The organism is Streptomyces sp. NPDC059582 (assembly GCF_042735715.1).
Classification (GTDB): Bacteria; Actinomycetota; Actinomycetes; order Streptomycetales; family Streptomycetaceae; genus Streptomyces.
Map to the genome: position 1 here is coordinate 1 of NZ_JBHWCC010000059.1, position 56,183 is coordinate 56,183.

46 protein-coding genes are annotated in these 56,183 nt (G+C 70.6%); 17 read left to right on the forward strand and 29 right to left on the reverse strand.

Annotated features, from left to right (window positions below; all coding sequences use genetic code 11):
* Positions 1-471 precede the first annotated feature (471 nt).
* Positions 472-2,034, forward strand: a complete 1,563-nt coding sequence (locus tag ACFV0T_RS35070; RefSeq protein ID WP_385788430.1) for an amino acid permease — start codon at positions 472-474, stop codon at positions 2,032-2,034.
* Between the two features lie 356 nt (positions 2,035-2,390).
* Entirely contained in the window at positions 2,391-3,362 is a 972-nt protein-coding gene (locus ACFV0T_RS35075; RefSeq protein WP_385788433.1) for an RluA family pseudouridine synthase, read from the forward strand.
* Here ACFV0T_RS35075 and ACFV0T_RS35080 read toward each other — a convergent pair.
* From ACFV0T_RS35080 to ACFV0T_RS35105, 6 genes are all read right to left on the reverse strand, one after another.
* Complete coding sequence (locus tag ACFV0T_RS35080; protein WP_385788436.1) at positions 3,356-4,873, reverse strand: cytochrome P450; 1,518 nt, start codon at positions 4,871-4,873, stop codon at positions 3,356-3,358. The genes ACFV0T_RS35075 and ACFV0T_RS35080 overlap by 7 nt on opposite strands.
* A 63-nt stretch (positions 4,874-4,936) precedes the next feature.
* Positions 4,937-5,557 (reverse strand): ATP/GTP-binding protein, encoded by a 621-nt coding sequence (locus ACFV0T_RS35085; protein WP_385788438.1) that lies wholly within the window; start codon positions 5,555-5,557, stop codon positions 4,937-4,939.
* Positions 5,538-5,933 carry a DUF742 domain-containing protein gene (locus ACFV0T_RS35090; protein ID WP_385788441.1) on the reverse strand — a complete coding sequence of 132 codons (396 nt, stop codon included), beginning with the start codon at positions 5,931-5,933 and terminating at the stop codon, positions 5,538-5,540. The genes ACFV0T_RS35085 and ACFV0T_RS35090 overlap by 20 nt, the downstream gene beginning before the upstream one ends.
* Positions 5,930-6,337: a roadblock/LC7 domain-containing protein gene (locus tag ACFV0T_RS35095; RefSeq protein ID WP_385788443.1), complete on the reverse strand. Its 408-nt coding sequence runs from the start codon at positions 6,335-6,337 to the stop codon at positions 5,930-5,932. Before ACFV0T_RS35095 ends, ACFV0T_RS35090 begins: the two co-directional genes overlap by 4 nt.
* Complete coding sequence (locus tag ACFV0T_RS35100) at positions 6,334-7,950, reverse strand: ATP-binding protein (protein WP_385788446.1); 1,617 nt, start codon at positions 7,948-7,950, stop codon at positions 6,334-6,336. Before ACFV0T_RS35100 ends, ACFV0T_RS35095 begins: the two co-directional genes overlap by 4 nt.
* 258 nt (positions 7,951-8,208) lie before the next feature.
* Positions 8,209-8,835, reverse strand: a complete 627-nt coding sequence (locus ACFV0T_RS35105; RefSeq protein WP_385788448.1) for a TetR/AcrR family transcriptional regulator — start codon at positions 8,833-8,835, stop codon at positions 8,209-8,211.
* 299 nt (positions 8,836-9,134) lie between these two features.
* On the opposite strand from ACFV0T_RS35105, the gene ACFV0T_RS35110 reads away from it, so the two are divergent.
* The 4 genes from ACFV0T_RS35110 (at position 9,135) to atzF (ending at position 15,814) form a co-directional block, all read left to right on the forward strand.
* Entirely contained in the window at positions 9,135-9,959 is an 825-nt protein-coding gene (locus ACFV0T_RS35110; protein WP_385788451.1) for an urea amidolyase associated protein UAAP1, read from the forward strand.
* On the forward strand, positions 9,956-10,567 hold the full coding sequence (locus tag ACFV0T_RS35115; protein WP_385788454.1) for an urea amidolyase associated protein UAAP2: 612 nt from the start codon (positions 9,956-9,958) through the stop codon (positions 10,565-10,567). The genes ACFV0T_RS35110 and ACFV0T_RS35115 overlap by 4 nt, the downstream gene beginning before the upstream one ends.
* Positions 10,564-14,079 (forward strand): 5-oxoprolinase/urea amidolyase family protein, encoded by a 3,516-nt coding sequence (locus tag ACFV0T_RS35120; RefSeq protein ID WP_385788457.1) that lies wholly within the window; start codon positions 10,564-10,566, stop codon positions 14,077-14,079. The genes ACFV0T_RS35115 and ACFV0T_RS35120 overlap by 4 nt, the downstream gene beginning before the upstream one ends.
* Positions 14,080-14,152: 73 nt before the next feature.
* Positions 14,153-15,814: an allophanate hydrolase gene (gene atzF / locus ACFV0T_RS35125; RefSeq protein ID WP_385788460.1), complete on the forward strand. Its 1,662-nt coding sequence runs from the start codon at positions 14,153-14,155 to the stop codon at positions 15,812-15,814.
* Positions 15,815-16,020: 206 nt separating this feature from the next.
* On the opposite strand, the gene ACFV0T_RS35130 is transcribed toward atzF, so the two are convergent.
* The 11 genes from ACFV0T_RS35130 to ACFV0T_RS35180 all read right to left on the reverse strand — a co-directional run bounded on the left by ACFV0T_RS35130 (position 16,021) and on the right by ACFV0T_RS35180 (position 27,507).
* Positions 16,021-18,873 (reverse strand): DEAD/DEAH box helicase, encoded by a 2,853-nt coding sequence (locus ACFV0T_RS35130; protein ID WP_385788463.1) that lies wholly within the window; start codon positions 18,871-18,873, stop codon positions 16,021-16,023.
* A 174-nt stretch (positions 18,874-19,047) separates the two neighbouring features.
* Complete coding sequence (gene tatC, locus ACFV0T_RS35135; RefSeq protein ID WP_385788465.1) at positions 19,048-20,004, reverse strand: twin-arginine translocase subunit TatC; 957 nt, start codon at positions 20,002-20,004, stop codon at positions 19,048-19,050.
* Positions 20,005-20,051: 47 nt separating this feature from the next.
* Positions 20,052-20,339: a Sec-independent protein translocase subunit TatA gene (gene tatA / locus ACFV0T_RS35140; protein ID WP_385788467.1), complete on the reverse strand. Its 288-nt coding sequence runs from the start codon at positions 20,337-20,339 to the stop codon at positions 20,052-20,054.
* Positions 20,340-20,599: 260 nt separating this feature from the next.
* Positions 20,600-20,794, reverse strand: a complete 195-nt coding sequence (locus ACFV0T_RS35145) for a hypothetical protein (protein WP_385788470.1) — start codon at positions 20,792-20,794, stop codon at positions 20,600-20,602.
* A gap of 44 nt (positions 20,795-20,838) precedes the next feature.
* Entirely contained in the window at positions 20,839-21,129 is a 291-nt protein-coding gene (locus tag ACFV0T_RS35150) for a hypothetical protein (protein ID WP_385788473.1), read from the reverse strand.
* Positions 21,126-22,199, reverse strand: a complete 1,074-nt coding sequence (locus ACFV0T_RS35155) for a helix-turn-helix transcriptional regulator (protein WP_385788475.1) — start codon at positions 22,197-22,199, stop codon at positions 21,126-21,128. Before ACFV0T_RS35155 ends, ACFV0T_RS35150 begins: the two co-directional genes overlap by 4 nt.
* Before the next feature lie 18 nt (positions 22,200-22,217).
* Positions 22,218-23,171 carry a helix-turn-helix transcriptional regulator gene (locus tag ACFV0T_RS35160; protein ID WP_385788478.1) on the reverse strand — a complete coding sequence of 318 codons (954 nt, stop codon included), beginning with the start codon at positions 23,169-23,171 and terminating at the stop codon, positions 22,218-22,220.
* 131 nt (positions 23,172-23,302) lie between these two features.
* Positions 23,303-23,674 (reverse strand): FKBP-type peptidyl-prolyl cis-trans isomerase, encoded by a 372-nt coding sequence (locus tag ACFV0T_RS35165; RefSeq protein ID WP_366697397.1) that lies wholly within the window; start codon positions 23,672-23,674, stop codon positions 23,303-23,305.
* 60 nt (positions 23,675-23,734) lie between these two features.
* Positions 23,735-24,748, reverse strand: a complete 1,014-nt coding sequence (locus ACFV0T_RS35170; protein WP_385788481.1) for an FKBP-type peptidyl-prolyl cis-trans isomerase — start codon at positions 24,746-24,748, stop codon at positions 23,735-23,737.
* 128 nt (positions 24,749-24,876) lie between these two features.
* Positions 24,877-26,238, reverse strand: coding sequence for a Pup--protein ligase (gene pafA / locus ACFV0T_RS35175; RefSeq protein ID WP_007499792.1), 1,362 nt, complete (start codon positions 26,236-26,238; stop codon positions 24,877-24,879).
* 9 nt (positions 26,239-26,247) lie between these two features.
* Positions 26,248-27,507 carry an MFS transporter gene (locus ACFV0T_RS35180; RefSeq protein WP_385788484.1) on the reverse strand — a complete coding sequence of 420 codons (1,260 nt, stop codon included), beginning with the start codon at positions 27,505-27,507 and terminating at the stop codon, positions 26,248-26,250.
* Positions 27,508-27,625: 118 nt separating this feature from the next.
* On the opposite strand from ACFV0T_RS35180, the gene ACFV0T_RS35185 reads away from it, so the two are divergent.
* A complete protein-coding gene (locus tag ACFV0T_RS35185; protein ID WP_385788487.1) occupies positions 27,626-28,645 on the forward strand; it encodes a LacI family DNA-binding transcriptional regulator in 1,020 nt (339 codons plus the stop codon).
* Positions 28,646-28,713: 68 nt separating this feature from the next.
* On the opposite strand, the gene prcA is transcribed toward ACFV0T_RS35185, so the two are convergent.
* The 6 genes from prcA to arc all read right to left on the reverse strand — a co-directional run bounded on the left by prcA (position 28,714) and on the right by arc (position 34,909).
* Entirely contained in the window at positions 28,714-29,472 is a 759-nt protein-coding gene (gene prcA, locus ACFV0T_RS35190; protein WP_385788489.1) for a proteasome subunit alpha, read from the reverse strand.
* 64 nt (positions 29,473-29,536) lie between these two features.
* Positions 29,537-30,382 (reverse strand): proteasome subunit beta, encoded by an 846-nt coding sequence (gene prcB / locus ACFV0T_RS35195; protein ID WP_385788492.1) that lies wholly within the window; start codon positions 30,380-30,382, stop codon positions 29,537-29,539.
* Complete coding sequence (locus ACFV0T_RS35200; RefSeq protein ID WP_385788495.1) at positions 30,334-30,945, reverse strand: endonuclease VII domain-containing protein; 612 nt, start codon at positions 30,943-30,945, stop codon at positions 30,334-30,336. The genes prcB and ACFV0T_RS35200 overlap by 49 nt, the downstream gene beginning before the upstream one ends.
* A gap of 44 nt (positions 30,946-30,989) precedes the next feature.
* On the reverse strand, positions 30,990-31,208 hold the full coding sequence (locus tag ACFV0T_RS35205; protein ID WP_014671690.1) for a ubiquitin-like protein Pup: 219 nt from the start codon (positions 31,206-31,208) through the stop codon (positions 30,990-30,992).
* 189 nt (positions 31,209-31,397) lie between these two features.
* Positions 31,398-32,909: a depupylase/deamidase Dop gene (gene dop / locus ACFV0T_RS35210; protein WP_385788497.1), complete on the reverse strand. Its 1,512-nt coding sequence runs from the start codon at positions 32,907-32,909 to the stop codon at positions 31,398-31,400.
* A gap of 233 nt (positions 32,910-33,142) precedes the next feature.
* Positions 33,143-34,909 (reverse strand): proteasome ATPase, encoded by a 1,767-nt coding sequence (gene arc, locus ACFV0T_RS35215; RefSeq protein WP_385788499.1) that lies wholly within the window; start codon positions 34,907-34,909, stop codon positions 33,143-33,145.
* A gap of 249 nt (positions 34,910-35,158) precedes the next feature.
* On the opposite strand from arc, the gene ACFV0T_RS35220 reads away from it, so the two are divergent.
* On the forward strand, positions 35,159-35,458 hold the full coding sequence (locus tag ACFV0T_RS35220) for a ferredoxin (RefSeq protein ID WP_385788502.1): 300 nt from the start codon (positions 35,159-35,161) through the stop codon (positions 35,456-35,458).
* A 58-nt stretch (positions 35,459-35,516) separates the two neighbouring features.
* On the opposite strand, the gene ACFV0T_RS35225 is transcribed toward ACFV0T_RS35220, so the two are convergent.
* The 3 genes from ACFV0T_RS35225 to ACFV0T_RS35235 form a co-directional block, all read right to left on the reverse strand.
* Positions 35,517-36,089 (reverse strand): hypothetical protein, encoded by a 573-nt coding sequence (locus ACFV0T_RS35225; protein WP_385788504.1) that lies wholly within the window; start codon positions 36,087-36,089, stop codon positions 35,517-35,519.
* A 235-nt stretch (positions 36,090-36,324) separates the two neighbouring features.
* Entirely contained in the window at positions 36,325-37,227 is a 903-nt protein-coding gene (locus ACFV0T_RS35230; protein WP_037628452.1) for a tRNA (adenine-N1)-methyltransferase, read from the reverse strand.
* A 40-nt stretch (positions 37,228-37,267) separates the two neighbouring features.
* A complete protein-coding gene (locus ACFV0T_RS35235; RefSeq protein ID WP_385788507.1) occupies positions 37,268-39,037 on the reverse strand; it encodes a site-2 protease family protein in 1,770 nt (589 codons plus the stop codon).
* Between the two features lie 171 nt (positions 39,038-39,208).
* On the opposite strand from ACFV0T_RS35235, the gene ACFV0T_RS35240 reads away from it, so the two are divergent.
* A complete protein-coding gene (locus ACFV0T_RS35240) occupies positions 39,209-40,156 on the forward strand; it encodes a RecB family exonuclease (protein WP_385788510.1) in 948 nt (315 codons plus the stop codon).
* A 14-nt stretch (positions 40,157-40,170) separates the two neighbouring features.
* Positions 40,171-40,842: a response regulator transcription factor gene (locus ACFV0T_RS35245; RefSeq protein ID WP_016434400.1), complete on the forward strand. Its 672-nt coding sequence runs from the start codon at positions 40,171-40,173 to the stop codon at positions 40,840-40,842.
* A gap of 124 nt (positions 40,843-40,966) precedes the next feature.
* On the opposite strand, the gene ACFV0T_RS35250 is transcribed toward ACFV0T_RS35245, so the two are convergent.
* The 3 genes from ACFV0T_RS35250 to metH all read right to left on the reverse strand — a co-directional run bounded on the left by ACFV0T_RS35250 (position 40,967) and on the right by metH (position 47,452).
* Positions 40,967-42,571, reverse strand: a complete 1,605-nt coding sequence (locus ACFV0T_RS35250) for an ABC transporter substrate-binding protein (RefSeq protein WP_385788513.1) — start codon at positions 42,569-42,571, stop codon at positions 40,967-40,969.
* 432 nt (positions 42,572-43,003) lie between these two features.
* The gene (locus ACFV0T_RS35255) at positions 43,004-43,705 is read right to left on the reverse strand and encodes an HAD family hydrolase (protein ID WP_385788516.1); all 702 of its coding nucleotides are present in this window, start codon (positions 43,703-43,705) and stop codon (positions 43,004-43,006) included.
* Between the two features lie 231 nt (positions 43,706-43,936).
* Positions 43,937-47,452: a methionine synthase gene (gene metH / locus ACFV0T_RS35260; RefSeq protein WP_385788518.1), complete on the reverse strand. Its 3,516-nt coding sequence runs from the start codon at positions 47,450-47,452 to the stop codon at positions 43,937-43,939.
* A 295-nt stretch (positions 47,453-47,747) separates the two neighbouring features.
* Here metH and ACFV0T_RS35265 point away from each other — a divergent pair, with 295 nt between their 5' ends.
* The 7 genes from ACFV0T_RS35265 to ACFV0T_RS35295 all read left to right on the forward strand — a co-directional run bounded on the left by ACFV0T_RS35265 (position 47,748) and on the right by ACFV0T_RS35295 (position 56,102).
* Positions 47,748-48,512: an IclR family transcriptional regulator gene (locus ACFV0T_RS35265; RefSeq protein ID WP_385788521.1), complete on the forward strand. Its 765-nt coding sequence runs from the start codon at positions 47,748-47,750 to the stop codon at positions 48,510-48,512.
* Positions 48,513-48,908: 396 nt separating this feature from the next.
* The gene (locus ACFV0T_RS35270) at positions 48,909-49,721 is read left to right on the forward strand and encodes an MIP/aquaporin family protein (RefSeq protein WP_385788524.1); all 813 of its coding nucleotides are present in this window, start codon (positions 48,909-48,911) and stop codon (positions 49,719-49,721) included.
* A 121-nt stretch (positions 49,722-49,842) separates the two neighbouring features.
* The gene (gene glpK, locus ACFV0T_RS35275; RefSeq protein WP_385788526.1) at positions 49,843-51,381 is read left to right on the forward strand and encodes a glycerol kinase GlpK; all 1,539 of its coding nucleotides are present in this window, start codon (positions 49,843-49,845) and stop codon (positions 51,379-51,381) included.
* A 19-nt stretch (positions 51,382-51,400) separates the two neighbouring features.
* A complete protein-coding gene (locus ACFV0T_RS35280; RefSeq protein WP_385788529.1) occupies positions 51,401-53,017 on the forward strand; it encodes an FAD-dependent oxidoreductase in 1,617 nt (538 codons plus the stop codon).
* Positions 53,018-53,339: 322 nt separating this feature from the next.
* Positions 53,340-54,110: a nucleoside phosphorylase gene (locus ACFV0T_RS35285; RefSeq protein WP_385788532.1), complete on the forward strand. Its 771-nt coding sequence runs from the start codon at positions 53,340-53,342 to the stop codon at positions 54,108-54,110.
* 154 nt (positions 54,111-54,264) lie between these two features.
* Complete coding sequence (locus ACFV0T_RS35290; RefSeq protein ID WP_385788535.1) at positions 54,265-54,936, forward strand: FadR/GntR family transcriptional regulator; 672 nt, start codon at positions 54,265-54,267, stop codon at positions 54,934-54,936.
* Positions 54,937-55,109: 173 nt separating this feature from the next.
* A complete protein-coding gene (locus tag ACFV0T_RS35295; protein ID WP_385788538.1) occupies positions 55,110-56,102 on the forward strand; it encodes a PAC2 family protein in 993 nt (330 codons plus the stop codon).
* Positions 56,103-56,183: the final 81 nt, after the last annotated feature.

Consider the following 56,183-nt stretch of genomic DNA (forward strand, 5'->3'; position numbering starts at 1 on the left):
CGCCCCCGCGGGGTGTGCTTGTTTGTCCCTCGGGGGGGCCCCGTCGGGGGGGCCGCCGCTTCGTCATGCCCGGGCACCGTCATGTCCCGTCCTTGCGCCCTCAAGTCCCGTCCCTGCGCCCTCAAGTCCCGCCCCTGCGCCCTCATGTCGCGTCCCGGCACCCTCATGTGCCGTCCCGGCACCCTCATGTCGCGTCCCGGCACCCTCATGTCCCGTCCCTGCGCCCCGACTACGTCATGTCCGGCACCACCGCTACGCCGTGCCCGGCACCCCTGCTTGGTCACATCCGGCACCCACAACTACGCGCGTCCGGCACTCCTCGAGCGCGCGCGACATATCGCGACCGGTGCCGGGCGGCACGGGCGTGAGGACTTGGGCCCGCCGCGGACACGACGGCGTGACGCGGGTGAAACAGCCCGTCCCTAATTTCTGTCGCCCGACAGGAATTACGCGCCCAAGGCAGGTGCCGCCATGACGACCACAGCCCCCTCCGACGTACGTCCCGACCCGCCGAAGCCCACCGACGACCGCTCCCTCGCGGAGTTCGGCTACCGTCAGGAGTTGCACCGCAGCCTCGGCCGCTACGCGTCGTTCGCGGCCGGGTTCTCCTTCATCTCCGTCCTGACCACCGTCTTCCAGTTCTTCGCCTTCGGGTACGCGTTCGGCGGTCCCGTCTTCTTCTGGGCCTGGCCGGCCGTGCTGGTCGGGCAGTTGCTGGTGGCCGCCTGCTTCGCGGAACTGGCCGCCCGCTACCCGATCTCGGGCGCGATCTACCAGTGGTCGTCCCGTCTGTCGAACGCCTCCTTCGGCTGGTTCGCCGGCTGGATCATGGTGATCGGACAGATCGTGGTGGTCGCGGCGGCGGCGCTGGCCCTCCAGATGGTGCTGCCGGCGATCTGGTCCGGCTTCCAGCTGATCGGCGACGACCCGGCACCGACGTCCCCCGACGGCGCGGCCAACGCGGCGCTGCTCGGCGTGCTCCTGCTGGCCCTGACGACCCTCGTGAACGTCCTGGACAACCGGGTGCTGTCCGTGGTCAACCGGGTCGGCGTGACCGCCGAGATCATCGGCGCGGTGCTCATCGTCGTCCTCCTGCTCACCCACTCCGACCGCTCCCCCGGCATCACCTTCCACACCGGGGGCGCCGCTCAGGACGGCCTGTTCGGCGCGCTGCTCGTCGGCTCGTTCACGGCGGCGTACGTGATGATCGGCTTCGACAGCGCGGGCGAGATGAGCGAGGAGACGCACAACCCCCGGCGCACCGCGCCCCGTACGATCCTCACCGCGCTCGCCGCGGCCGGGCTGCTCGGCGGTCTGATCGTGCTCGGCGGCCTGCTCGCCGCACCCAGCCTCACCGACGTGCATCTGGCGGTGGACGGCCTGAGCTACGTCCTGACCAGCAGCCTGGGCGACGGGGTCGGCAAACTCCTGCTCGCCGACGTGGTGGTGGCGATCGCGGTGGCGACCCTGGCGATCCAGACCGCCGCCTGCCGGATGCTGTTCTCGATGGCCCGCGACGGCCGACTGCCCTTCTCCCACCGTCTGGCGAAGGTCAACCCGCGCACCGGCATGCCCGGCGCCCCCGCCCTGGTCGTCGGCTCCCTCGCGGCGTCCCTGCTGCTGCTCGACTTCGCCTCGCCGGAGGCGTTCCTGGCCATCGGCACCACCTGCATCGTGATGCTCTACCTGGCCTACGCGATGGTCACCGGCCCGCTGCTGGTACGCCGGCTGCGCGGCGAGTTCCCTGCCGGGGGCACCGACGAGACGGGCACCCCGCTGTTCTCCCTGGGCCGGTGGGGCGTCCCCGTCAACGCGCTCGCCCTCGTCTACGGCCTGTTCATGACGGTCAACCTCGCCTGGCCCCGCGCCGCGGTGTACGACCCGGCGGGCGGACACTGGTACTTCCAGTGGTTCACGGTGCTCTTCCTGACCGTGACGGTCGCGGCGGGCGTGGCCTACCGGACGTACCGCGAACGGGCGGCGGCCGGGACCGTCGTGACGGAGGCGGCGCCGTCGACCGCGCCGGCGGCTTGACGGGCCGATCACGCTCTCAGCGGGCCCGACGGCGTCCGCGGCGGTACCCGCGCCCCGAAGAGGGGCGCGGGGGACTGCGCGACCGGCCAAGGACGGCCCGCGGATTCATCGCCTCGGATCCAGTGCCGCAGCTTCGGACGGAGCACCGGCGTCCGCGCGCTCGCGTCGGCGTCGGGTCCGGGGTCAGGGGCCAGGGGTCTGAGGTCAGGGGCCAGGGGTCAGGGATCAGGGCGGAGCGTCGGTCCGGGCGGAACGCTCGGGGCCCTCTCCCCCGTGCGGGGAGCGTGACGCCCGGCGGCCCTCGTGCCGCCTCGGCGTTTTCCGTGGTCACGTGCCGCCTCGTAGGCTGGGCCGCGATGAGACGTCGCACCCCGCCACCGCCCTCCCCGCTGCCGCAACGCGACGGCGTGGACGCGGTGCGGGTACGGCTGCCCGCCGAGGGGGCGTGGCCCACCCTGCGCGCCTACCTGGTGGAGCGGCTGTCGGGGGCGGCGCCCGGGGCGGTCGCCGGGATGTTCGACGCCGGACTGGTGGTCGGGGCGGACGGACGGGCCGTGGCGGCGGAGGCGGCGTACGCGCCGGGGACGTACGTCTGGTTCCACCGGGAGCTGCCCGTCGAGGTGCCGGTGCCCTTCCCGCTGGAGGTCGTGTACCGCGACGATCACATCGTGGTCGCCGACAAGCCGCACTTCCTTGCCACGACCCCCCGGGGCAGCCACGTCACCCAGACCGCGCTGGCCCGGCTGCGGCGGGAGCTCGGCATCCCGGCCCTCGGCGCCGCGCACCGGCTGGACCGGCTCACGGCCGGGCTGGTGCTGTTCACGGTGCGGCCCGAGGAGCGCGGCGCGTACCAGACGCTGTTCGCCGAGCGGCGGGTGCGCAAGGTGTACGAGGCCGTCGCCCCGTACGATCCGAGGCTCTCGCTGCCCCGGACCGTGCGCAGCCGGATCGTGAAGGAGCGCGGGGTGCAGGCCGCGCGGGAGGTCGAGGGCGAGCCGAACGCGGTCACCCGCGTGGAGCTGATCGAGTATCGCGCCGGACCGGCCACCGAACCGACGGCCGGACTGGGCCGCTACCGGCTGCTGCCCACGACCGGGCAGACCCATCAGCTACGGGTGCACCTGAACGCGCTGGGCCTGCCGATCCTGGGCGACCCGCTCTATCCCCTGGTGACCGGCCCCGTGCCGGACGGCGACTTCCGACGCCCGCTGCAACTGCTGGCGCGGGAGCTGGAGTTCACCGACCCGGTCACGGGGACCGCACACCGTTTCCGCAGCGGACGCACCCTCGCCGCGTGGTCCGCGTACGACGAGTGGGCCGGTCAGTAGCCGCGCCACCAGCGCAGGAAGCGCTGCCAGGCACCCAGCCGGTGCGCCGGCTCCGGCGGCGTCGGGGCGGCCTGGGCCGGGGCGGGCCCTGCGGGCACGACCGGCACGACCGTCGGGGCGGGCGGGGCGGGCGGGGCGGGCGGGGCGGGCTGCGCCTCGGAGAGGTCGACCTGCCAGGTGGAGCGCTGCGGCGGGATCGGGTTTCCGTGGGTCGGTTTGACCATCACGTCCTGCTCCGGCTTCGGCTCGAACATCACCGGCAGATCGACCAGATGCCGTGAGGCGATGGAGGCCGTCCACCTCAGCTCGTCCTCGTCGCAGTCGAGTTGCACGTCCGGAAGTCGCCTGAGCAGCGCGTCGACACCGACGTCGGCGATGGCACGGCCGATGTCCTGTCCGGGGCACTCGTGCGGGCCGCCGCCGAAGGCGAGGTGCGAGCGGTTGCCCTGCATGTTGGCGGACAGGTCGGGGCGTACCCGCGGGTCGACGTTGCCCGGAGCGGGGGCGAAGAGCAGTCCGTCGCCCCTGCGGATGCGCTGGCCGCCCAACTCCGTGTCCTGCTTGGCGAAGTAGCCCAGGACGGTGCTGAACGGCGGCTCGTCCCACAGGGACTGCTCCACCGCCTCGGGCACCGTCATCTGTCCGCCGTTGAGCCGGGCCACGAAGCCCGGGTCGGTGAGCACCCGGCGCAGGACGTTGCCGAGCAGGTTGGTCGTGGCCTCGTAGGCGGCGAAGAGCACCAGCCGCAGGTGTTCCCTGACCTCGTCGTCGGTCAGCTTCGCCGGGTGGTTGACGAGGTGACTGGTGAGGTCCTCCTCGGGGTGGGCGCGGCGGCGGGTGGTGAGCCGGCTCAGCGCGTCCATGACGTAGCCGTGGCTGGCGATCGCCGTCTCGGTGCCCTTGAGGGCGTCACGGGCGGCCTGCACCATACGGTCGTTGTACTCGTCGGGCATGCCGAGGATCTCGCACAGTACGGCCATCGGAAGGTGCTCGGCGAACTGGCTGATCAGCTCCGCGTGTCCCTTCCGGCAGAACTCGTTGACCAGCCGCTGGGTGTAGCGGTAGATGTGGCGGCGGACGCCGCGGGGATCGATCGTGGAGACGGCGCCGAGCACCGCTCCGCGCAGCCGCAGATGCTCGTCGCCCTCGGCGTGGGAGCAGATGGGCTGCCAGGCGATGTGCGGCATCAGCGGATGGTCGGGCTTGACCGAGCCCTCCAGCAGCGGGGTCCAGACGCGGCTGTCCCGGGTGAACTGCGAGGGCGTGCGCACCATGTGCATGTTCTCCGCGTGGCCGAGAACCACCCACATCGGTACGTCCTCATGGAGCAGGACAGGCGCCACGGGGCCGTACTCGTCGCGTAGTCGCTCGTACAGGTCCTCCAGGTCCGCCGCTTCGGGGCCGTAGATCCGGTGCAGTCCTCCGGGGCCGCGGCCGTGCGCGGGACAGCCGGGGGGCGGGCCGGTCACGAGGTCGTCCGTACCGGTCGTGGAGTGGTGTTCAGACGTCACGGTGGGCGCTCCGAGAAAACTGGGGTCGATCGTGAAGTGGGGTGGGGTGGGGGGGTGGGCGGGTCAGACGAGGCTGCCGGAGAGGGCCATGGAGTGCAGGAAGCGCATCAGGGTCAGCAGCACATCGCGGCTGGAGGCCCGCCGGCGGACGTCGCACTCGATGATCGGGATCGCCGGCGCCAGGTCGAGTGCCGCCCGCAGGTCCTCGATCGGATAACGGGGGCCGTCGGGGAAGGAGTTGACGGCGACCACGAACGGCACGCCGCGCTCCTCCAACTGCCCCATGGCGTCGAAGCTGACTTCGAGTCGGCGGGTGTCGACGAGGACGACGGCGCCGAGCGCACCCTCGAACAGCCCGTTCCACAGGAACCAGAAGCGTTCCTGGCCCGGGGTGCCGAAGAGGTACAGCACCACCTGGTCGGTGATCTTGATACGGCCGAAGTCCATCGCCACGGTGGTGGCCGTCTTGGTCTCGGAGCCGTAGTTGTCGTCGACTCCGATGCCGGCCTGCGTCATGGTCTCCTCGGTGGTCAGCGGCCTGATCTCGCTGACCGCGCCGACCATGGTGGTCTTGCCGACGCCGAAGCCGCCCACGATGACGATCTTGGCCGCGGCCTGGGCCGTGTGCGGGAGATGGTCCTCGGCCCGTGGGCCCGGGACCGTCTCAGAGCCGTTGAAGTCCATGCATCACCGCTTCGAGAAGGGAACGGTCGGGGATCTGCTGACGGACGATGGGGGCGCGCACCTGCACCAGTTCGACCGCCAGCATCTCGGTGATCAGCACGGTCACCACGCTGAACGGCAGGCTGAGGTAGGCCGACAGTTCGGCCACCGACAGCGGGTTGGCGCACAGCCTGAGCACTGCCGACTGTTCCGGCGTGGCGGACGAGGGCGGCTCGGCGCGCGCCACGATTAAGGACACCAGGTCGAGGGGTGCGCGTTCGCCGTCCGTGCCGGTGATGATGTACAGCCGTTCGGGGTTCTTGCGCTCACCCTCTTTCGGGGGCTGCGCGGACGGCGGTTCCGTGGGGTGTCGCCGCTGGCGTTGCGGAGGAGTCATACGGTCTGCCCGTTGCGCCGGGGCGGACTCGTGAGATGGGCGCCGATGCGGACGACGAGGTCGCGCATGTGGGCGCTCATGTTCCCGGGTTCGCAGATCACGTCGGCGAGGACGGCGAGGTAGGCGTTGGCGCCGGCGGCCATCAGGTAGAAGTAGCCGCCGTTCAGCTCGATGATGACCACCTTCATCTCGCCGTCGCTGGTCGGGATCTCCTGGGCGACGGCGCTCGCGAGGCTCTGCAGGCCGGCGCAGGCCGCGGCGACGCGGTCGGCGGCGTCCGGATCGCCGCCGTAGCGGGCGATGCGCAGTCCGTCGGCCGAGAGCACCACGATCATCTCGATGCCCGGAACGCTCTTGTAGAGCTCCTTGAGCATCCAGTCGAAGTTCGCTCGCTGCTGGATCACTTGAGGTCCCCCTCGTCGTCGGCCCCGGGGTGGGCCGGCTCATTGATCAGATGCATGTACGCGGTCGGGTTACGGGTGAAGTCGGTCGGGTCCGGGCCCGGGTTGTCCTTCTTGAGTCCCTCCCAGAAGGCCTCGACCCAGAGACCGGGTGCGCGCTCGTCCTTCTTCGGCTCGGGCTGGGGCTGGGCCTGGGTCCAGACGTCGGGCGTGCCCTCGCGTGCGAGGCGTTCGGATTCCGCGGCCTCGGCGAACCGCTGGCTGAGGGGGGTCTGCATCCGGCTGCGGCGCTGCGGCAGGCCTTTGTCGGTCCACTCCGTGACCTCGGGCACGTCGTCCTCCATGGAGACAGAGGCCGGGATACGCGGGCTGGTGGGGCGGCGCTTCTTCGGCGGGCGCTTGGGGCCCTCCACCGCGCCGAGTTCGATCGAGGGCACGGCGGTGGCGCCGATGCCGTGCGCGAAGCCGGGCGCCGGGTCGGAGGTCATCATCTCGCTGGGCACGATGAGGACGGCGCGGACACCGCCGTAGGCGGAGGCCCGCAGGGAGACCTGGAGGTTGAAGGACGTGCACAGGCGGCCGACGACCGCGAGGCCCAGGCGCGGGGTGTCGCTGAGTTCCTGGACGTCGACGCCCCTCTTGGCGGCTTCCAGCAGGCCCTCGGCCTTGGCGCGGGCCTCCTCGCTGAGGCTGACCCCGGCGTCCTCGATCTCGATGGCGATGCCGGTCTGCACCTCGACCGCGTTGACGTGCACGTTGGTCTGCGGCGGCGAGTAGCGCGTGGCGTTGTCCATGAGCTCGGCGAGCGCGTGGATGAGCGGCTCGACGGAGATGCCCCGGATGTTGACCTTGGCGATGGAGTCGAGCTTGATGCGGCGGTACTCCAGGATGCGGGACATGGCGCCGCGCAGCACGCTGTACAGCGGGACGGGCTGGGGCCACTGACGGCCGGGGCGGCCGCCGTTGATGACGGCCATGGTGTCGGCGAGCCTGCCGATCAGCGAGGTGCCGTGGTCGATCCGCAGCAGGTCGTCGAAGACCTCGGGATTGCGGCCGTGGTCCTCCTCCATCTCCCGCAGTTCACTGGCCTGCTGGTGGACGATCGCCTGGACGCGCCGGGCGACGCTGACGAAGGAGCGCTGTCCGGAGTCGCGGATCATCTCCTCGTGGTCGACGATGTCGAGCACCGTCTTGACCACGATGCGATGCGCCTCGGTGAGGTCGCCGTAGACGGGATCCGAGTTGATGAGGTGACGCATCACCTCGCCCGGGGAGTTCCCGCCGCGCATCACCTTCAGCGCGGTCGGCAGGACCTCCTTGGCGACCTTGAGGTTGACCTCGTCATGGGCGGCGACCCGGCCTTCCAGATACGCACGGTGACGGGCATGGTCGGCGCGCGCGTCCTGGAGGCTTCGGCCGCGGCGGACCGCCTCGGCCCCGGCCGCGATCACCAGGAGAGTGGCGACGGCGCCGCACAGGACGACCGCGAGGCGGGCCGAGTCGGCCACCAGGGCGACGGCGGCCCCGGTCACCGCGGCCATCAGTATGGCGGGCAGCAACAGCACGCGCGCGTAGGGGAGTTCGCGGCGATCTGGCGGGGACTGAACACTCACCATGTAGGCCCTCGAAACGAATCGGGATCTGTTAAACATTTGGGAACAAGCGCACGAATACATATCAACTCGGTGCGCTGCGGGCGAGCTTAGTCCGACCGGATCAACGCTGTGTCATATTCAGCAAGCACCTGAAATCGCCCTGGCAAGGGGAGTACCCTCAGCCCCATTTACACGCTGAGCCCCTACTCGAACACGGTGCGTCACGGCACACGGGCGCACGAAAACCACTCACCGCAATGAGTGAAGGCCGATTCCGGGTCAGACTCCGACGATGCGCAGCGCCGCGTCCGCCGTGGCCTCCGCGAACGCCGACACCGGCCGCTCCGGGTCGGAGCGGTGGACCAGGATGACGCCCTCGATCAGCCCGAACACCAGATCCGTACGGACTTCGAGCTCGCTCTTGGCGAGCGCGCCGCCCGCGGCGGTCGCGGCGAGCAACTGCCGGTAGGCGTCCTTCAGTTCGGCGCGCACGGCATGGAAGCCGGCGAACCGCTCGGTACGCACCTCGGGCAGCAGGTAGAGGCCGCCGAGGTTGTGCGGTCCGCCGCACAGCAGCTCGACATCGGTCCGGCACAGCCGCCACAGCCGGCCCTCGGCCGGTGTCGCGTCGTCGGCGAGCAGGTCACGGGCGTACGCCAGCGAGGGCGTGACCGTGGACTCCAGCAGCGCGGCCAGGAGTTCCTCCTTGCCGGAGACGTAGTGGTACATCGACGCCTGCCGCATGCCCGCCCGTTCGGCGACAGCCCGTGTCGTCGTGGCCGCGTAGCCCCGCGTGGTGAACAACTCCGCGGCGGCGGCGAGCAGTTCGGCACGCGGCTCCAGACCGCTGTCCGGCCGCTGCGCGGCCCGCGGTCTGCCGACCCTGCGCCCGCCGTTCGTCCCCATGCGTTCGATCCTCGCACACGGCCCCGCCCGCCGATCTCCGTGAGGGCTCGGTAACCGCCCGGCAACCCGAGGGCAACGCCGGCGACCCGGCCCGCCCCTAATTTCTGTCGGGCGACAGAAATTGAGCGGCGAAAGCCGGGCGCCGGAGACCGAGCGTCAGGAACAAACTGCCGGACGCCAGAGGTCAGGCGTCCGGAGTCAAGCCGCACGCCGCACGAGTGCACACCACACCAGTGCACACCGCACGAGTGCACACCGCAGTGAAGCCGTACGAGCGAACCCGAGCCGGAGGTCCCGCGATGGCGACAGCGACCACATACGGAGCCCGCGCCCATGCCCGCGCCCAGGAGGGCACACACACCGACGCGATGCCCGTCGTACCGGCGGGGAACTGGCCGACACCGCCGTGCGAGGCGGGCCACCTCGTGTGGGCCGAGACGGTGGCCGGCGGCAACTACACCCACCGGGTCCTCGCCCGCGGCACCGAACTGCGCCTGACCGATACGCACGGCGACGCGTGCGCCCACCTGCTGCTCTTCGTGGCCGACCGGCCCTGGGAGCGGCTCAACGTCGCCGACACGGTCAAGGTCCAGTGGAACGCGTACCTGACCGAGGGACAGCTCCTCCTGTCCGACCAGGGCCGGGTCCTCGCCTCGGTCGTCCGCGACACCTCCGCCCGGCACGACGCCCTGTGCGGCACCTCCACGCTCGTACGCAACACCGCACGGTACGGCGACGGCACCCCGCAGTCCGGCGCCCCGGCAGGGCGTGAACTGTTCAAGCTGGCCGCGGCCAAGAACGGCCTCGGGCCGCGCGACCTGCCGCCGTCCCTGTCGTTCTTCCAGGGCGTGGCGGTCCGCGACGACGGCACGCTCGACTTCACCGGCTCGGCGGGTCCCGGCGGCAGTGTCACCCTGCGCGCCGAGCAGGACGTGACCGTGCTGATCGCCAACGTGCCCCACCCGGCCGACCCGCGCCCGGACTACGTCAGCACCCCGCTGGAGGTACTGGCCTGGCGCGCGGCGGCGACGGGGCCCGGCGACCCGCTGTGGGACGCCACGCCCGAGGGCCGCCGCGCCTTCCTGAACACCGTCGAATTCCTTGCCGCGAGGGGGCTCGCATGAGCACGAAGACCGTGGTCCCGGCCCGCGCGGCCTGGTCGTCCGTCGTCCGCGCGGGCGAGACGCTGACCATCACCGACCTGCACGGCAACCAGGCCGTCGACTTCCTCGTCTACGACGCCCACGACACGTCCGTCCGCTACAGCGCGCCCGACACGATCCACGCCCAGGGGAACATCTTCCTCACCACGGGCAGTGTGCTGCTGTCCGACGAGCACACTCCGCTGATGACCGTGGTCGCCGACGACGTCGGCCGGCACGACACCGTCGGCGGCGCCTGCTCCAAGGAGTCCAACACCCTGCGCTACGGCCACCACACCTGGTCGCAGCACGCCTGCGTAGACAACTTCCTTGCCGAGGGCGCCCGTTACGGCCTCGGCAAGCGCGATCTCGTGTCCAACGTCAACTGGTACATGAACGTGCCCGTCGAGCGGGACGGCACACTCGGCATCGTCGACGGCCGCTCCGCCCCGGGCCTGGCACTGGCCCTGCGCGCCGAACGCGACGTCCTGGTCCTCGTCTCCAACTGCCCCCAGATCAACAACCCGTGCAACGGCTTCGAGCCGACGGCGGTGGAGATGACGATCACCGAGACGGGCGGCGGCGCATGACCTTCGACACGCTCCTGGTCGCCAACCGCGGCGAGATCGCGGTACGGATCATCCGCACGGCACGCGAACTCGGCCTGCGCACGGTGGCGGTGTACTCCGACCCGGACCGCTCGGCGCCCCATGTCCGGCTCGCCGACACGGCCGTACGGCTCGGCCCGGCGCCCGCGAAGGAGTCGTACCTCGACGCCGACCTGGTGCTGAGGGCGGCCAAGGACACCGGCGCGGGCGCGATCCACCCCGGCTACGGCTTCCTCTCGGAGGACGCGGCCTTCGCGCGCCGCTGCGAGGACGCCGGAATCGTGTTCGTGGGCCCCACGCCCGAGCAGCTGGAGCTGTTCGGCGCCAAGCACACGGCCCGGGCGGCGGCCGAGGCGGCCGGGGTGCGGCTGGCGCCGGGCACCGGACTGCTGGCGTCGGCGGCGGAGGCGGTGCGGGCCGCCGCGCGCATCGGCTATCCGGTGATGCTCAAGGCCACCGGCGGTGGCGGCGGTATCGGTATGTCGGCATGTCGCTCCGCCGACGAACTGACCGAGGCCTGGGAACGGGTCCAACGGGTGGCCGCCGCCTCGTTCTCCTCCGCCGGGGTCTTCCTGGAGCGGCTGGTCGAACACGCCCGCCATGTCGAGGTGCAGGTCTTCGGCGACGGCGAGGGCCGGGTGGTCACCTTCGGCGACCGCGACTGCTCACTCCAGCGCCGCAACCAGAAGGTCCTGGAGGAGGCCCCGGCCCCGGGACTCCCGCCGCACGTCCGCGAGCGGCTCGCCTCCTCGGCCCGCGACCTGTGCGCCTCGGTCGGCTACCGCTCCGCCGGCACGGTCGAGTTCGTGTACGACGCCCTTCGCGAGGAGGCGTACTTCCTCGAGGTCAACACCCGCCTCCAGGTGGAGCACCCGGTCACCGAGGAGGTCTACGGCGTCGATCTGGTCGCCTGGATGCTCCGGCTGGCCCGCGGCGAACAGGACGTCGTGCGCGAACCGGGCACGCCGCGCGGTCACGCCGTCGAGGCCCGCCTCTACGCCGAGGACCCCTCGCGCGGACACCGGCCCAGCGCGGGCCTGTTGACGCGGGTGGAGTTCCCGCCCGGGACACGCGTCGACGGCTGGGTCGAGACCGGCACCGAGGTGACGACGTCGTACGACCCGATGCTCGCGAAGGTCATCGCCCACGGCACCGACCGGGAGCACGCGCTGCGGCGGCTGGACGAGGCGCTGGCCCGCACCCGCGTCGACGGTATCGAGACGAACCTCGGACTGGTCCGGGCGGCGCTGGCGGACCAGGACTTCCTGAGCGCGACCCACGCGACGTCGACCCTGGCGCGCCTCACCGATCCGACGCCCCGCGTCGAGGTGGTCTCCGGCGGGACGCTCACCACCGTGCAGGACTGGCCCGGCCGCACCGGCTACTGGCAGGTCGGCGTGCCGCCCTGCGGCCCGATGGACGACCTGTCCTTCCGGCTCGGCAACCGGGCGCTCGGCAACCACGAGGGCGCACCCGGCCTGGAGTGCACACTCCAGGGCCCGACGCTGCGGTTCACGCACGCCACCACGGTGTGTGTGACAGGCGCTCCGGCATCGATCACGCTCGACGGCGTCCCCGTCGCGCAGTGGGAGCCGGTGACGGTGCCCGCCGACGGGGTGCTGGAGGTCGGGCCACCCACCGGGCACGGTCTGCGCACCTACGTCCTGTTCGCGGGCGGCGGTCTGGACGTACCCGCCTTCCTCGGCAGCGCGAGCACCTTCACCCTGGGCCGTTTCGGCGGCCACGGCGGGCGGGCGCTGCGCACGGGCGACGTCCTGCACGGCGGAACGGTCGCCGAGGGCGCACCCGTGCCGACGGCCGACCGGCCGGTCCTGGGCGCGCTGTGGCACGTGGGAGCCGTGGAAGGCCCGCACGCGGCGCCGGAGTTCTTCACCGAGGACGACATCCGCGACTTCTACGCCGCCGACTGGAAGGTCCACTTCAACTCGGCGCGCACCGGTGTGCGTCTGGTCGGACCGAAGCCGCGCTGGGCCCGCACCGACGGCGGCGAGGCGGGTCTGCACCCGTCCAACATCCACGACACCCCGTACTCCGTCGGCGCCGTCGACTACACGGGCGACATGCCGGTGCTGCTCGGCCCGGACGGACCCTCGCTGGGCGGGTTCGTGTGCCCGGCGACGGTGCCGAGCGCCGAGCGGTGGAAGCTGGGCCAGTTGCGGCCGGGTGACACGGTGCGTTTCGTGCCGGTGGACGTCGACGGTTCACCCCGGCCGCCGATCGTGGACGGCGGAGTGCTGGCCCGGGACGGCGACGTGACCTTCCGGCGCAGCGGCGACGACAACCTGCTGGTCGAGTTCGGCCCGATGCAACTCGACCTGGCCCTGCGCATGCGGGTCCACGCGCTGATGGAGGCGGTGGCGGCCGCCGGGCTCGACGGGGTCACCGACCTCACCCCGGGCATCCGCTCCCTCCAGATCCACGCCGACCCCCGTCGCCTCCCGCAGCCCGTGCTTCTGGCCACCGTGCGCGAGATGGCAGCCGCGCTGCCGCCCACCGGCGAACTGGTCGTCCCCTCCCGGACCGTGCATCTCCCCCTGTCCTGGGACGACCCGGCGACCCGGGAGGCGATCGCCCGCTACATGGCGGGGGTGCGCGACGACGCCCCCTGGTGCCCGTGGAACATCGAGTTCATCCGCCGGGTCAACGGCCTGGAGTCGGTGGCGGACGTGTACCGCACGGTGTTCGACGCGGAGTACCTGGTCCTGGGGCTGGGCGATGTCTACCTGGGCGCGCCCGTGGCAACGCCCCTGGATCCCCGTCACCGCCTGGTGACCACGAAGTACAACCCGGCGCGCACCTGGACGGCCGAGAACTCGGTCGGCATCGGCGGCGCCTACCTGTGCGTCTACGGCATGGAGGGCCCCGGCGGCTACCAGTTCGTGGGCCGTACGACCCAGGTGTGGTCGCCCTGGCAGCAGCGCGGCGCCTTCGAGCCGGGCTCGCCCTGGCTGCTGCGCTTCTTCGACCGGATCAAGTGGTACCCGGTGGACGCGGACGAACTGCTCGACCTGCGCGCCGACATCACGTCCGGCCGCTTCGTGCCGCGCGTCGAGGAGGGGACCTTCTCCCTCGCCGGGTACCAGGCCTTTCTGACCGAACACGCCGAGTCGATCGGGGAGTTCAGGGCCCACCAGCGCGCGGCGTTCGCGGTGGAGCGGGACGCGTGGGAGGCGGCGGGCGAGTTCACCCGGGCCGAGGCCGCGACCGTTGCCGCCGCCCCGCCGGCCGCGGTGACGGTGCCGGCGGGCGGCCGGCTGATCGAGGCCGAGTTCGCCGCGTCGGTGTGGCAGGTGAACGTCGAGCCGGGCGACGAGGTGACCGCCGGTCAGCCGCTGCTCGCCCTGGAGGCGATGAAGATGGAGTCCAGGGTGCACGCGCCGGCCGCCGGTGTGGTGGCCGCGATCCTGGCCGGACCCGGAGACCAGGTGGAGGCCGGTTCGGCCCTGATCGTCCTGGCCCCGGCCGCGCGCTGAGGTCCGAGGCCCGAGGCCGGGTCCACGACAAACACGACAGAGACGACAGACACGAGGAGCACGAGGAGCACGTATGACGTCCACCCTGTCCCGAGTCCGGGCCGCCTACGCCCGGATCGAGGCCGTCGACCGCCCCGAGATCTGGATCGACCTGCGGCCGCGCCCGGAGGCCGAGGCGGAGGCCGAGGCCGTCGACGCGCGTGTGGCCGCGGGCGAACGGCTCCCGCTCGCCGGGCGTCTGCTGGCCGTGAAGGGCAACATCGACGTGGCGGGCCTGCCCACCACCGCCGGCTGCCCCGCCTACGGCTACGCGCCGCGCGCCGACGCCCCGGTCGTCGCCCGGCTGCGCGCGGCCGGGGCGCTCGTGCTGGGCACGACGAACCTGGACCAGTTCGCGACGGGCCTGGTGGGCACCCGCTCCCCGTACGGCGCGGTCCGGGGCGCCCGCGACCCGCGGCGGATCAGCGGCGGCTCCAGCTCCGGTTCCGCCGTCGCGGTGGCCCTCGGGATCGCCGACCTGGCGCTGGGCACCGACACCGCGGGCTCGGGCCGGGTCCCGGCCGCCTTCAACGGCATCGTCGGCCTCAAGCCCACCCGCGGTCTGGTCCCGACGACGGGTGTGGTCCCGGCCTGCGCCTCGATCGACTGCGTGACGGTGTTCGCCCGTACGCTCCCGGAGGCCGAGGAGGCGCTCGCGTACATGGCGGCACCGCCCGGCCACCCGGTGCCCGCCCGCGCCCCCGGCCCGTGGCGGGTCGCGGTCCCGGCCCCGGAGCAGCTGGGCGAACTCGACGCGGGCTGGGACGAGGCCTACGCGGCGGCCGTCGGGCGGGTCTCGGCGGCGGGCGCCGACGTACGGACCGTCGACCTGGGCCCGTTCACCGAGGCCGCCGCCATGCTCTACGAGGGCGCGTTCGTCGCCGAGCGCTACACGGCGGTGGGGAGCTTTGTCGATAAGTTGATCTCGGAAGGTGGTGCGGGGCTCGACCCCACGGTGGCCGGCATCATCACCCGCGCCCGGGACATCCCGGCCCACCGGCTCTACGCCGACCAGGCCCGCCTCGCCGCCCTGCGCACCCGCGCGCTGGTGGAACTCGGCGACGCGGACGCGCTGCTGTTGCCCACGGCGCCGGGCCATCCCACCATCGCCGAGGTCGCCGCCGACCCCTTGGTCGCCAACGCCCGCCTGGGCCGCTTCACCAACTCCACGAACCTGTTCGGCCTGGCGGCGGTCGCCGTCCCGGCCGACGAGGTGGACGGACTGCCCTTCGGCGTGATGGTGGTGGGCCCGGCGTTCACGGACGAACGGCTGGCGCGGATCGCCGGGCTGCTCCAGCCGGACACGCGGCTGGCGGTGGTGGGGGCACATCTGTCCGGCCAGCCCCTCAACCCGCAACTGCTGGCCCTGGGCGCCCGTCTCGACCGGACGACCACGACCGCGCCCGTCTACCGGCTGCACGCCCTGCGGACCGACCCGCCCAAGCCGGGCCTGGTCCACGTCGGCGCGGGCGGCGCCGGGATCGAGGCGGAGATCTGGCGCCTCCCGGCGGAGGGCCTGGGCCGCCTGCTGACCACACTCCCCCGCCCGATGGCCCTGGGCAGCGTGGAACTCACCGACGGCACCCGGGTCCCCGGCTTCCTCTGCGAACCGAGCGCCCTGGCCCAGTGCGAGGACATCACCTCATACGGCGGCTGGCGCGCCTACCTGCGAGACAGGCCGACCACCACCCCCTAGAACCACGAGCAGCCACACGACCAGCCACACTCCGACACCGCCCACACCAGCTCCCTCAGGGACGCGCGGACCCGTCCCCACACCGCCCACACCAGCTCCCTCAGGGACGCGCGGACCCGTCCCCAACACCGCCCACACCAGCTCCCTCAGGGGCGCGGGGAACTGCGCGACCAGCCCCCCACCACCCGCACCCGCGATTCGATCCGTCACCCCACCGACGAGTAGGCGACAACCCCCCGCAGCAACAGATCAACCGCCTTACGCGCGGCCTTCGTCACCGTCGAGCCCTCCGCAGGAGACGCCGCCGAGATCTGCCCCAGCACATCGATCACCTGCTTGCACCACCGCACGAAGTCCCCCGCCGGCATCTCCGCCTCGCGCAGCACCTCGTCGAGGCCCTTCCCGGACGCCCACATGTACGCCGCCCAGGCGAAGCCGAGATCCGGCTCGCGCTGGCCGACACCCTCGCTCTGGGTGATCCGGAAGTCCTCCTCCAGGGCGTCCAGCCGGCCCCAGATCCGGACCATCTCGCCGAGCGCGGCCTTCGCCTTGCCCGACGGCAGCTTCGGCGCCATCGCGTCGTCACCGACCCGCGCCTCGTACACCAGCGCCGAGACGCACGCGGCGAGTTCGGCCGGGGCGAGCCCCTCCCAGACCCCGGCGCGCAGGCACTCGCTGGCCAGCAGGTCGAGTTCGCCGTACAGCCGGGCGAGCCGCTTGCCGTGCTCGGTGACCTCGTCGCCGCGCAGGTAGTCGAGCTCGGTGAGGAGCGCGACGATCCGGTCGAAGGTGCGGGCGATCGTGTTCGTCCGGCCCTCGATCCGGCGCTCCAGCTGCGAGGTGTCGCGCAGCAGCCGGTGGTAGCGCTCGGCCCAGCGGGCGTGGTCCTCACGGTCGTTGCAGCCGTGGCAGGGGTGTGCGCGGATCGCGGTGCGCAGCTGGGCGATCTCGCGGTCGTCGGCGGCCTGGGAACGCTGCTTGCGGGCCCGCTCCGGCGGAATGTGCCCGGCCTTGGTGCGCAGCGCGGACGCCAGGTCCCGACGGGACTGCGGGGAGCGCGGGTTGAAGGACTTCGGGATCCGCATCCGCTCCAACGCCTCGACCGGCACCGGGAAGTCCATCGAGGCGAGCCGCTTGACCTGCCGTTCGGCGGTCAGCACCAACGGCCGCGGCCCGTCGTGGTGTTCGAAGCCCCGGTGGCCGTTGGAACGCCCGGCGGGCAGCCCGGGGTCCAGGACCAGCGCGAGGCCGGCGTACTTGCCGGTCGGGACGTGGATGACGTCTCCCGGCTTGAGCTTCTCCAGCGCCACGGCCGCCTCGGCGCGCCGCTGCGCCGCGCCCTGCCGGGCCAGCTCGGTCTCCCGGTCCTTGAGATCGCGGCGCAGCCGCGCGTACTCCTCGAAGTCGCCGAGGTGGCAGGTCATGGAGTCCTTGTAGCCCTCCAGGCCCTCCTCGTTGCGCTGTACCTGCCGGGAGATCCCGACGACCGACTTGTCGGCCTGGAACTGCGCGAAGGACGTCTCCAGCAGTTCGCGCGAGCGGTGCCGGCCGAACTGCTCGACCAGGTTGACCGCCATGTTGTACGACGGCTTGAAGCTGGAGCGCAGCGGATACGTGCGCGTCCCGGCGAGTCCCGCCAGGTGGTCGGGATTCATGGCGCGCTGCCACAGCACCACCGCGTGGCCCTCGACGTCGATGCCGCGTCGCCCGGCCCGGCCGGTCAACTGGGTGTACTCGCCGGGGGTGATGTCGGCGTGCTGCTCGCCGTTCCACTTGACGAGCTTCTCCAACACCACGGAGCGGGCAGGCATGTTGATGCCGAGGGCGAGGGTCTCGGTGGCGAACACGGCCCGCACCAGACCCTGCACGAACAGTTCCTCGACGACTTCCTTGAAGGTCGGCAGCATGCCCGCGTGGTGGGCGGCGATGCCGCGCTCGAGGCCCTCCAGCCATTCGTAGTAGCCCAGGACGTGCAGGTCCTCGGACGGGATGGAGGCGGTGCGCTCCTCGACGATCTCGCGCACCCTGGCGCGGGCCTCGTCGTCGTTCAGCCGCAGCCCCGCGTGCAGGCACTGCTGTACGGCGGCCTCGCAGGCCGCGCGGCTGAAGATGAAGGTGATGGCGGGGAGCAGCCCCTCCGCGTCGAGGCGTTCGATGACCTCGGGCCGGCTCGGCGTCCAGATCCGCGAGCGCTGTCGGCGCTCCCGCTCCCGGTCGGCCTCGCGCATGGCGCGGCCGCGTTTGCGGTCCTGGTAGGACGGCCTGCTGGCCTCCATGCGGGCGAGGCGGGTGAGGTCGGGGTTGACGGCCTTCTTCTGGCCCTCGCCCTCCTCGAACAGGTCGTACATCCGCCGCCCGGCGAGCACGTGCTGGAACAGCGGCACCGGCCGGTGCTCGGAGACGATCACCTCGGTGTCGCCGCGCACGGTGTCGAGCCAGTCGCCGAACTCCTCGGCGTTGGACACGGTCGCCGACAGCGAGACGAGGGTGACCGACTCGGGCAGGTGGATGATCACCTCTTCCCACACGGCGCCGCGGAAGCGGTCGGAGAGGTAGTGCACCTCGTCCATGACCACGTAGCCCAGGCCGAGGAGGGTCTGCGACCCGGCGTACAGCATGTTCCTGAGGACCTCGGTGGTCATCACGACCACCGGGGCGCCGGAGTTGACGCTGTTGTCGCCGGTGAGGAGACCGACCTTGTCCGCGCCGTAGCGGCGGCACAGGTCGGCGTACTTCTGGTTCGACAGCGCCTTGATGGGAGTCGTGTAGAAGCACTTCTTGCCCTGTTGCAGGGCGAGGTGGACGGCGAACTCGCCCACGATCGTCTTGCCCGAGCCGGTGGGCGCGGCGACCAGCACGCCCTTGCCCGTCTCGAGCGCCTGGCAGGCCTCGATCTGGAAGGGGTCGAGACCGAAGTCGTACATCTCGCGGAAGGAGGCGAGCGCGGTGGCCTGCTCGGCAGCGCGCCTGCGTGCTGCGGCGTACCGCTCGGCCGGTGAGAGGTCCTCTGTCATCGTGCTTTCGAGCGTACCGGGCCCCGCTGACAACAGGACGATCATTATCCGGATCGGTGTCCGGGAAACCCGGGATCCGCCCAGCTCACGGCCCTGGACCGAGCGGGCCCGGGGCGGCGGCCCGCAGCCGCTCCCACGCCTGCCCGGTACGACGAAGCGGCCGGGCGCGCCCTGTGGGCGCCCGGCCGCGGTCCGCGGGCGAGATGTGCGTAGGTCAGGTCAGGTCACGTCGTCGTAGCCGTTGACCCGGTCCGTGCTCGTCTGCTCGGGCAGCGCGCGCCCGGCCGTCACGGCCTCGGCCTCGCCGATGTCCCCGGGGGTGAGATCCAGGTCGGAGGCCTCGTCGTCGTTCGGTCCTGCGGCCTCACGGCGGCGCTTGCGCTTGTCGTTGAGCAGCGAGAAGGCGACCGCGGCGAAGTACAGCACCCAGATCGGTCCGGCCAGCGCCAGCATGGACAGCGGGTCGGTGCTGGGCGTGGCCACGGCCGCGAACACCGTGATGCCCATGATCATGCCGCGCCACCAGCCGAGCATGCGCCTGCCGGTGAGCACACCGGTCAGATTGAGCATGATCAGCAGCAGGGGGAGTTCGAAGGAGAGCCCGAAGACGACCACCATGCGCGTGACGAGCTGGAGCAGATCGTCCAGTGGCAGGAGGTTGTCGACGCCGGTCGGCGTGAAGTCGATGAGCACCTTCGCCGTGGTCGGCAGCACCCGGTAGGCGAAGTACGCGCCGCCCAGGAACAGCGGCACGCCGGTGAACACGAACCCGTACGCGTACTTCTTCTCGCTGCGGTGCAGACCGGGCGCGACGAACGCCCACAGCTGGAAGAGCCAGACCGGCGAGGCGAACACGACACCGGCCATCAGGGAGACCTGAAGGGCCAGTGTGAAGGGAGCGAGGAGGCCGTTGATCGTGATCCGCGCGCACTGCTGCGTGTCGTCGGACGTGGACGTCCTGGCCAGTTCCTCGAAGGTCTTTCCGCAGCCGACCGAGTCGAGGATCGGCTTGGTGAGGAAGTTGATGACGTCGTTGTAGAAGAAGGCGGCGACGATCGTCACGAGGACGATCGCCAGCATCGCCTTCGCGAGCCGGTTGCGGAGCTCACGAAGGTGATCCGCGAGGGGCATCCGCCCCTCTGGGTCCTTCTCCTGACTGCGGGCAGGCTTCAGCAACCCACGTTCCCATCTCGTGCGGCGGGCCGGAGGTCACCGGCCCTGCGTCAGCGCTTGGTGGTGTCCGTCGGCTCGGCGACCGGGCGGGAGCTGGTCACGTCGCCGGGGGCGGCCTGGATGGTGCGCTGCGCGGGGGGCTGCTCGTCGGTGGCGGGCGGCGTCTGGGCGGCGGAGCTGTTGCCGCCCTCTTCCTTCATGGCCTTGGCTTCGCTCTTGAGGATCCGGGCGGACTTGCCGAGCGAGCGGGCCATGTCCGGAAGCTTCTTCGCGCCGAACAGCAGGATGATGACGACGAGGATGAGAATGATCTCGGGAGCTCCGAGCCTTCCGAACATAAGTCTTTACCTTCTCACCGAGGCGGCTGGGTGGGGTGCTGTCCGACCGGTCGGACAGATGCCCGAAACGATCGTCTGCCAGCGATCGTAACGCTCAGGGGTAAACGTGAGGCAATCCCCGCGCGTACTCCCGATCTACGGTGTGGGCCTCGTTCTCCACGCCGCGACCAGCAGCGTACCTGCCCTCGCGACCCGGATGACAGGGCGAAGTGTCCGGGAACGCAGGCGCCGCCGGACTCACAGGAGCAGCACCCCGGCCTTCACAGCGCGTCCACGGCGCGGGCCGTGCTGACGGCTGCCTTCTCCAGGTCCTCGGCCGCCCGGTTGATGCGGCGCGCCGACTCCGCGACCTGCCGGCCGAGGCGCTGCGCCTCCAGGAAGACCCGGACGGCGAGCACACCGAGGACGGCGAGACCCAGGAAACCCACAGCTACCGCGAACATCGGCCAGAACATGGGGCCGAGCCTAGTTGGTCCCGCCCCGCCCGGCGCACGCGCGGTTACGTCGCGTGCAGCCGGAGTGTGCTGACCCCGCCCCCGGCCAGCAGCTCCACGATGCGCTCACCGGCCGGCTTGCGCACGGGCACGCCGCAGTCGGGGCAGGTGAAGGAGTAGAAGGTGGTGCGGCTGCTGGCGCCGATGGCCAGACGCAGGGCGCTCGCGCCGAGCTCGAAGCGGCCCCGGCAGTCCGGGCAGCCGGCCCGGAACACGACCGGCGCCACGTTTCTCATGCCGGCGAACGCGGCCGACACCGACATGCCTCGCACTGCGAAGGTCCCCGATTCGCTCAAAGCCCCTGCTCCCGCCTGTCGGACTGCCCGTCGTGGACCTCGTGCGGCGCCGCGGTGGTGGTGTCCGCCTCGGCGGTGTCGGTCCCCTCGATCCCGTCGTACGCCGCCAGCGCCTCGCGGGCCGCCGTGCGCGCGCTGTCGGCGAGCTCGGGCGGGGAGACGATCCGGCCGTCCGGGCCGAGCCGCAGCGCCAGTCGTCTGAGCGAGGCCGGGTCGGGCGTACGCAGAGTGATACGCAGACCGCCGTCGGGAAGCTCATCCGCACTGTCGTGCGGGTAGTACTCGGCGACCCAGCGCCCGCCGGGGCCGACCTCGACGACGACTTCCGGATCCTCGGCGGCGGGCTGCACCAGTCCCTCCGACAGGTCCCTCAGCTCGACCTCGGGCGGCGCGGACGGCTCGTCGAGGACCCTGATCTCGGCGACCCGGTCGAGCCGGAAGGTACGGCGGCCCTCGGAGCGGTAGCACCAGGCCTCGACATAGGTGTGGCCGACGCTGACCAGCCGGATGGGGTCGATCTCACGCTCGGTGACCTCGTCGCGGGCGGGCGAGTAGTAGCGGATCCACAGGCGGCGGCGCTCGGAGATCGCCCGGTCGACGTCGGCGAAGACCCCGCCCTCGGACTCGAAGGTGACCGACAGCCGGGAGCTGGCCCCGGCCGCCTCGCCGGCCGAGGCCTCCACCTTGGCGGTCGCCCGCAGCAGCGCCTGCCGGTCGCTCTCGCGCAGCCCCGGCAGCGTCGACACGGCCCGGGCCGCCACCAGCAGGGCGGTCGCCTCGTCGGCGGCCAGCCGCAGCGGTTCGGCCGCGTCCGCCCCCAGGGCGGCCGGGTTGTGCCACCAGATGCGCTCGCCGTCGGTGTCGATGTCGAGCAGGTCGCCGCCGCGGAAGCTGGTGCCGCACATCGGCAGCACGTCGAGGTCCGAGACCAGCTCGTCCTCGGTGATGCCGAAGGCGCGCGCGACGTCCTCGATCCGGGCACCCGGACGCTCCCTGAGGTACGTCACCAGGGAGAGCATCCGCCGGGTCTGGTCGATGGCGTTCGTGGGCCTGACCGGTTTGCCTGCCACTGTGTTGCTCGCTCCCCCTCAGCCCTTGGCCACGGCACGCAGCCGGTCCACCACGTCGGCCCGCAGCTCCGCGGGCTCCAGGACCACCACGTCCGGTCCGAACTCCACCAGCCAGGCGTCCAGCCCGTGCCCGTACGGAATCTCCAACTCGTCCCAACCGTCGCCGAGTTCCCGAACCGCCGTGGCCCTCGCCCGAAGGGGGTAGCCCGCGCCGCGCCGCAGCCGGATCAGCGCGCTGCGGTCGGCGGTCTCCCCCGCCCAGCTCGCCACCGTCTCGCGCACGGTGACCACGTCGGGGACCTCGGCGGTGTAGCGGCCGCTGCGGCTGCGCACCTTGCCGGTGATCCGGGACAGCCGGAACACCCGTTCGGCCCCCCGGTCGCGGTCCCAGCCCGCCAGGTACCAGTGGCCGCGCCAGCACTCCAGCGCCCAGGGCTCGACCTGCCGGGGCTCGGGGTGGGCGGCGGTTGCCTTGCGGTAGTCGAAGACGACCGGGCGGCGGTCGCGGCAGGCCAGCATCAGCGGCTCGAAGGCGGCCTCGTGCACTGGGATGCGCGGCTCCAGGGCGCCGTGCGCCTCGTACGGGTCGACGTCCTCGGGCAGCCCGGCCGCGCGCAGCTTCTGGAGCGCGCCGCTGGCCGCACCCGCGAGCCGCGCCTGCTGCCACACCTTGGCGGCCAGCCCGAGCGCGGCGGCCTCCTCGGCGTCCAGGGTGATGGGCGGCAGCCGGTTGCTGTCGCGGCGCGCCAGATAGCCGACCTCGCCGTCGAGGTTCTCGACGGTCTCGATGACCAGACCGAGCTCCCGCAGGTCGTCCTTGTCGCGCTCGAACATACGGTTGAACGAGTCGTCCGAGCCGGCTTCCAGATAGGCCTCGATGGACTCGCGCAGCTCGCGCTTGCTGAGCGGCCGCCGTGTCCCCAGCAGACACAGCGCCAGGTTCATCAGCCGCTCGGCCTTGGCAATGGCCATCGACGCCCTTCACCTTCCCCTATGGTGCTTCCGACCGATGACCGTACCGCTCAGCGGTGCCACGACAAAAGCCGAGGGCCCATGCCCGGACAGGCATGGGCCCCAGATGATCGGGTCCGATCGTTTGACGATCAGACGCCGAGCAGATCGACCACGAAGATCAGCGTCTCCCCCGGCTGGATCGCCGGGGTCGGGCTCTGGTTGCCGTAGGCGAGGTGGGCGGGGATGGTCAGCTGCCGACGGCCGCCGACCTTCATGCCCTGCACGCCCTGGTCCCAGCCCTTGATGACGCGGCCGCCACCCAGCGGGAATCGGAACGGGGAGTTCCGGTTCCAGCTGGCGTCGAACTCCTCGCCGGTGCTGAAGGCGACACCCACGTAGTGCACGGTGACGGTCTGACCCGCCTCCGCCACGGGACCGTCGCCCTCCCAGATGTCCTTGATCTCGAGGTCCGCCGGGGGCTCGCCGCCCGGGAAGTCGATCTCGGGCTTCTCGATGCTCACGTCTCTCGCTCCTGCTTGTCTGCGGTAAGGCAACGGTCACAGTCTTACATCACTGCGGAGTCACATTTTCGCGAGGATGTCCACGGAGAAGACCATCGTGGAGTCCTTCTCGATCCCACTGCCACTCGGCGGGTTGTCGCCGTAGCCCAGGTCCGGCGGGATCACGATCAGCACCCGGCTGCCCACCTTCTTGCCGGTCAGACCCTGCGCCCACCCCTTGACGACCTGCGAGAGCCCGAACGACGTCAACGCCTTGCGGCCGTACGTCGAGTCGAACTCCTTGCCGGTGGCCCACAGCACGCCCTCGTACTGGACCAGGACACTGTCCTCGGCCGCCACCTCGTCGCCGTCCCCCTCGATGACGTAGTTCGCCACGAGCTTCTTCGGCGGGTCGGCCTTGGGGATCTCGATGGACGGCGCGCCGCCGTCGGTGTTCGTACCGACCTTGGGCAGGTCCGCGTCGTCCTGGGGCACGTCCGTGCCCTTGGCGGAGCTCTTCGCGTTGAAGGCCCCCAGCACATCGACCACGAACACCAGCGTGTCGGTGCCCTTGATGCCCGCCTGCGAGTTGCCGCTCTTGCCATATCCCCAGGTCGGCGGCACCGAGAACTCCACCCGGCTGCCGGCCTTCCGGCCCGCGAGCGCGTACCGCCAGCCGTCGATGATGCTGCCCTGGGCCAGCTGGATGACCAGCGGGGTCTTACGGTCGAAGGAGTTGTCGAACACCTTCGCCGTGTCCCAGACCTGCCCCAGGTAGTGCGCCTGGATGTAGTCGTTCTCCGCGACGGTCTGACCGCCGCCCGCGATCACGGTCTTGACCGCGAGCTGGTCGGACGGATCGCCCGTGCCCTTGGCGACCGTCGGCTTCTCGCCGAACTTCGTGCCCGCGGTGATCTCCGGCAACGGGCCGTCCACGATCTTCGGCGGCGGGGCCGTCGAAGCCGAGGCCGACGGCGAGGGCGAGGGCGACGCACTGTCGCTCGCCTTGCTCGAGTCGGACTTGTCGTCACCGCATCCGGCGATCGTGACCAGTCCAGCGGGTACGGCGGCAAGGATGAGCGAGCGTCGGCGCACGATGAAGGCCTCGTAATCGGTCGATCTTGTTGATGGCGTGCGCGCAACTCTACGACGTGACAGGGGCGCCGTACGGGAAACGTACGGCGCCCGTGTTGCGTTCCGACCGTGTGTGCGGAACGTCCTGCTCACATTCCGGCGATCAGCTTCTCCACCCGGTCGTCCACCGAACGGAACGGGTCCTTGCACAACACCGTGCGCTGTGCCTGGTCGTTCAGCTTCAGGTGCACCCAGTCGACCGTGAAGTCACGGCGCTGTTCCTGGGCCCTGCGGATGAAGTCACCGCGCAGTCTCGCCCTGGTGGTCTGCGGCGGAACCGATTTGCCCTCGAAGATTTTCAAGTCGTTGCAGATCCGGGCGGCCTGACCCTTCCTCTCCAACAGGTAGTACAGACCACGACGACGGTGGATGTCGTGATACGCGAGGTCTATCTGCGCGACCCGCGGATGAGACATCGTCATGTTGTGCTTGGCCCGGTACCGCTCGATCAACTGGTACTTCATCACCCAGTCGATCTCGGTGCCGATCCGGTCGAGGTCCTCCGCCTCGATCGCGTCCAGCGTGCGGCCCCACAGCTCCAGGACCTGCTCGACGGTGCCGGTACGAATGCCGCGACGCTCGCAGAAGTCCACGGCTTTCTCGTAGTACTCGCGCTGCACCTCCAGCGCCGAGGCCTCCCGGCCGCTGGCCAGGCGCACCTTGCGGCGGCCCGTGATGTCGTGGCTGACCTCGCGGATGGCCCGGATCGGGTTCTCCAGGGTCAGGTCACGCATCACCGTGCCCGCCTCGATCATGCGCAGCACCAGGTCGGTGGCTCCGACCTTGAGCAGCATCGTCGTCTCGGACATGTTCGAGTCGCCCACGATGACGTGCAGCCGGCGGTAGCGCTCGGCGTCGGCGTGCGGCTCGTCACGTGTGTTGATGATGGGCCGGGAACGGGTCGTCGCCGAGGAGACGCCCTCCCAGATGTGCTCGGCCCGCTGACTGACGCAGTAGACGGCCCCGCGCGGAGTCTGCAGGACCTTGCCCGCGCCGCAGAGCAGCTGGCGCGTGACCAGGAACGGAATCAGGATGTCCGCGAGCCGGGAGAACTCCCCGTGCCGCGCCACCAGATAGTTCTCGTGGCAACCGTAGGAGTTGCCCGCCGAGTCGGTGTTGTTCTTGAAGAGGTAGACGTCGCCTGCGATTCCCTCCTCGTGCAGGCGTCGTTCCGCGTCCACCAGGAGTCCCTCGAGAATGCGCTCGCCGGCCTTGTCGTGGGTGACCAGTTCGGTCACGTTGTCACATTCGGGTGTCGCGTATTCCGGATGTGACCCGACGTCGAGATAGAGGCGGGCGCCGTTTCGCAGAAAGACATTGCTGCTGCGGCCCCATGACACGACACGGCGGAAGAGGTACCGCGCCACCTCGTCAGGCGACAGGCGGCGCTGTCCCCTGAACGTGCACGTGACGCCGTACTCGTTCTCCAGCCCGAAAATGCGGCGGTCCATGACTGAACATTACGCCCGATCCCCCGAGCTGAAACGGGGTTCGGCAGCACGATTTGGATCATTTTCCGATGAAGCCGCAATCACCGCTCCCCCGGCGGGAGCTGCGAGGACCCGTCCCGTGGCCAGCAGAACCAGCAGGGACACGGCCCCCGCGACCCCCGGAACCGCGAACCCCCACAGCGCGCCACCCGTCTGGACCACCGGCCCTGCCAGGCCCGTTCCCACCGACGCGCCCACGGTGAACGTCGTGACAAGCCAGGAGAACGCCTCGGTGACCGTCCCCCTCGGCGCGTGCCGGTCCACGATGACGAACGCACAGGCGATGGCCGGCGCCAGGAACACCCCCGCGAGCGCCGCCAGCGCCACCATCGCGACCGCACCCGGCATCAGCATCAGCGGCAGGTAACACACCGCCAGGAACGCCACCAGCACCCGCAGTCGCCGCTCCGGCGCCCCCGCCCACTGACGCGCGCCGTACACCGTGCCGCCCACCAGCGCGCCCAGCCCGATGGCGGCCATCAGCCAGCCGTACACCGCGTCACCCCCGTGCTCGTCCGCGTACGGCACCGACGCGACCGTGATCGACCCCAGCGCGATCCCCACGAACAGGAACGCGGCAAGCAGCGCCAGCAGCCCGGGCGACCTCAGCGCGCCGAGCCAGTGCGCCTCGCGCGGCGCCGAACGCCACGCGCGCGAGGGCGGCGAGACGACCACGGACAGCGCCCCGAGCACCCCGATCACGTTCAGGATCAGCAAGGCCGCCTGCGCCGACCACAGCGACACGCAGAGCGTCACCAGCAACGGGCCGACGGTGAACATCACCTCCTGGGCGACCGCGTCCATGGCGTACGCCCGGTGCACCTGCTCCTCCCCGCGCAGGACCCCGGGCCACAGCGCCCGCAGACCGCCCTCCAGGGGCGGCGTGAAGAGTCCGGCCGCCGCCACCGCGGCGTACGCGAGCGGCAGCGGATCGGAGCCCGTGAAGGCGAACACGGCCATCGCGAGGGCCGAGGCGAGCGCGGCCGGCAGCTGCACGCGCGGCTGCCCGTACAGGTCCACGAGCCGGCCCAGCACCGGCTGCCCGACGGCGTTGGCCACCCCGTACACCGCCGCAAGCGCCCCCGCCAGGCTGTAGGTACCGCCCTGCGCGCGCACGAACAGCACGATCGCGATGGCCGCGGTCGCGTTCGGCAACCGGCCCACGAGCGTGCCGGTCAGCAGCCGGGCGGCGTGCCTCGCCCTGAGGATCTCCAGGTATCCCGCGGCCATGTCTGCCTCCGTCGCCTCGCCCGAGGCTCTGAACCGCCCCAAGGTGTTACGTATAACTTACTCACTCATACGTACCATGTGCGCTGTTCACCAGTCCAGACGAAGGAGCACGCCCGCGGTGGCACGAGGTAGCACACGCCCGACGAGCCGCGATGTCGCCCAGGCCGCGGGAGTCTCCCAGGCCGCGGTCTCACTCGTCCTCGGCGACAAATGGCGCGGCCGCGTCTCCGAGACGACCGCGCAACGCGTACGCGACGCCGCACGCGACCTCGGCTACCGGCCCAACCTGGCTGCCCGCAACCTCCGCCTCGGCCACACCCGCACCGTCCTGCTCGTCGTCCCCGCCCTCACCACCGAATTCTTCGCCGGCGTCTACACCGGAGCGGCCCGCATCGCCGCCGAACACGGCTTCGGCCTGGTCCTCTATCCCTCCCCCGAGGGCATCGGACCCGCCCGCGACCCCTTCGCCTCCGCCCAGAGCGCTCTCGACGGCGTCATCGCCTCCTCCATGGCCGCCGACGCCCTCACCGCCCTGCGCGGCGGCGACCGACTCCCCCTCGTCATGCTCGACAGCGACCCCGAAGGCAGCCTCGGCGCGGCGACGGTCAACCTCGACATCGCCGACGGCGCGCGACAGGTCGCCGACCACCTCCTCGGCCTGGGACACCGACGTTTCCTCCACCTCGCGGCGGACGTCCCCTCCTGGACCTTCGACGTACGCGCGCGGGAGCTCGCCACCCGGATCGCGGCGGTGCCCGGAACCTCCCTGCGCACGACCAAGGCGCCCATCTCCATCGAAGGCGCCCTGACCGCCGCCACCGCCGCCCTGGCCTCCCCGGCACCCCGCCCCACCGCCCTGATCTGCGACGACGACAAACTCGCCGCCGGCGCCTACAAGGCCGTCCGCCGCCTGGGCCTGCGCGTCCCCGACGACATCTCCGTCACCGGACTCGACGACCTCGCCCTGGCCACCGCCATCGACCCCGAACTCACCACCGTCCGCCTCGACGCCGAACTCTTCGGCGAGCGCGGCATGCAGGCCCTCCTGGCCGTCCTGGAGGGCCGCGCACCCGAACCGGGCGACATCCCCGTACAACTCGTCGTACGGGACTCCACAGCGCCACCGAACGCCCCCTGAACGCGCTGTGCCCCCGACCGCCGTCACCGGCCGGGGGCACACACGAGCAGGACACGCCCGCACAGGACCTAGTCCTCGTCGGAGCTCTTCTCCACGCTCTGCGCGCTCTCCGCCTCCGCCGACACACCGGCCGCGGCCAGCAACCGTGACAGCTGCGGACCCACGATCCGCCGGAACTTCCGCGCCTGCGGACGCGTACGGTCCAGCACCGCGACCTCGAGCCGCTCGGCGGGAATCTCCCGCTGCGTACCGTTCGTGTCCCGGGACAGCGCCTGCACCGCCAGCTTCAACGCCTCGGGCAGACTCATCCCGTCCTCGTGCCGCTGGTCCAGATACGTACTGATCTGCTCCGCGTTGCCACCCACCGCGACCGAACCGTGCTCGTCCACGATCGACCCGTCGTGCGGCAGCCGATAGATCTGGTCGCCCTCGGGGGTCTCCCCCACCTCGGCCACGACCAGCTCCACCTCGTACGGCTTCTCGGCCGCACTGGAGAAGATCGTGCCCAGCGTCTGGGCGTAGACGTTGGCCAGCCCGCGGGCCGTCACATCGTCCCGGTCGTACGTGTAACCACGCAGGTCCGCGTAGCGCACACCACCGATCCGCAGGTTCTCGTACTCGTTGTACTTGCCGGCGGCCGCGAACCCGATCCGGTCATAGATCTCGCTGAACTTGTGCAGAGCGCGGGAGGGGTTCTCCCCGACGAACACGATGCCGTCGGCATACTGAAGCACGACCAGGCTGCGGCCACGGGCGATGCCCTTACGGGCGTACTCCGCCCGGTCGGCCATGGCCTGCTGGGGTGAGACATAGAACGGCGTCGACACCGGTTATCCATCCCTTTCTGTCGAAGTCACAGGATCACCTTGATAAAGAAGAACGAACCGTCGACTACAGCAGCGCGGCACGCGGGCCGTCGGGCCGCTCGAGACGGCGCTCCAGGATCGAGCGGGCGATCTCGGAGGACTCGTCCTCGGTGAGCCGGCGGAAGCCGTCCTCGGTGATCACGGTGACGATCGGGTAGATCCGGCGGGCGACATCGGGACCACCGGTCGCCGAGTCGTCGTCTGCCGCGTCGTACAGAGCCTGCACGACAAGAGTCGTGGCCTGCTCCTCGGTGAGGTCGTCACGGTAGAGCTTCTTCATGGCCCCGCGCGCGAAGATCGAACCGGAGCCCGTCGACGCGTAACCGTGCTCCTCGGAGCGGCCACCCGTGACGTCGTAGGAGAAAATACGGCCCTTGCCCCGGTCCACGTCGAACCCGGCGAACAACGGCACCACGGCGAGACCCTGCATGGCCATGCCGAGGTTGGAACGGATCATGGTCGACAACCGGTTCGCCTTGCCCTCCAGGGACAGCGTCGCGCCCTCGACCTTCTCGAAGTGCTCCAGTTCGAGCTGGAACAGCTTCACCATCTCCACGGCCAGACCCGCCGTACCGGCGATACCCACCGCCGAGTACTCGTCGGCCGGGAACACCTTCTCGATATCGCGCTGCGCGATGACATTGCCCATGGTCGCCCGACGGTCACCGGCGAGCACCACACCGCCGGGGAACGTCACGGCGACGATCGTGGTGCCGTGCGGCGCCTCGATCACACCCTGCGTCGGCGGCAGTTGCCGCTTGCCGGGCAACATCTCCGGCTGGTGGTCGGAGAGAAAGTCCATGAAGGACGAGGACCCGGGCGTCAGGAAGGCAGCCGGTAGACGCCCGGTGCTACGAGTGTTGGCTTCCACGCGTTTCCTTCCACGTATGCGGCAGCCCGCCTTATGGCATCGGGCCGATCCTTGAACTGCCCCAGTGCGGCATTGCAGCTGAAGCACAGTACGCCTCGGACCCTACCCGTCTTGTGGCAGTGATCCACATGTGCCGCCGAAGCTGACAAACATATGCAGCAGACGCCTCCTTGAGAAGCGATCAGCTCGTCGCGCTCGGCTTCGGTGATGCCGTACTGGCGCTTCAGACGGCCCTGCCGCCCCTGGACCACCCGGCACGCTTTGCAGCGTGTGGACAGCCCGTCCGATGCGCTGCTGTTGCGATGCCATTCACTGTGCGGCTTGACCTCACCGCACGTCCGGCAGAGCTCGTGCCCGGCCGGTACGTCCACCTTTTCCCACCCCGGCTTGCCCATGGCCTCCCGGCGGCGCCGGTAGTGCGCGGCGCCGTACCGCGCCACACACTCCCGGCATCGCGGCTGCAGGCCGTCACGCCGGTTCCTGTCGCTCGCGAATGCCTCACGAGGCAGATCGCGCTGACGACCCGAGCAGTGCTTCGCGCTCGGATCGCGAGCCACCCTCATCCCCCGCCACCTTCAATTCGAAGGCCCGAGCGACCCAGCGGCCTCTACTCGCCGCCTTTTTGAACGAAGCTCCGGACGAAATCCTCGGCATTTTCCTCAAGTACGTCGTCAATCTCGTCAAGAACCGAGTCCACGTCGTCGCTCAGCTTCTCGTGCCGCTCCTTGAGGTCCTCGGAGCCCTGCGCGTCCTGCGCCTGCTCCTCGACCTCCTCGGTGGAGCGTGTGGCCTTCTGCTGGCCGCCGCCGGTGTCCTTGGTCGCCATAACCTCACCCCGCTCAGTTCGCCCGACATGGTCGTCAGGGTCGGCATTCCTGCCGATCGGTGATGATCAGACCCTACAAGCCGGGTCCGACATCGGCCCCGCAGTTGTCACAACGTACGGGGGCCACCTCGATGATTCCCTTGTGCGCGGGTTTCCACCCTGTGCGCAGAGGTCCGTCCGAGCGGCCGTTCAGCCGCCGGAAAGCACCTTGACCAGGTCTTCGGCCGTGCGGCACCGGTCCAGGAGCTCCTTGACGTGATTTCGCGTTCCGCGTAGCGGTTCCAGGGTTGGGACCCGCTGGAGAGAATCCCGGCCCGGCAGGTCGAAGATCACGGAGTCCCAGGAGGCGGCCGCGACGTCGTCCGCGTACTGCTCCAGGCAGCGGCCGCGGAAGTAGGCCCGGGTGTCCTCCGGAGGCTTCGTCCTGGCCCGCTCGACCTCCGTCTCGTCCAGGAGCCGCTTGATGCGGCCGCGGGCCACCAGACGGTTGTAGAGGCCCTTCTCGGCCCTCACGTCGGCGTACTGGAGGTCGACCAGGTGGAGCCGGGCGGCGTCCCAGTCGAGGTCGTCGCGGCGGCGGTAGCCCTCCATGAGCTCGCGCTTGGCGACCCAGTCCAGTTCGCCGGCGAGGCTCATGGGGTCGCGTTCGAGCCGGTTGAGGGTGTCCTCCCAGCGGGCCAGGACGTCCTTCGTCTGGTCGTCCGCGTCCGCGCCGTAGCGCTCCTCCACGTACTTGCGCGACAGCTCGTAGTACTCCATCTGGAGCTGGACCGCGGTGAGTGTCCGGCCGCTGCGGAGGGTGACCAGCCGCTGGAGGCTCGGGTCGTGGGAGACCTGGTGGAGGGTGCGTACGGGCTGGTCGACGGCCAGGTCGACGGCGATGAAGCCGTCCTCGATCATGGACAGGACCAGGGCGGTCGTGCCCAGCTTCAGGTAGGTCGAGATCTCGGAGAGGTTCGCGTCGCCGATGATGACGTGCAGGCGGCGGTACTTCTCGGCGTCCGCGTGGGGTTCGTCGCGGGTGTTGATGATCGGGCGCTTGAGCGTCGTCTCCAGGCCGACCTCGACCTCGAAGTAGTCGGCGCGCTGGCTGAGCTGGAAGCCGTGCTCGTGGCCGTCCTGGCCGATGCCGACGCGGCCGGCTCCGGCGAAGACCTGGCGGGAGACGAAGAAGGGCGTCAGGTGGCGCACGATGTCGGAGAAGGGGGTTTCCCGCTTCATCAGGTAGTTCTCGTGCGTGCCGTAGGAGGCGCCCTTGTTGTCGGTGTTGTTCTTGTAGAGGTGGATCGGCTGGGCGCCCGGGAGCTGGGCGGCCCGTTCGGCGGCCTCGGCCATGATCCGCTCGCCGGCCTTGTCCCAGAGGACGGCGTCGCGGGGGTTGGTGACCTCGGGGGCGCTGTATTCGGGGTGTGCGTGGTCGACGTAGAGGCGGGCACCGTTGGTGAGGATCACGTTGGCGAGGCCGATGTCCTCGTCGGTGAGCTGGCTGGTGTCGGCGGCCTCGCGGGCCAGGTCGAATCCCCGGGCGTCCCGTAGCGGGTTCTCCTCCTCGAAGTCCCAGCGGGCCCGGCGGGCCCGGTGCATCGCCGCCGCGTAGGCGTTGACGATCTGGGACGAGGTGAGCATGGCATTGGCGTTGGGGTGGCCGGGGACGGAGATGCCGTACTCCGTCTCGATGCCCATTACTCGCCGTACGGTCATGCGGCCCTCCTTGCCCGGCGGCACCCTCGGTCGTGGGCGCCGCTCAAGTACCGCTGGTGCTCCGGTGCGTGTGCGGTGCCCGTCCCCGCACTGCGCGTCCCGGCGGTACGGAAGAGCCTAGAACGCCTTTGCGCTGGTGGGGAGATCATTTGCGTCATTGCCTTGCTCCAGCCGTGGCCTGAAAAACAGTTGGCTGCGGGTACCCGCCGAGGGCACCCGCAGCCGCCCTGCTTTTACAGGTACTGTCCGGTGTTCGCCACCGTGTCGATGGAGCGTCCGGTGTCCGCGCCCTGCTTTCCGGTGATGAGCGTACGGATGTACACGATCCGTTCGCCCTTCTTGCCGGAGATACGGGCCCAGTCGTCCGGGTTGGTGGTGTTGGGCAGGTCCTCGTTCTCCTTGAACTCGTCCACGCAGGCCTGGAGGAGGTGGGAGACGCGAAGGCCCTTCTGGTTGTGCTCCAGGAAGTCCTTGATCGCCATTTTCTTGGCGCGGCCGACGATGTTTTCGATCATCGCGCCGGAATTGAAGTCCTTGAAGTAGAGGACTTCCTTGTCGCCGTTGGCGTAGGTGACTTCCAGGAAGCGGTTTTCCTCGGATTCGGCGTACATGTGTTCCACTGCCGTCTGGATCATGCTCTGGACGGTGGTGGCCTTGCTGCCGCCGTGCTCGCCGACGTCGTCGGAGTGCAGGGGGAGGCGCTCGGTGAGGTACTTGCCGAAGATGTCCTTGGCCGCTTCGGCGTCCGGACGCTCGATCTTGATCTTCACGTCCAGGCGGCCGGGCCGCAGGATGGCGGGGTCGATCATGTCCTCACGGTTGGAGGCGCCGATCACGACCACGTTCTCCAGGCCCTCCACGCCGTCGATCTCGGCGAGCAGCTGGGGGACGATGGTGTTCTCCACGTCCGAGCTGACACCGGAGCCACGGGTGCGGAAGAGGGATTCCATCTCGTCGAAGAAGACGATGACGGGGGTGCCCTCGCTGGCCTTCTCCCGGGCACGCTGGAAGACGAGGCGGATCTGCCGCTCGGTCTCGCCGACGTACTTGTTCAGGAGCTCGGGGCCCTTGATGTTGAGGAAGAAGCTCTTGCCGGCGGCCGCTCCGGTGACTTCGGCGACCTTTTTGGCCAGCGAGTTGGCGACGGCCTTGGCGATGAGCGTCTTGCCGCATCCCGGGGGTCCGTAGAGGAGGACGCCCTTGGGCGGGCGCAGCTCGTGCTCCTTGAACAGGTCCGGGTAGAGGTACGGGAGCTCGACCGCGTCGCGGATGGCCTCGATCTGGTTGCCGAGGCCGCCGATCTGCTCGTAGCCGATGTCGGGGACCTCTTCGAGGACGAGTTCCTCGACCTCGCTCTTCGGCACGACCTCGTAGACGTAGCCGGAGCGGGGTTCGAGCAGGAGGGCGTCGCCGGGGCGGATGGTGACGTCCAGCAGCGGCTCGGCGAGCCGTACCACCCGTTCCTCGTCGGTGTGCCCGAGCACCAGGGCTCGCTCGCCGTCCTCGAGGATCTCCTTGAGGGTGACGATGTCCCCGACCCGCTCGTACTCCATGGCCTCGACCACGTTGAGCGCTTCGTTGAGCATCACTTCCTGGCCGCGCCTGAGCTCGTCGAGCTCCACGCTCGGGCTGACGTTCACCCGGAGCTTGCGGCCCCCGGTGAAGATGTCGGCCGTGCCGTCCTCGTTCGCCACGAGGAAGACGCCGAAGCCGGCCGGCGGCTGGGCGAGCCGGTCGACTTCCTCTTTGAGGGCCACGATCTGGTCGCGGGCCTCACGGAGCGTGTTGGCGAGCCGCTCGTTCTGTGCGGACACGCCGGCCAGGTTGGTCTGCAGCTCGACGATCCGCTCTTCGAGAATCCTCGTGTGCCGCGGAGAGTCGGCGAGCTTGCGTCGCAGGACGGCGATCTCCTGCTCAAGGTAGGCAATCTGCCCGGCGGGGTCGTCGGACCCTCGTCCCGGGCGGATGCCGCGGTTCATGTCGTCGTCGTGGGCTGCCACGGTCCTCACCTCCTCCAAGGGGAGCTGGACGCTTCCAGACCCTACCTGGGTGGGTGTCGATTGAAACCCCTAGATCACAAAGACTGTCGGGGTGTGTCCGATCTTCACCCTTGCGCTCTCCCTCACGCCAGGGGAATACCCACCGAACATGATTGGAAAGCGGACGGGGGTAGGGTCGAAGTGTTCAACACCCGTCAGGGTCCGCATCGTTCCCGCGGCCCGGCGCAGTAAACGGTCAGGAGAGATCACGTGCAGCAGGAGGCCGGTGTCGGCGGTGAGGCGTTGGAGGTCTGGATCGACCAGGATCTCTGTACCGGCGACGGCATCTGCGCCCAGTACGCGCCCGAGGTGTTCGAGCTGGACATCGACGGTCTGGCCTATGTGAAGGGCGCCGACGACGAGCTGTTGCAGAACCCGGGCGCGACCACGCCGGTGCCGCTGCCGCTGCTGACGGATGTGGTGGACTCGGCACGGGAGTGCCCCGGCGACTGCATCCATGTACGACGGGTTTCGGACATGGTCGAGGTGTACGGCCCGGACGCGGAGTGACCGTACGGGTGCGGCGCGTGAGGAATGTCTGATTTCTCACAGGCGCCGGTGGCCCGATTCAGACGCTGTGCGCTCCGGCGGGTGTCGAGCGGATGAACGCGCCGTTCTTCCACTGCCATTTCGCGCTGTCGGTGACGTCGGGGCAGCAACTGGGTACGTCGGTCGACGAGTAGCCGAGCAGTGTGGCGAGAACGGCTCCGTCGGTCACCGCGAGGCTGCTGACGGTGAAGCGTCCCTTGGGGTCGACGAGGGTGGCGACGACACGGGGCCGCGGGGCGTCGACGGCCTGGGTCAGGACGTAGAGGCCGTCGGGCGGGGTGCCCATGCCGGCGTCGCAGTGGACGGCGGCCACGGTTTCCGGCCGGCCGTCGCCGTCGAGGTCTCCGGTGGCCTTCTTCTGCACGACGGCCTGCACGGGCCCGCAGTCGAGCGGGAAGTCGACACCGGTGGTGGCCGGGGGCGATGCCGTCGCCGCCTTGCCCTCGGCGCCGGAGCTCTGGGCGGCGGTGGCCGGGTGGGGTTGCAGGATCGAGGAGAGGGCCACGACACCGGCGACGGCGGTTGCGGTGGCGACCCAGTGGATCGGCCGGGTGTGGGTGTGTGCCAGTTCCGGGACGACGGATTGCTGCACTGGGAGCGTCTCCTGCGAGGACTGTGCCGGTGGGGGTGGAGGATGGGCTGCATCGTGCCACACGTCACAGTGCGAGGGAACGGCGGGGTCAGGGGTTCGCGCGGGACGGCCGGGGCCGGCGGCAACGAAAAGGCGCCGCGGCCGAGTTCCGGTGTGGGGGACGGGAACTCGGCCACGGCGCGGCGTCGTTGAACGCGGCACGGGGCCGCCTGGGGTGGACTGGGGCGGGGCCGGCTCAGCGGCCGGCGCCTCCGTCGGCGTTGGGGCCGGCGTAGTCCTCGCCGTAGGCGCCCTTGGCGGGGCGGCGACGGCGCATGGGCGGCTCGACGCCGTCCGCCAGGCGGCGGGCGGTGAGCAGGAAGCCGGTGTGGCCGATCATCCGGTGGTCGGGGCGGACTGCCAGGCCCTCGATGTGCCAGTTGCGGATCATCGACTCCCAGGCGGTCGGCTCGTTGAAGCAGCCGATCTCACGGATGGACTCGACGGTCCGGGCGAGCTGGGTGGTGGTCGCGACGTAGCAGCAGAGGATGCCGCCGGGGACGAGGGCCTTGGAGACGGCCTCGAGGCACTCCCAGGGGGCGAGCATGTCGAGGATGACGCGGTCGACGTCCGTGTCGCTCAGGTTGTCCTGGAGGTCACCGACGGTGAGCTGCCAGGCGGGGTGCGGGCCGCCGAAGTAGCGCTCCACGTTCTGCTGGGCGATCTCGGCGAAGTCCTCGCGGCGCTCGTAGGAGTGCAGCATGCCCTGGTCGCCGATGGCGCGCAGCAGGAAGCTGCTGAGCGAGCCGGAGCCGACGCCCGCCTCCACGACACGCGCGCCCGGGAAGATGTCGGCGAAGGCGAGGATCTGCCCCGCGTCCTTGGGATAGACGACTGCTGCCCCGCGGGGCATGGACAGGACGTAGTCGGGGAGCAGGGGGCGCAGCGCGAGGTAGGCGACGTTACCGGTGGTGCGGACAACGCTGCCCTCGGGTGCGCCGATCAGTTCGTCGTGCGGGAAGGAACCCTTGTGGGTGTGGAAGTTCTTCCCGGCCTCGAGCGTGAACGTGTAGTGGCGGCCCTTGGGGTCGGTCAGCTGAACCTGGTCCCCGACCTTGAAGGGCCCGCGCCTGCGGGCGGCACCGGTCGGTTCGGACATGTGACCAGCCTACCGGTCCCCGAAGGGCCCGCCGACCACCTCAGCTGGGCCTGGCCATCGCCTTCACGAAGGCGCGTTCGACGTCCGCGGCGGACAGGACGCCGTAGATCTCGCCGGTCTCCTCGACGACCAGGTACTCGGTGGCGGGGGTGGCGCGCAGGACGTCCAGGAGTTCCTCGCCGGACAGTTCGGCGGAGACGCGCATGCCGTCGGTGAGGTCCTGGGCGAGACCGCTGACGGCCACCCAGGGGCGGCGGTGTTCGGGTACGCCGACGATGGCGGCCTCGCGCACGAGGGAGAGGGGTTCGCCGTTGGCGTCGACCACGACGAGGGCGCGGGCGCCGGCGGCGTTGGCGCGGCGCAGGGCCTCGGAGAGCGGGGTGCCGGTCTCGACGGGGACGGCGCGGCGGGTGAGGTTGCGGGCGCGCAGTTCGGGGAGGTGCTCGCGCAGCCGGGCCATGCGCAGGCTGTTGCCGGCGCCGGTCCAGATGATGGCGGCGAGGATGGCGGCGAGCAGGGCGTCGAAGACGGTGTCCATGCCGACGCTGTCCTCGGCGGTGGAGCCGAGGGCGCCGGACTGGGTGAGCAGCGGCAGGCCGATCAGGACGGAGACGGCGAGGGCGCGGCCGACCCAGGCGGCGGCGACGGTGCCGCTCATGGCCCGGCCGGTGATCTTCCAGACGACGGCGCGGAGCATGCGGCCGCCGTCGAGGGGGAGGCCGGGCAGGAGGTTGAAGGCGGCCACGATGAGGTTCGAGATCATCAGGCCGGCCAGCAGGACGCCGGGGACGGTGCCGGGTTCGACCGGTCGCAGGGCGAGGTAGAAGAGGCCGGAGAGGACCAGCGAGAGCAGCGGGCCGACGAAGGCGAGGACGAACTCGCGGCCGGGGGTCTCGGCCTCCTTCTCGATCTCGGAGACGCCGCCGAAGAACTGGAGCTGGATGCGGCGGACCGGGAGCTTGAAGCGGAGGGCGGCCACGGTGTGGGCCAGTTCGTGGACGAGTACGGAGGCGTAGAAGGCGACCGCGAAGAAGAGGGAGACCAGATAGCGGGCGGCGCCGAGTTCGGGCAGCACGCGGTCGAGCTGGTTGCCGAACACCCAGGTGATGAGGGCGGCGACCAGGAACCAGCTGGGCGCGACGTACACGGGCACCCCGAAGGGCCGCCCCATCAGCAGCCCGCCACGGGGTTCGGGAGCACGCTGCGGCGGACGGTGCCGGCCGGCCCCGGAGCCGGGGGCCGAGTGGGCGAGGGTGCGGTGGGGGTGATCGGCGCCGGGGCCCTGCTCGGGCGCGTGGCCGTCGGGGCCGTGCCCGGGGGCGCCGGGCTCGCTCCGGTCGCCGTGCTCGGCGGTCGCGCCTGTGCGGGCGGGGGCCTCCGGGGTTCCGTCCACGTCTGCAGGGGTCTCGGACGTGGCGCCTGTGCGGGCGGGGGCCTCGGGCCCGGGGTCCGGGTCGGCGGGGGCCTCGGGCCCGGGGTCCGGGTCGGCGGGGGCCTCGGGCCCGGTGGCGTCGGCGGCCGGGGCCTGTGCCGGTGACGCGGGGTCGGTCGCCGGGGCGGCGGGGGCTTGCGCCGGTGTCGCCGGTGCCGGTGCGTCGGTGTCGGCGGAGGGCGGCTCGGCCGCCTTGTCATCCGGGGTGTCAGAGATGTCCGGGATGCCGGAGCCCGGGGGCTTCGGGTGGGCGGTCTCGTCGTGCGGGGTCGGGGCCTGGCGTGCGGGGCCGGTGGGCGGGGCCGCAGGCCCCGCGTGGCGCTCGGCCGACTCGTCGTCGCCCGACCGCGGCTGCCCGCTCCCGCCGCTCTCGTCCACGATGTCCCCTCGTTCGAAGCGTCTCCGCTCCTGCCGGGCGGAAGGTCTCGGGTCGATGGTATGCGGCGGCCGTGACACGTTCCGCCCCGGCACCCCCTGTGTTTTCCCTGTCGTCGTCCGTCTCGTCCGGGGCTGGGTCACTGTCAGTGGTGGGCCGTATGGTCTGTGGTCATGGAGACGAGTGCGGAGGGCGTCGCGGACGCCCAGAGCGGCGGTACACCCGCCGAGGCCCCGGCGGTCACGGTCACGACGGGGCCGGAGGCCGGGGCCCGGCCGCCCGCGTCCCTGTCTCCGTCACGTGCGAGTGACTTCATGCAGTGCCCGCTGCTGTACCGGTTCCGGGTGATCGACCGGCTGCCGGAGAAGCCGAGCGAGGCGGCGACGCGCGGCACGCTGGTGCACGCGGTGCTGGAGCGGCTCTTCGACGCGCCCGCCGTGGAGCGGACCGCGCCGCGGGCCAAGTCCCTGGTCCCGGCTCAGTGGGACCGGCTGCGGGAGAACCGGCCGGAGGTCGTGGAACTGTTCGCCGACGATCCGGAGGGTGAGCGGCTGGCGCGCTGGCTGGGCGAGGCGGAGCGGCTCGTCGAGCGCTGGTTCACGCTGGAGGATCCGACGCGGCTGGAGCCCGCGGAACGCGAGTTGTTCGTCGAGACCCAGTTGGACTCGGGGCTGACGCTGCGCGGGATCATCGACCGGGTGGACGTGGCCCCCACCGGCGAGGTGCGCATCGTCGACTACAAGACGGGCAAGGCCCCCCGGGCGGAGTACGCCGACGGCGCGCTGTTCCAGATGAAGTTCTACGCGCTCGTGGTGTGGCGGCTGAAGAACGTGATCCCGAGGCGGCTCCAGCTCGTCTATCTCGGCAGCGGTGACGTCATGACGTACGACCCGGTCCGCGCGGACCTGGAGCAGGTCGAGCGCAAGCTGCTCGCGCTGTGGGAGGCGATCCGGCTGGCCACCGAGACGGGTGAGTGGCGGCCCCGGCCCACGAAGCTGTGCGGCTGGTGCGACCACCAGGCGCACTGCCCGGAGTTCGGTGGTACTCCCCCGCCCTATCCGCTGCCGGTCAGGGCGGCCGCGTCCGGCGTCGTGGAGCAGGGCAGAATGGGGCCGGACTAGCGAAGGAGACTTACGTGGCCATCCGCGTCCTACTGGTCGACGACCAGCCGCTGCTGCGTACGGGCTTCCGGATGATTCTGGAGGCCGAGCAGGACATCGCGGTGGTCGGCGAGGCCGGAGACGGTCTGCAGGCGCTCGATCAGGTGCGGGCCCTGCAACCCGATGTGGTTCTGATGGACATCCGCATGCCGCGGATGGACGGTGTGGAGGCGACCCGGCAGATCACCGGTCCGGGGCGGGACGGTCCGGCGAAGGTGCTGGTGCTGACCACGTTCGACCTCGACGAGTACGTGGTGGAGGCGCTGCGCGCGGGTGCCAGCGGGTTCCTGCTGAAGGACGCGCCCGCGAACGAGTTGGTGCAGGCGATCCGGGTGGTGGCGGGCGGTGAGGCGATGCTCGCGCCGAGCATCACACGGCGGCTGCTCGACAAGTACGCCACGCATCTGCCGTCCGGTGACGAGCCGGTGCCGGACACTCTGCACACCCTGACGGACCGTGAGGTCGAGGTGCTGAAGCTGGTGGCGCGCGGGCTGTCGAACGCCGAGATCGCGGCGGACCTCTTCGTCAGCGAGACCACCGTCAAGACGCACGTCGGTCATGTGCTGACCAAGTTGGGGCTGCGCGACCGGGTGCAGGCGGCGGTGTACGCGTACGAGAGCGGTCTGGTGCGTCCCGGCGCGCAGTAGCGGCGCGGTGGTTGCGGGTGGCGGCGCGTCAGGGCCGTCACCGGGCCACCTGTCGTACGGACACACGAGAGCGCCCCTTCCCGGGAATCCGGGAAGGGGCGCTCTCGTGTGTCCGGGTCGGCTGTCAGCCGCTGACGCCGCGGCCGAGCTCCCACAGCTGCAGGGTCGAGGAGCTGTTCAGGGCGTACGCGGTGCCCGTGACGTCGTCGCGGGCGGCGACGTACTGCTTGCCCTGCCACAGCGGGATCAGCGGGACGTCACGGGCGACGATGTCCTGGATCTGGTTCAGGCTCGCGGCGGCGGTGATCCGGTCGGCCTCGCGGCGCGACTGCGGGATCAGGGTGTTGATGATCTGGCCGTTGACGTAGGGCGACTTGAGGAAGTTGTCCTTGTCGAGGAACGGCGCGAGGAAGTTGTCGGCGTCGGGGAAGTCGGGGAACCAGCCCATGCCGTAGACGTCGTACTGGCCCTTGCGCTCCGCGGGGACGAACGCGTCCCACTTGGTGCCCTCGATGTCGATGTCGAAGAGGCCGCTCGCGTTGAGCTGCTTCTGGATCAGCTCGAACTCCTGCTTGGTGGCCGTGCCGTAGTGGTCGGTCGTGTAGTGCAGGGTGAGCTTGATGGGCGTGGTGATGCCGGCCTTGGACAGCGCCGACTGGGCCTTGGTGACGCTCGGGTCGCCGTAGCGGTTGAAGAAGGCGTTGGAGTGGCCGGTCACGCTGGCCGGGACCAGCGAGTACAGCGCCTCGGCCTGGGAGCCGTACACCTTGGAGACGATTTCGCTGCGGTTGATGATCTGGGCCATCGCCTCGCGCACGGCCTTGCTCTTCACGGTCGGGGCGCTGGTGGTGAAGGCGAGGTAGCGGATCTCGAGACCGGGCAGCTCGACGACGTCGACGTTGCCGTCGGTGGCGTTGGTGAACTTCTTGATCTGTTCCGGCGTCAGGCCTCGGGAGACGAGGTCGACGTCGCCCTTGTCGAGGGCGGTGCCCATGGACTCGGGGTCGGCGAAGGAGACCATCTCGACCTTGTCGTTGTTCACCTTCAAGGACCCCTTGTAGTTGGGGTTCTTGGTGAACACGGCCTTGACCATCTCGTCGTTCTTGACCTCGGCCTGGAGGGTGTACGGGCCGGAGCCGTCCACGGCGAAGCCGTCGCGCAGCTTGTCCTTCTCGTAGTCGTCGGGGTTCACGATGCCCGCGACCGGGGTGGACAGCTTGTACGGGAAGGTGGCGTCGGCGGTCTTCAGGTGGAAGATCACCTCGCTGTCGCCCTGCGTCTCGACGGTGTCGACGGTGGACAGCAGTGCGAAGACGCCCGAGTCGGCCTTGATGGCGAGGGCGCGGTCGATGGAGAACTTCACGTCGGCCGCGGTGATGGCGTCTCCGTTGGAGAACTTCAGACCGCTGCGGAGCTTGCAGGCGTAGCGCTCGTTGCCGCTGTCGGTGAAGCCACAGCTCTCGGCGGCCTCGGGGACCGGCTCGCCCTCGCCCTTCGGCTGGACCATCAGGGTCTGCACGGTCTGGCGCAGCACGTTCCAGGTACCGACGTCGTAGGCGTACGCGGGGTCGACCGGCGCCGGGGCGTCCTTCGTAGCCGTGAACCTGTCCGTGGTGCCGACGACGATGGCGTCACCGCCGCTGCTCCCGCTGTCGGACCCGCCGCAGGCAGCGAGCACGGGCGCGATAAGGCCGATCACAGCCGGCAGCACCAAAGTCTTGCGGTTCATGCTCGAGTTTCTCCAGCTTTTTCGAGTCCGTGTACCCGGCATGCATGGGTGTCGCGGCGGATCACGGCGGGTGGGGCGAGGTTCTCGCGATGAGATTAGTCCGCACCTGCACGAGGGTTCACAGCCGGAGGAGTTGAGGCGCCATCACGCAGCGAAACCGGTCGTGGACACACCGAAAACCCGACAGCGGAAGGATTAGTGCACGGTTTCATCAATCGGGACACAAGGACGCGACGACACCCCCCGAAATGGGGTGAGCAGCATACGTCGACCCATCTGTCGACCCCGTTCGGGGTGGCGAAAGTCACACGTTCAACTGCGGTGGTGTGGGCAGGAATTCGGGCCGCCCCGGGGGCTTCAATTCCCTGGAGTCACCAGAGGGTCACTCCCTGCGGAATTCACGTCCGACGACGTCGCACGCTGGGTGAACGGCTAGCGCATTTCCGTCATCAGTCCGCGCAGAAATGCCAGGTCCACCTCTTCGAGGGAGCCGACCACGGTACGCCGGGCCGCCGGGGCGATGGGGGCCAACGACGGCACCACCACGACATGGCAGCCCGCCGCCTCGGCCGCGGCGACACCGGTCGCGGTGTCCTCGACGACCGCGCATCGGGTGGGATCCACCCCGAGTCCGGCGGCGGCGAGCAGATACGGGTCGGGGTAGGGCTTGGTGCGCGTCACCTCGTCGCCGGCGATGCTCAGGGCGAAGTGCTGGGGGCCGAGCGAGGTGAGGACGCGGTCGATGATGCGCCGGTGGGAGGCGGACACCAGGGCGGTGGGGATGTCGTACTCGGCCAGCTCGGCGAGGAGCCGGGCGGCTCCCGGCATCAGCGGCAGGGTGCGCGCGATGCGGGCCTCGAACCCGGCGTTCAGCAGGACCGTGAGCTCGGCGAGGGTGATGTCGGCGCCGGTGGCCTCGATGAGGAAGCCCGCGCTGCGGGTCATCGGACCGCCGACCACGACATGGCGCCAGGAGTCGTCGAGGACGTGGCCGAGGCCGCCGAAGACCTCGACCTCGACGTCCCACCAGAAACCCTCGGTGTCCACCAGGGTGCCGTCCATGTCGAGGAGCACCGCCTGAAGGGCTGACCCTTCGGCCGTTCGGGTTCCGAGTGCGGGGACCGTGCTGGTCATCCACGTACCTCCTTGAAGGGACGACCAGGCCGGTTCCCGCGCGGGGAACCGGCCTGGAGTGGACCGACCAGTCTACGACTTATCAGATCAGCGCGCGCTGCGGCGTATGTCTCACGGCGCGTCGCGGGGACGGGTCACCGGGCGTCGCCGTCCCGCGCCACCATGCGTGGCGGGTACGCGTCACAAGGTGACGCGGGGTGCCGCCACCGTGCGTCACGTCGCGGTCCCACGTCACCGTGCGTTGAAGTACTTGGCCTCCGGGTGGTGGATGACGATGGCGTCGGTGGACTGCTCGGGGTGGAGCTGGAACTCCTCGGAGAGGTGGACGCCGATGCGTTCGGGCCCGAGCAGGTCGGCGATCTTGGCGCGGTCCTCCAGGTTCGGGCAGGCGCCGTAGCCGAGCGAGAAGCGGGCGCCCCGGTACTTCAGGGCGAACATGTCCTCCATCTCGGCCGGGTCCTCACCGGCGAAGCCCAGCTCGGACCGCACCCGCGCGTGCCAGTACTCGGCGAGCGCCTCGGCCAGCTGCACGGACAGCCCGTGCAGTTCGAGGTAGTCGCGGTAGGCGTCCGCCGCGAACAGCTTCGCGGTCTCCTCGCCGATCCTGGAGCCGACGGTGACGACCTGGAGGCCGACGACGTCCCGCTCTCCCGACTCCTCGGGGCGGAAGAAGTCCGCCAGGCACAGGCGTCGGCCTCGGCGCTGACGCGGGAACGTGAACCGGGTGCGCTCGTTGCCGCGATCGTCCAGGATGATCAGGTCGTCGTCCTTGGACACGCACGGGAAGTAGCCGTAGACCACCGCGGCTTCGAGCAGGTTGTCGGTCTGGAGCCTGTCGAGCAGCCCGCGCAGCCGCGGCCGGCCCTCGGACTCGACGAGCTCCTCGTACGTCGGTCCCTCGCCGGTGCGAGCCTGCTTCAGACCCCACTGCCCCTTGAACAGCGCGCCTTCGTCGAGCCAGCCGGCGTACTCCTTGAGCTGGATGCCCTTGATGACGCGGGTGTCCCAGAACGGCGGGACGGGGACCGGGGTGTCGATGGCGACGTCGGAGCGGACGTGTCCCTCTTCCGGGCGGTCCTCGACCTCCACCGCGGCCGCCGCCCGCACCCGGCGCTGCTTGAGTTCGGGCAGCTTCGCGCCCGGCACACCCCGCTTCACCCCGATCAGCGCGTCCATCAGCCGCAGGCCCTCGAACGCGTCCCGGGCGTAGCGCACCTCGCCCTCGTAGACCTCGTGCAGGTCCTGCTCCACGTACGCCCTGGTCAGCGCCGCACCGCCGAGGATCACCGGGAAGTTCGCCGCCAGACCACGCTGGTTGAGCTCCTCCAGGTTCTCCTTCATGATCACCGTCGACTTCACCAGCAGACCCGACATCCCGATCACGTCCGCGCGGTGCTCCTGCGCGGCCTCCACGATCGCCGACACCGGCTGCTTGATCCCGAGATTGACCACGTTGTAGCCGTTGTTCGACAGGATGATGTCGACCAGGTTCTTGCCGATGTCGTGCACATCCCCACGCACGGTGGCCAGCACGATCGTGCCCTTGCCCTCCGCGTCCGACTTCTCCATGTGGGGTTCGAGGTAGGCGACCGCGGTCTTCATGACCTCCGCGGACTGCAGGACGAACGGCAGCTGCATCTGGCCGGAGCCGAACAGTTCCCCCACGACCTTCATGCCGTCGAGCAACGTCGCGTTCACGATCTCCAGCGCCGGACGTTCGGCCAGCGCGAGATCGAGGTCGGCCTCCAGACCGTTGCGCTCACCGTCGATGATCCGCCGCTTGAGCCGCTCGTCCAGCGGCAGGGCCGCCAGCTCCTCCGCCCGGCCGGCCTTCAACGACTTGGTCGTGGCGCCCTCGAACAGCGCCATCAGCTTCTGCAGCGGGTCGTAGCCCTCCCGCCGCCGGTCGTAGATCAGGTCCAGAGCCGTGGTCACCTGCTCCTCGTCGAACCGCGCGATCGGCAGGATCTTCGAGGCGTGCACGATCGCCGAGTCCAGTCCCGCCTTCACGCACTCGTCCAGGAAGACGGAGTTCAGCAGGATCCGCGCGGCCGGGTTCAGGCCGAAGGAGATGTTCGACAGGCCGAGCGTGGTCTGCACGTCCGGATGGCGGCGCTTGAGCTCGCGGATTGCCTCGATCGTCGCGATCCCGTCCCCACGCGACTCCTCCTGACCCGTGCAGATCGTGAACGTCAGCGTGTCGACCAGGATGTCCGACTCGTGGATGCCCCAGTTGCCGGTCAGGTCGTCGATCAGCCGCTCGGCGATCTCCACCTTCTTCTCCGGGGTACGGGCCTGGCCCTCCTCGTCGATCGTCAACGCGATCAGCGCCGCACCGTGCTCCCGCGCCAGCGCCGTCACCCGCGCGAACCGCGACTCGGCGCCGTCGCCGTCCTCGTAGTTCACCGAGTTGATCACCGCGCGGCCGCCCAGCTTCTCCAGCCCGGCCCGGATCACCTCCAGCTCGGTGGAGTCCAGCACGATCGGCAGCGTCGACGCCGTCGCGAACCGACCCGCCAGCTCCGCCATGTCCGCCGCACCGTCCCGGCCGACATAGTCCACACAGAGGTCGAGCATGTGCGCGCCCTCACGGATCTGATCCCGCGCCATCTCCACGCAGTCGTCCCAGCGGCCCTCCAGCATCGCCTCACGGAACTTCTTCGAACCGTTGGCGTTCGTCCGCTCACCGATCGCCAGGTACGCCGTGTCCTGGCGGAACGGGACGCTCTGGTAGAGGGAGGCCGCACCCGGCTCCGGGCGCGGGTGGCGTTCGGTCGGGCTGAGCTCACGTACGCGCTCCACGACCTGCCGCAGGTGCTCCGGGGTGGTGCCGCAGCAGCCACCGACCAGGGAGAGGCCGTAGTCGAGGACGAAGTTCTCCTGGGCGTCGGCGAGGCCCTCGGCGTCGAGCGGGAAGTGGGCGCCGTCCTTGGTGAGGATCGGCAGGCCCGCGTTCGGCATGCACAGCAGGGGGATGCGGGAGTGGCGGGTGAGGTAGCGCAGGTGCTCGCTCATCTCGGCCGGGCCGGTCGAGCAGTTCAGGCCGATCATGTCGATGCCGAGCGGCTCCAGCGCGGTCAGCGCGGCGCCGATCTCCGAGCCGAGCAGCATCGTGCCGGTGGTCTCGAAGGCCATCGAGACGAGCAGCGGGACCTCGACTCCGGTGGCCTCCATGGCGCGGCGGGCGCCGAGGACGGAGGCCTTGGTCTGGAGGAGGTCCTGGGTCGTCTCGACGATCAGCGCGTCGGCACCGCCGGCCAGCAGGCCCTCGGCGTTGACCTGGAAGCCGTCGCGGATCGTGGGATAGGGGACGTGGCCGAGGGTCGGCAGTTTGGTGCCGGGGCCGATGGAGCCGAGGACCCAGCGCTGCCGTCCGTCGCGCGCGGCGAAGTCGTCGGCGGTCTGGCGGGCGATCCGGGCACCGGCCTCGGACAGCTCGTGCACGCGGTCGGCGATGTCGTACTCCGCCATCGCCGCGTGGTTGGCGCCGAAGGTGTTCGTCTCGACGCAGTCCACTCCCACGGAGAAGTACGCCTCGTGGACCGAACGGACGATGTCGGGGCGGGTGACGTTCAGGACCTCGTTGCATCCTTCGAGGTCCTGGAAGTCGTCGAGTGTGGGCTCCTGGGCCTGGAGCATGGTGCCCATGGCACCGTCCGCCACCACCACACGGGTGGCGAGGGCCTCTCGGAGCGCGGACACGCGGGTCCGGCTGTCGGCGGAAGGGGTCGGCGGCACAGAGGCCATGAAGGGGCTCCCTTAGATGCGACGGCTGTCGGCTTTGCGCCACCCAGGGATGCGCTCGGAGAGCTTCCCGAGGCGGCCGCACCACGTCAGGGTATCCGGGACCGGGGGCTTATGGTCGGGGCGTCCACGAGGCGGACGAGGATGTCGTCCGGGGCACTCCGCGCAGGCGAGTGACGTGACAGGTACGGACGAACCATTGGCGGGACGTCGACACGGACCGGTAGTGTTCGGCAATGCCGAACGTCGGCAGGAGAGACCGCGCGTGGTCGGTCAAGGGGACGGAGGCAGGACGGCGATGGCACGGAACATCCAGTCGCTCGAACGGGCGGCCGCGATGCTGCGGTTGCTGGCGGGCGGTGAACGGCGGCTGGGCCTGTCGGACATCTCCTCGTCCCTGGGCCTCGCCAAGGGCACCGCGCACGGCATCCTGCGCACCCTCCAGCAGGAGGGATTCGTGGAGCAGGACGACGCCTCCGGTCGCTATCAGCTGGGCGCCGAACTGTTGCGGCTGGGCACCACGTATCTCGACGTGCACGAGCTGCGGGCGCGGGCCCTGGTGTGGACGGACGACCTGGCCCGTTCCAGCGGGGAGAGCGTCCATCTGGGTGTTCTGCACCAGCGGGGCGTGCTGATCGTGCACCACGTCTTCCGGCCCGACGACAGCCGGCAGGTCCTGGAGATCGGGGCCATGCAGCCGCTGCACTCGACGGCGCTGGGCAAGGTGCTGTCGGCGTACGACCCCGTGGCGCACAGCGAGGCCCTGGAGGCCGACCGCAGGACGTTCACGGACCGCACGGTGTGCGAGGCCGCGGACTTCGAACAGATCCTCGACATGACGCGCGCGCGGGGGTACGCGGCCGACGTCGAGGAAACCTGGGAGGGCGTGGCGTCCATCGCGGCACCCATCCACGACCGGCGGCGGATGCCGGTCGGCGCGGTCGGCATCACCGGCGCGGTGGAGCGGCTGGGCCGGGACGGGGAGCTGCGCCCCGAGCTGATCGCGGCGGTGCGCGACTGCGCCCGAGCGGTGTCGCGGGACCTGGGCGCCGGGCGGTTCTGAGCCGGCGCGGCCGCACGACACACGAACAGACCGGAACGCCGGGTGCGTTCCGGTCTCAGCCGTACCCTGATGGGCACATAACGGGTCGAATGCAATAGGTCGGACGTCGCTCGGTGCACACGGCGCCAGGATTCCGGTCGCACGGGGCGGGGAACGGGATCGATAGCCCACGGCAATCAATAACGATCGCGCTTTCGATAACAGAACCCTTGACGCATCCGTGACGCCGGAGCAAGACTCCCGTCCATCGGTCGGCATTGTCGAACACCTAACGGCATTACGCGCTAGAGTGTGAGCACGCCAAGGGCCGGAATCGCTCTCACCCCTGAGAGCGCTCGATCTCCCGGAGGGACCCGGGATTTCGGCTTCCCTGGACGAAGGACAAAGGAGTCGCGGGTGTCCAGCTCCGACATCTTCATCGGCGAGACCATCGGTACCGCCATACTCATCCTGCTCGGCGGCGGCGTCTGTGCCGCCGTCACGCTGAAGGCCTCCAAGGCTCGCAACGCCGGCTGGCTCGCCATCGCCTTCGGGTGGGGCTTCGCCGTGCTGACGGCGGTCTACACCTCCGGACCGCTGTCCGGTGCCCACCTCAACCCGGCGGTCACGCTCGCGCTCGCGATCAAGGACGGCGGCTGGAACAACGTTCCGGCCTACATGGGCGGCCAGCTCCTCGGCGCCATGATCGGCGCGACTCTGGTCTGGGTCGTCTACTACGGCCAGTTCCAGGCGCACCTGACCGACCGGGAGATCGTCGGCGACGCGGCCGTGCAGCCGGTCACCAAGGGGCAGACCGCCAAGGTGAAGTCCGTCGAGGCACAGGAGCAGGCCGCCGGCCCGGTCCTGGGCGTGTTCTCCACCGGTCCGGAGATCCGGGTGGTGTGGCAGAACCTGGCCACCGAGATCATCGGCACCGTCGTGCTGGTCCTCGCCGTGCTCACCCAGGGCCTGAACGACGCCGGCAACGGCCTCGGCGTGCTGGGCGCCCTGATCACCGCGCTCGTCGTCGTCGCGATCGGTCTGTCCCTCGGCGGCCCGACCGGCTACGCGATCAACCCGGCCCGTGACCTCGGCCCGCGCATCGTGCACGCCCTCCTGCCCCTGCCCAACAAGGGCGGCTCCGACTGGCGCTACGCCTGGATACCGGTGGTCGGCCCGCTGGCCGGCGGCGCGATAGCGGCCGGCATATACAACGTCGCCTTCGCCTGAGACACCCCGCTTCCCCCTCTTGCACCACGCGAACGACCCGCGACCCAAGAGCAACAGCACCGAGTCTCACCGCACGCGCCGTACGTACAGCCACACACCCACGGACCTTCAGGAGCACACAGTGACCGACGCGCACACCGCCGGCCCCTTCATCGCCGCCATCGACCAGGGCACCACCTCCAGCCGCTGCATCGTCTTCGACCGGGACGGCCGGATCGTCTCCGTCGACCAGAAGGAGCACGAGCAGATCTTCCCGAAGCCGGGCTGGGTCGAGCACAACGCCACCGAGATCTGGACCAACGTCGAGGAGGTCGTCGCCGGAGCCATCGCGAAGGCCGGCATCACCCGCGACGACATCAAGGCCATCGGCATCACCAACCAGCGCGAGACCACGCTGCTCTGGGACAAGAACACCGGTGAGCCCGTCCACAACGCCATCGTCTGGCAGGACACCCGCACCGACGCGCTCTGCCGGGAGCTCGGCCGCAACGTCGGACAGGACCGCTTCCGCCGCGAGACCGGTCTGCCCCTCGCCTCCTACTTCGCCGGCCCCAAGGCCCGCTGGCTGCTCGACAACGTCGAGGGCCTGCGCGAGCGCGCCGAGGCGGGCGACATCCTCTTCGGCACCATGGACAGCTGGGTCATCTGGAACCTGACCGGCGGCGTCAACGGCGGCCACCACGTCACCGACGTCACCAACGCCTCCCGCACCATGCTGATGAACCTCCACACGCTGGAGTGGGACGCGAAGATCGCCGAATCCATCGGCGTCCCGCTGTCGATGCTGCCCGAGATCCGTTCCTCCGCCGAGGTCTACGGCGAGGTCACCGGCGGCAAGCTGGGCGACCTGCTCGGCGGCATCCCGGTCGCGTCCGCGCTCGGCGACCAGCAGGCGGCGCTGTTCGGCCAGACCTGCTTCTCCGAGGGCGAGGCCAAGTCCACGTACGGCACCGGCACGTTCATGCTGATGAACACCGGCGAGAAGATCATCAACTCGTACTCGGGGCTGCTGACCACCGTCGGCTACCGCATCGGCGACCAGAAGCCGGTCTACGCCCTCGAGGGCTCGATCGCCGTCACCGGTTCGCTGGTGCAGTGGATGCGCGACCAGATGGGTCTGATCTCCACCGCCGCCGAGATCGAGACGCTCGCGCTCTCGGTCGAGGACAACGGCGGCGCCTACTTCGTGCCGGCCTTCTCCGGCCTGTTCGCCCCCTACTGGCGCTCCGACGCCCGCGGTGTGATCGCCGGCCTGACCCGTTACGTCACCAAGGCGCACCTCGCGCGCGCCGTCCTGGAGGCCACGGCCTGGCAGACCCGTGAGATCACCGACGCCATGACCAAGGACTCCGGCGTCGAGCTCACGGCCCTCAAGGTCGACGGTGGCATGACCTCCAACAACCTGCTGATGCAGACCCTCTCCGACTTCCTGGACGCCCCCGTGGTGCGCCCGATGGTCGCCGAGACCACCTGCCTCGGCGCCGCCTACGCCGCCGGTCTCGCCGTCGGCTTCTGGACCAACACCGACGACCTGCGTGCCAACTGGCGCCGGGCCGCCGAGTGGACCCCCCGCATGGACGCGGACACCCGCGACCGTGAGTACAAGAGCTGGCTCAAGGCCGTCGAGCGGACCATGGGCTGGCTCGAGGACGAAGACTGACGAGGAGTAAGAACCCCACATGACCAGTCAGCCCACCCTGCAGTCCGTGCCTGCCCTGGGGAAGCGCCCGGCTTCCGGTTCCAACCCGAGCCGCGCCGAGACCCGGGAGCAGCTCTCCAAGGCGTCGTACGACCTTCTCGTGATCGGCGGCGGCATCCTGGGCATCTCCACCGCCTGGCACGCCGCGCAGTCCGGTCTGCGGGTGGCTCTGGTCGACTCCGGCGACTTCGCCGGGGCCACCTCCTCCGCCTCCTCCAAGCTGCTCCACGGCGGTCTGCGCTACCTCCAGACCGGCGCGGTGAGGCTGGTGGCGGAGAACCACTTCGAGCGCCGTGCGGTCTCCCGCCAGGTGGCCCCCCACCTGGCGAACCCGCTCACGTTCTACCTCCCCGTGTACAAGGGCGGGCCGCACGGCGCCGCGAAGCTCGGGGCGGGCGTGTTCGCCTACTCCGCGCTCTCCGCGTTCGGTGACGGCGTGGGCCACCTGCTCAGCCCGGCCAAGGCCGCGCAGGACGTGCCCGAGCTGCGCACCGACAACCTCAAGGCCGTCGCCGTGTACGGCGACGACCAGATGAACGACGCCCGGATGGCGCTGATGACGGTCCGCGCGGCCGTCGAGTCGGGCGCCGTCGTCCTCAACCACGCCGAGGTCACCGGGCTGCGCTTCACCAGGGGCCGGGTGACGGGCGCCGAGCTGCGCGACCGTCTCTCCGGCGACGAGTTCGGCGTCGACGCCCGCCTGGTGCTCAACGCGACCGGTCCGTGGGTGGACCACCTGCGCCGGATGGAGGACCCGAACGCCGCGCCGTCGATCCGGCTGTCGAAGGGGGCCCACCTGGTCCTGAAGCGGACCGCGCCGTGGAAGGCCGCGCTGGCGACCCCCATCGACAAGTACCGCATCACCTTCGCCCTCCCCTGGGAGGACATGCTGCTGCTCGGCACCACCGACGAGGAGTACGAGGGCGACCCGGCGGACGTGGCGGTCACCGACAAGGACACGGCCCAGATACTCGACGAGGCCGCGTTCTCCATCCGCGACCAGCAGCTCGACCGTGACCTCATCACGTACGCCTTCGCGGGTCTGCGCGTGCTGCCGGGCGGTCCCGGCGACACCGCCAAGGCCAAGCGCGAGACGGTGGTGACCGAGGGCAAGGGCGGCATGCTGTCCGTCGCGGGCGGCAAGTGGACCACCTTCCGCCACATCGGCCGTACGGTGATGCAGAAGCTGGAGGCGCTGCCCGGCCACCCGCTCGGCGACGACTTCGAGCCGATCTCCTCACTGCCGAAGAAGCTGCCGCTGCCGGGTGTCGCCAACCCGCGCGCGGTCGCGCACCGGCTGCTCATCGACCGTCCGGCGCCGGGCCCGCGTATGGCGGCGGACACGGCCAGGCACCTGGCCACGCACTACGGTTCGCTGGCCTTCGACATCGCCCGGCTGGCGAACGAGGACCCGGAGCTGGGCGAGCGCGTCCACCCGAACGCGCCGGAGATCTGGGCGCAGGTCGTCTACGCCCGGGACAACGAGTGGGCCGAGACGCAGGACGACGTGCTGCGCCGTCGTACGACGCTGACGATCCGCGGCCTGGCCACGGACGAGATCCGCGCGAAGGTCCAGGACGTGCTCGACAAGAAGTAGGCCTGCCACCGGCCTCTCCCCGACCGGGCCGGTGTCACGCGAAGGGCGGCTCCACCGCGGTGGAGCCGCCCTTCGGCACGGTTGCGGACGCTGTCCGCGCTCGCGGCGCCGGGGCGTGCTGCCGCATTCGCCGGCGGTACGGGCACGGTCGGCGCGGCCGAGCGAGGTCCACCGGCCCGGTTCGAGTCGGCCGCGGCGACGGTCTCGGCAGGGGAGCCGATCGCCACGGCGCACCCCGCGCTGCGTACGGTCGTCGGTGCGCTCCCCGCCTGACGCCGGGCCGCCGCGGTCGCCGCCGTACCCGCACCACCGGAGTCGCCCCATGCCCCAGGATCCGCTGCCCGTCACCCGCGTTCCCCGCACCGGACTTCCGGCGCACGCGCTGGTGATCGGCGACCCGGCGCGCGCCGGGGCCGTCGCCGCGCTGCTCGACGGCGCCGAGGAGGTGTCCCACCACCGCGAGTACCGGGTGTTCAGCGGCAGTTGGCAGGGCCTGCCGGTCGCCGTGGCCTCGCACGGGGTGGGCGCGCCGGGGGCGATCCTGCTGTTCCGGGAGCTCGCGGACGCGGGCGTGCGCACGTTCCTGCGGTTCGGCACGGCGGGCGCGATGCGGCCCGGGATCGGGGACGGCGACCTCGTCATCGCCGAGGCGGCCGTACGCGACGACGGGGTGACCCACCAGTTGCTGCCGCCGGAGTATCCGGCGGTGTCGGCGCCGGAGGCGGTGCTCGCGCTCCAGCAGGCCGCCCGTCGGGCCGGGGTCGCGCACCACCGGGGCATCGTGTGGACGCGGGCCGCGTTCCAGCCGGGCCTGATCCCGCTCTTCTCCTACGACGGCGCGGGCCTCGCGGCCATCGAGATGGAGCTGTCCGCGCTGTTCGTGACGGCCTCGCTGCGCGGGCTGGTCGCCGACGGTGTGCTCATCGACGACGGGGTGAACGCCGACGACGGGGTGAACGCCGACGAACTCGTCGACGAGCGGGCCACCGGCGGAGACGACCCGCACCGTGAGGCCGTCGCGGCGGGCATCGAGCGAGGCGCGGTCGTCGCGCTGGAGGCGCTGCGGCTGCCGGCGCGGGAGGAACCGGCCTGAGCGGCGGGCCGCCGGTGCGATGTGCTCGGCGGGCCGCCGGTGCGGCGCGCGACGGCCTGCCGCTGTGGCGTGATCGACGTCTTGGCCGCACTGGTCCGGTCGGGCCTCCATAATGTGCCGAGACATCGGATGTCTGAGCGACAGGAGACCCTCCATGGCAGTCACCGACGAGGCGATCGAGAAGATCAAGGGCATGATCGTCTCCGGCGCGCTGCGCCCGGGTGACCGGCTGCCGAAGGAGAGCGAACTCGCCTCCGACCTGGGGTTGTCGCGCAATTCGCTGCGAGAGGCCGTACGAGCCCTGTCGCTGATCCGGATCCTGGACGTACGGCAGGGCGACGGCACGTACGTGACGAGCCTGGCACCGCAACTGCTCCTGGAGGCGATGAGCTTCGTCGTCGACTTCCACCGCGACGACACGGTCCTGGAGTTCCTCGCCGTGCGCCGCATCCTGGAACCGGCCGCCACGGCCATGGCGGCCCCGCTCATCAGCGAGCAGCAACTGGACGCTCTCTCCGGCCAGTTGGAGGCGCTCGGCACGGCACCCTCGGTGGAGGAACTCGTCGCCTGCGACCTGGAGTTCCACCGGGGCATCGTGCGCGGCGCCGGCAACTCGGTGCTGTGTTCGCTGCTCGACGGGCTGTCCGGGCCGACCACCCGGGCCCGGATCTGGCGCGGGCTGACCCAGGAGGACGCGGTCGGCCGCACCCTGCGCGAACACCGGGCGATCCTGGCCGCGCTGCGCGACCGGGACGCGGAGGCGGCCCGCTCGTGGGCGACCGTGCACATCGCGAGCGTGGAGCAGTGGCTGCGCAGCACGCTGTGAATGACCTGTGACTCCGACGGCGGGCCACCACGGATCTCGCCGGTCGGAGGGGTTCAGGGGTGGTGAGCGGGGCAGTGATCCGTTCACTCCCCCGTGCAAGGGGGCTGCGGGCGCCCCCGCCGCACGCCGTAAGGTTGGGGCGTACGCGAGGGCACGTCGGAAGGAGGCGCTGGGTGATCGAGCTCGAGGGGGTTCCCGAGCTGATCGACCCGGTCATGGTGGCCGCGTTCGAGGGCTGGAACGATGCCGGCGACGCCGCCTCCACCGCGGTCGCGCATCTGGAGCGGGAGTGGAAGGGCGAGGTGTTCGCGGCGCTCGACGCCGAGGACTACTACGACTTCCAGGTGAACCGTCCCACGGTGTGGTTGGACGACGGAGTCCGCAAGATCACATGGCCGACGACGAGGTTGTCGGTGGTCCGGATCGGCGGCGAGAAGCCGCGCGACCTGGTGCTGGTCCGAGGCATCGAACCGTCCATGCGCTGGCGTTCGTTCTGCAACGAGCTGCTCGGCTTCGCCCACGAGCTGGGCGTGGAGCTGGTGGTGATCCTGGGCGCCCTGCTCGGTGACACCCCGCACACACGTCCGGTCCCGATCAGCGGGACGACGTCCGACCCGGACCTGGCGCAGCGCATGGACCTGGAGGAGACCAAGTACGAGGGCCCCACGGGCATCGTCGGCGTCCTCCAGGAGGCGTGCACGCACGCGGGTGTGCCTGCGGTGTCCCTGTGGGCGGCCGTGCCGCACTACGTGTCGCAGCCGCCGAACCCGAAGGCCACGCTGGCCCTCCTCAACCGTCTGGAGGACCTGATCGACGTGCGCATCCCGCTGGGCGAGCTGCCCGAGGACGCGCGCGCCTGGCAGGTCGGTGTGGACCAACTGGCCGCCGAGGACAGCGAGGTCGCCGAGTACGTGCAGACGCTGGAGGAGGCCCGGGACACCGCGGAGCTGCCGGAGGCGTCGGGCGAGGCGATCGCCCGGGAGTTCGAGCGGTATCTGCGGCGCCGGGACGGCGGCGGGCCGCCCGGAGCACCCGGCGGACATGCCACGGAGGGCGGCGACGGCGGGTCGCCGGGCTCCTATCTGCGGGACAACCCCAGCGAGCGGACCCGGCCGCCGAAGCCGCCGAAGCCGAGCACGGACGACGAGGATTCGTCGGAGGACTGAGTCGGCGGACCGATTCGGCGGACCGATTCGGCGGACCGAAAGACACGCGATACGTAGAGGGGCGCCTCCTCCGTGCGGAGG

Excerpts from the sequence above, each read along its gene's own strand:
- ACFV0T_RS35070 (WP_385788430.1), top strand. The coding sequence starts at position 472 with ATGACGACCACAGCCCCCTCCGACGTACGTCCCGACCCGCCGAAGCCC.
- ACFV0T_RS35075 (WP_385788433.1), top strand. The coding sequence starts at position 2,391 with ATGAGACGTCGCACCCCGCCACCGCCCTCCCCGCTGCCGCAACGCGAC.
- ACFV0T_RS35085 (WP_385788438.1), bottom strand. The coding sequence starts at position 5,557 with ATGGACTTCAACGGCTCTGAGACGGTCCCGGGCCCACGGGCCGAGGAC.
- ACFV0T_RS35090 (WP_385788441.1), bottom strand. The coding sequence starts at position 5,933 with ATGACTCCTCCGCAACGCCAGCGGCGACACCCCACGGAACCGCCGTCC.
- ACFV0T_RS35100 (WP_385788446.1), bottom strand. The coding sequence starts at position 7,950 with ATGGTGAGTGTTCAGTCCCCGCCAGATCGCCGCGAACTCCCCTACGCG.
- ACFV0T_RS35105 (WP_385788448.1), bottom strand. The coding sequence starts at position 8,835 with ATGGGGACGAACGGCGGGCGCAGGGTCGGCAGACCGCGGGCCGCGCAG.
- ACFV0T_RS35110 (WP_385788451.1), top strand. The coding sequence starts at position 9,135 with ATGGCGACAGCGACCACATACGGAGCCCGCGCCCATGCCCGCGCCCAG.
- ACFV0T_RS35115 (WP_385788454.1), top strand. The coding sequence starts at position 9,956 with ATGAGCACGAAGACCGTGGTCCCGGCCCGCGCGGCCTGGTCGTCCGTC.
- ACFV0T_RS35120 (WP_385788457.1), top strand. The coding sequence starts at position 10,564 with ATGACCTTCGACACGCTCCTGGTCGCCAACCGCGGCGAGATCGCGGTA.
- atzF (WP_385788460.1), top strand. The coding sequence starts at position 14,153 with ATGACGTCCACCCTGTCCCGAGTCCGGGCCGCCTACGCCCGGATCGAG.
- ACFV0T_RS35130 (WP_385788463.1), bottom strand. The coding sequence starts at position 18,873 with ATGATCGTCCTGTTGTCAGCGGGGCCCGGTACGCTCGAAAGCACGATG.
- tatA (WP_385788467.1), bottom strand. The coding sequence starts at position 20,339 with ATGTTCGGAAGGCTCGGAGCTCCCGAGATCATTCTCATCCTCGTCGTC.
- ACFV0T_RS35145 (WP_385788470.1), bottom strand. The coding sequence starts at position 20,794 with ATGTTCTGGCCGATGTTCGCGGTAGCTGTGGGTTTCCTGGGTCTCGCC.
- ACFV0T_RS35160 (WP_385788478.1), bottom strand. The coding sequence starts at position 23,171 with ATGGCCATTGCCAAGGCCGAGCGGCTGATGAACCTGGCGCTGTGTCTG.
- pafA (WP_007499792.1), bottom strand. The coding sequence starts at position 26,238 with ATGGACCGCCGCATTTTCGGGCTGGAGAACGAGTACGGCGTCACGTGC.
- ACFV0T_RS35180 (WP_385788484.1), bottom strand. The coding sequence starts at position 27,507 with ATGGCCGCGGGATACCTGGAGATCCTCAGGGCGAGGCACGCCGCCCGG.
- ACFV0T_RS35200 (WP_385788495.1), bottom strand. The coding sequence starts at position 30,945 with ATGAGGGTGGCTCGCGATCCGAGCGCGAAGCACTGCTCGGGTCGTCAG.
- ACFV0T_RS35205 (WP_014671690.1), bottom strand. The coding sequence starts at position 31,208 with ATGGCGACCAAGGACACCGGCGGCGGCCAGCAGAAGGCCACACGCTCC.
- dop (WP_385788497.1), bottom strand. The coding sequence starts at position 32,909 with ATGACCGTACGGCGAGTAATGGGCATCGAGACGGAGTACGGCATCTCC.
- ACFV0T_RS35230 (WP_037628452.1), bottom strand. The coding sequence starts at position 37,227 with ATGTCCGAACCGACCGGTGCCGCCCGCAGGCGCGGGCCCTTCAAGGTC.
- ACFV0T_RS35240 (WP_385788510.1), top strand. The coding sequence starts at position 39,209 with ATGGAGACGAGTGCGGAGGGCGTCGCGGACGCCCAGAGCGGCGGTACA.
- ACFV0T_RS35250 (WP_385788513.1), bottom strand. The coding sequence starts at position 42,571 with ATGAACCGCAAGACTTTGGTGCTGCCGGCTGTGATCGGCCTTATCGCG.
- ACFV0T_RS35255 (WP_385788516.1), bottom strand. The coding sequence starts at position 43,705 with ATGACCAGCACGGTCCCCGCACTCGGAACCCGAACGGCCGAAGGGTCA.
- metH (WP_385788518.1), bottom strand. The coding sequence starts at position 47,452 with ATGGCCTCTGTGCCGCCGACCCCTTCCGCCGACAGCCGGACCCGCGTG.
- ACFV0T_RS35265 (WP_385788521.1), top strand. The coding sequence starts at position 47,748 with ATGGCACGGAACATCCAGTCGCTCGAACGGGCGGCCGCGATGCTGCGG.
- ACFV0T_RS35280 (WP_385788529.1), top strand. The coding sequence starts at position 51,401 with ATGACCAGTCAGCCCACCCTGCAGTCCGTGCCTGCCCTGGGGAAGCGC.
- ACFV0T_RS35285 (WP_385788532.1), top strand. The coding sequence starts at position 53,340 with ATGCCCCAGGATCCGCTGCCCGTCACCCGCGTTCCCCGCACCGGACTT.
- ACFV0T_RS35290 (WP_385788535.1), top strand. The coding sequence starts at position 54,265 with ATGGCAGTCACCGACGAGGCGATCGAGAAGATCAAGGGCATGATCGTC.